At 57.5% G+C, this 40,974-nt stretch carries 39 protein-coding genes (1 of these 39 only partly in view); 23 read left to right on the forward strand and 16 right to left on the reverse strand.

Features of this window, described 5'->3' with window-relative positions:
• From uup to BN1139_RS17090, 5 genes are all read right to left on the reverse strand, one after another.
• A protein-coding gene (gene uup / locus BN1139_RS17075; RefSeq protein WP_005351910.1) for an ATP-binding cassette ATPase Uup crosses the window boundary here: on the reverse strand, positions 1 to 1,099 show its 5' portion. Its footprint begins 815 nt before the window's first position; only the first 1,099 of its 1,914 coding nucleotides appear in the window; it begins with the start codon at positions 1,097 to 1,099; its stop codon lies off the left edge, out of view.
• Between the two features lie 73 nt (positions 1,100 to 1,172).
• A complete protein-coding gene (locus BN1139_RS17080) occupies positions 1,173 to 1,403 on the reverse strand; it encodes a glutaredoxin family protein (protein ID WP_005351911.1) in 231 nt (76 codons plus the stop codon).
• A complete protein-coding gene (gene rlmKL, locus BN1139_RS17085; protein ID WP_005351914.1) occupies positions 1,403 to 3,598 on the reverse strand; it encodes a bifunctional 23S rRNA (guanine(2069)-N(7))-methyltransferase RlmK/23S rRNA (guanine(2445)-N(2))-methyltransferase RlmL in 2,196 nt (731 codons plus the stop codon). The genes BN1139_RS17080 and rlmKL overlap by 1 nt, the downstream gene beginning before the upstream one ends.
• Before the next feature lie 140 nt (positions 3,599 to 3,738).
• On the reverse strand, positions 3,739 to 3,864 hold the full coding sequence (gene ykgO, locus BN1139_RS21130; protein WP_005336596.1) for a type B 50S ribosomal protein L36: 126 nt from the start codon (positions 3,862 to 3,864) through the stop codon (positions 3,739 to 3,741).
• The gene (locus tag BN1139_RS17090) at positions 3,865 to 4,128 is read right to left on the reverse strand and encodes a type B 50S ribosomal protein L31 (protein WP_005336598.1); all 264 of its coding nucleotides are present in this window, start codon (positions 4,126 to 4,128) and stop codon (positions 3,865 to 3,867) included.
• 156 nt (positions 4,129 to 4,284) lie between these two features.
• Here BN1139_RS17090 and BN1139_RS17095 point away from each other — a divergent pair, with 156 nt between their 5' ends.
• Complete coding sequence (locus tag BN1139_RS17095; protein WP_041202701.1) at positions 4,285 to 4,521, forward strand: hypothetical protein; 237 nt, start codon at positions 4,285 to 4,287, stop codon at positions 4,519 to 4,521.
• On the opposite strand, the gene BN1139_RS17100 is transcribed toward BN1139_RS17095, so the two are convergent.
• The 9 genes from BN1139_RS17100 to BN1139_RS17140 all read right to left on the reverse strand — a co-directional run bounded on the left by BN1139_RS17100 (position 4,509) and on the right by BN1139_RS17140 (position 18,179).
• The gene (locus tag BN1139_RS17100; protein WP_005351916.1) at positions 4,509 to 5,045 is read right to left on the reverse strand and encodes a cell division protein ZapC; all 537 of its coding nucleotides are present in this window, start codon (positions 5,043 to 5,045) and stop codon (positions 4,509 to 4,511) included. The two genes, BN1139_RS17095 and BN1139_RS17100, sit on opposite strands and share 13 nt — an antisense overlap.
• Positions 5,046 to 5,135: 90 nt before the next feature.
• Positions 5,136 to 6,146: a quinone-dependent dihydroorotate dehydrogenase gene (gene pyrD / locus BN1139_RS17105; RefSeq protein ID WP_005351917.1), complete on the reverse strand. Its 1,011-nt coding sequence runs from the start codon at positions 6,144 to 6,146 to the stop codon at positions 5,136 to 5,138.
• A 77-nt stretch (positions 6,147 to 6,223) separates the two neighbouring features.
• Positions 6,224 to 11,062 (reverse strand): NAD-glutamate dehydrogenase, encoded by a 4,839-nt coding sequence (locus BN1139_RS17110; protein WP_005351918.1) that lies wholly within the window; start codon positions 11,060 to 11,062, stop codon positions 6,224 to 6,226.
• A 278-nt stretch (positions 11,063 to 11,340) separates the two neighbouring features.
• Positions 11,341 to 11,562 carry a DUF2835 family protein gene (locus BN1139_RS17115; protein WP_005351919.1) on the reverse strand — a complete coding sequence of 74 codons (222 nt, stop codon included), beginning with the start codon at positions 11,560 to 11,562 and terminating at the stop codon, positions 11,341 to 11,343.
• Between the two features lie 70 nt (positions 11,563 to 11,632).
• A complete protein-coding gene (pepN, locus tag BN1139_RS17120) occupies positions 11,633 to 14,257 on the reverse strand; it encodes an aminopeptidase N (RefSeq protein WP_005351920.1) in 2,625 nt (874 codons plus the stop codon).
• A 143-nt stretch (positions 14,258 to 14,400) separates the two neighbouring features.
• Positions 14,401 to 16,416, reverse strand: coding sequence for a carboxy terminal-processing peptidase (prc, locus tag BN1139_RS17125; RefSeq protein ID WP_005351922.1), 2,016 nt, complete (start codon positions 16,414 to 16,416; stop codon positions 14,401 to 14,403).
• Positions 16,417 to 16,424: 8 nt separating this feature from the next.
• Entirely contained in the window at positions 16,425 to 17,063 is a 639-nt protein-coding gene (proQ, locus tag BN1139_RS17130; protein WP_005351923.1) for an RNA chaperone ProQ, read from the reverse strand.
• A 102-nt stretch (positions 17,064 to 17,165) separates the two neighbouring features.
• A complete protein-coding gene (locus tag BN1139_RS17135) occupies positions 17,166 to 17,624 on the reverse strand; it encodes a GAF domain-containing protein (RefSeq protein ID WP_005351924.1) in 459 nt (152 codons plus the stop codon).
• Positions 17,625 to 17,717: 93 nt separating this feature from the next.
• Positions 17,718 to 18,179: a hypothetical protein gene (locus tag BN1139_RS17140; RefSeq protein WP_005351925.1), complete on the reverse strand. Its 462-nt coding sequence runs from the start codon at positions 18,177 to 18,179 to the stop codon at positions 17,718 to 17,720.
• Positions 18,180 to 18,460: 281 nt separating this feature from the next.
• On the opposite strand from BN1139_RS17140, the gene ccoN reads away from it, so the two are divergent.
• The 11 genes from ccoN to ttcA all read left to right on the forward strand — a co-directional run bounded on the left by ccoN (position 18,461) and on the right by ttcA (position 28,703).
• The gene (gene ccoN / locus BN1139_RS17145; RefSeq protein ID WP_005351926.1) at positions 18,461 to 19,885 is read left to right on the forward strand and encodes a cytochrome-c oxidase, cbb3-type subunit I; all 1,425 of its coding nucleotides are present in this window, start codon (positions 18,461 to 18,463) and stop codon (positions 19,883 to 19,885) included.
• A 16-nt stretch (positions 19,886 to 19,901) separates the two neighbouring features.
• Complete coding sequence (ccoO, locus tag BN1139_RS17150; RefSeq protein ID WP_005336618.1) at positions 19,902 to 20,516, forward strand: cytochrome-c oxidase, cbb3-type subunit II; 615 nt, start codon at positions 19,902 to 19,904, stop codon at positions 20,514 to 20,516.
• 10 nt (positions 20,517 to 20,526) lie between these two features.
• Positions 20,527 to 20,706: a CcoQ/FixQ family Cbb3-type cytochrome c oxidase assembly chaperone gene (locus BN1139_RS17155; protein ID WP_005336620.1), complete on the forward strand. Its 180-nt coding sequence runs from the start codon at positions 20,527 to 20,529 to the stop codon at positions 20,704 to 20,706.
• On the forward strand, positions 20,706 to 21,689 hold the full coding sequence (gene ccoP / locus BN1139_RS17160) for a cytochrome-c oxidase, cbb3-type subunit III (protein ID WP_005351929.1): 984 nt from the start codon (positions 20,706 to 20,708) through the stop codon (positions 21,687 to 21,689). The genes BN1139_RS17155 and ccoP overlap by 1 nt, the downstream gene beginning before the upstream one ends.
• 140 nt (positions 21,690 to 21,829) lie before the next feature.
• Complete coding sequence (locus BN1139_RS17165; protein ID WP_005351931.1) at positions 21,830 to 22,330, forward strand: FixH family protein; 501 nt, start codon at positions 21,830 to 21,832, stop codon at positions 22,328 to 22,330.
• An 86-nt stretch (positions 22,331 to 22,416) separates the two neighbouring features.
• Positions 22,417 to 24,801, forward strand: coding sequence for a heavy metal translocating P-type ATPase (locus BN1139_RS17170; RefSeq protein ID WP_005351932.1), 2,385 nt, complete (start codon positions 22,417 to 22,419; stop codon positions 24,799 to 24,801).
• 138 nt (positions 24,802 to 24,939) lie between these two features.
• Complete coding sequence (gene ccoS, locus BN1139_RS17175; RefSeq protein ID WP_005336630.1) at positions 24,940 to 25,128, forward strand: cbb3-type cytochrome oxidase assembly protein CcoS; 189 nt, start codon at positions 24,940 to 24,942, stop codon at positions 25,126 to 25,128.
• Positions 25,112 to 25,798: a sulfite exporter TauE/SafE family protein gene (locus BN1139_RS17180; protein ID WP_005351933.1), complete on the forward strand. Its 687-nt coding sequence runs from the start codon at positions 25,112 to 25,114 to the stop codon at positions 25,796 to 25,798. The genes ccoS and BN1139_RS17180 overlap by 17 nt, the downstream gene beginning before the upstream one ends.
• A 68-nt stretch (positions 25,799 to 25,866) precedes the next feature.
• A complete protein-coding gene (locus tag BN1139_RS17185) occupies positions 25,867 to 26,622 on the forward strand; it encodes an FNR family transcription factor (RefSeq protein ID WP_005351934.1) in 756 nt (251 codons plus the stop codon).
• A 150-nt stretch (positions 26,623 to 26,772) separates the two neighbouring features.
• A complete protein-coding gene (gene uspE, locus BN1139_RS17190; protein ID WP_013723750.1) occupies positions 26,773 to 27,720 on the forward strand; it encodes a universal stress protein UspE in 948 nt (315 codons plus the stop codon).
• Between the two features lie 74 nt (positions 27,721 to 27,794).
• The gene (gene ttcA, locus BN1139_RS17195; protein ID WP_013723749.1) at positions 27,795 to 28,703 is read left to right on the forward strand and encodes a tRNA 2-thiocytidine(32) synthetase TtcA; all 909 of its coding nucleotides are present in this window, start codon (positions 27,795 to 27,797) and stop codon (positions 28,701 to 28,703) included.
• Between the two features lie 102 nt (positions 28,704 to 28,805).
• Here ttcA and BN1139_RS17200 read toward each other — a convergent pair whose 3' ends face one another.
• Together BN1139_RS17200 and BN1139_RS17205 are read right to left on the reverse strand one after the other, a co-directional pair.
• Positions 28,806 to 29,492 carry a DUF2987 domain-containing protein gene (locus BN1139_RS17200; RefSeq protein ID WP_005351938.1) on the reverse strand — a complete coding sequence of 229 codons (687 nt, stop codon included), beginning with the start codon at positions 29,490 to 29,492 and terminating at the stop codon, positions 28,806 to 28,808.
• 16 nt (positions 29,493 to 29,508) lie between these two features.
• Positions 29,509 to 30,246 carry a DUF2189 domain-containing protein gene (locus BN1139_RS17205; protein WP_005351939.1) on the reverse strand — a complete coding sequence of 246 codons (738 nt, stop codon included), beginning with the start codon at positions 30,244 to 30,246 and terminating at the stop codon, positions 29,509 to 29,511.
• Between the two features lie 201 nt (positions 30,247 to 30,447).
• On the opposite strand from BN1139_RS17205, the gene potA reads away from it, so the two are divergent.
• The 11 genes from potA to BN1139_RS17255 all read left to right on the forward strand — a co-directional run.
• On the forward strand, positions 30,448 to 31,551 hold the full coding sequence (potA, locus tag BN1139_RS17210) for a spermidine/putrescine ABC transporter ATP-binding protein PotA (protein ID WP_005351940.1): 1,104 nt from the start codon (positions 30,448 to 30,450) through the stop codon (positions 31,549 to 31,551).
• On the forward strand, positions 31,538 to 32,425 hold the full coding sequence (gene potB, locus BN1139_RS17215) for a spermidine/putrescine ABC transporter permease PotB (protein ID WP_005351941.1): 888 nt from the start codon (positions 31,538 to 31,540) through the stop codon (positions 32,423 to 32,425). Before potA ends, potB begins: the two co-directional genes overlap by 14 nt.
• The gene (gene potC, locus BN1139_RS17220) at positions 32,422 to 33,192 is read left to right on the forward strand and encodes a spermidine/putrescine ABC transporter permease PotC (RefSeq protein WP_005336644.1); all 771 of its coding nucleotides are present in this window, start codon (positions 32,422 to 32,424) and stop codon (positions 33,190 to 33,192) included. The genes potB and potC overlap by 4 nt, the downstream gene beginning before the upstream one ends.
• An 81-nt stretch (positions 33,193 to 33,273) precedes the next feature.
• Positions 33,274 to 34,341 carry an extracellular solute-binding protein gene (locus BN1139_RS17225; RefSeq protein WP_005345409.1) on the forward strand — a complete coding sequence of 356 codons (1,068 nt, stop codon included), beginning with the start codon at positions 33,274 to 33,276 and terminating at the stop codon, positions 34,339 to 34,341.
• A gap of 506 nt (positions 34,342 to 34,847) precedes the next feature.
• Positions 34,848 to 35,378, forward strand: coding sequence for a hypothetical protein (locus BN1139_RS21135; protein ID WP_005351942.1), 531 nt, complete (start codon positions 34,848 to 34,850; stop codon positions 35,376 to 35,378).
• Between the two features lie 300 nt (positions 35,379 to 35,678).
• Positions 35,679 to 36,296 carry a glutathione S-transferase family protein gene (locus tag BN1139_RS17230; protein ID WP_005351943.1) on the forward strand — a complete coding sequence of 206 codons (618 nt, stop codon included), beginning with the start codon at positions 35,679 to 35,681 and terminating at the stop codon, positions 36,294 to 36,296.
• 233 nt (positions 36,297 to 36,529) lie between these two features.
• Positions 36,530 to 36,949: a D-ribose pyranase gene (gene rbsD, locus BN1139_RS17235; RefSeq protein ID WP_005351944.1), complete on the forward strand. Its 420-nt coding sequence runs from the start codon at positions 36,530 to 36,532 to the stop codon at positions 36,947 to 36,949.
• Positions 36,950 to 36,985: 36 nt separating this feature from the next.
• Complete coding sequence (gene rbsA / locus BN1139_RS17240) at positions 36,986 to 38,515, forward strand: ribose ABC transporter ATP-binding protein RbsA (RefSeq protein ID WP_005351945.1); 1,530 nt, start codon at positions 36,986 to 36,988, stop codon at positions 38,513 to 38,515.
• Positions 38,512 to 39,480, forward strand: coding sequence for a ribose ABC transporter permease (gene rbsC, locus BN1139_RS17245; RefSeq protein ID WP_005351946.1), 969 nt, complete (start codon positions 38,512 to 38,514; stop codon positions 39,478 to 39,480). Before rbsA ends, rbsC begins: the two co-directional genes overlap by 4 nt.
• Positions 39,481 to 39,510: 30 nt before the next feature.
• Complete coding sequence (gene rbsB / locus BN1139_RS17250) at positions 39,511 to 40,386, forward strand: ribose ABC transporter substrate-binding protein RbsB (RefSeq protein WP_005351947.1); 876 nt, start codon at positions 39,511 to 39,513, stop codon at positions 40,384 to 40,386.
• 108 nt (positions 40,387 to 40,494) lie between these two features.
• On the forward strand, positions 40,495 to 40,974 hold a 480-nt coding region (locus BN1139_RS17255; RefSeq protein WP_041980774.1), incomplete at its 3' end, for a PfkB family carbohydrate kinase.

Here is a 40,974-nt window from a genome sequence, read left to right on the forward strand (position 1 = left end):
CCAGCAACAGCTTGATCAGGGTCGATTTGCCGCAGCCATTGGGGCCGACCAGCGCAATTTTGTCGCCGCGCAGCACTTGCAGATCGAGCCCCTTGAACAGGGTGCGATCGCCAAAGTCCAGCCCCAGCCCTTCAGTCTCGAACACCAGCTTGCCGGAGCGATTGACCTCGTCCAGTTGCAGCTTGGCCTTGCCCTGCAGCTCGCGGCGCTGGCTGCGCTCCATGCGCATTGCCTCAAGGGCGCGCACCCGACCTTCGTTACGGGTACGGCGAGCCTTGATACCCTGACGCACCCACACCTCTTCCTGGGCCAGTTTGCGGTCGAACTCGGCATTTTTCAGCTCTTCGACCCGCAGCCACTCCTCTTTCCCCTGCAGATACTCGTCGTAGTTACCCGGCCAGGAGGTGATGGCGCCGCGATCGAGATCGATGATCCGGGTCGCCAGCTTGTGGATGAACTCCCGATCGTGAGAGATAAAGACGATGGCGCCGCGAAAATCCTTGAGGAAATCTTCCAGCCAGTTGATGGCTTCGATGTCCAGGTGGTTGGTCGGCTCATCGAGCAGCAACAAGTCGGGATCGCAAGCCAGCGCACGGGCCAGCGCCACTTTTCGCAGCCAGCCGCCGGAGAGGCTGTCGAGGGTCACATCGGGAGCCAGCCCCAGCAGGGTCAACACCTGACTGATGCGGGTCTCGAACTGCCAACCGTTCTGATAGTCGAGCTGCTCTTGCAACTCGCTCATCTTGCGAATGTTGGCGTCTGACGGATCGCTCGCCAGCTCCATGGAGATATGGTGATACTGTTTGAGCAGTTCCCCCACCCCTGCCAGCCCTTCGGCGGCATAGTCAAACACCGTCAGCTCGCTGGAAGCAGGCGGATCCTGCTCAAGGCGGGTCACTTTCAAATCTTGTTGCAGCACCAGACGCCCGTCGTCCAGCGGCAATTCGCTGGCAATGACCTTCATCAGGGTGGACTTGCCCGCCCCGTTGCGGCCAACCAGACAGAGGCGCTCGCCCCGCTCGATGGTCAATTCGGCATTGTCGAGCAGCGGGAAATCACTGAACGACAGACATGCGCCGTGCAATGTTAAAAGAGCCATGTGTGTTCCTTATTTCATATGAAAAAAACGGGCAGCAGACTGGGTCTGCCCCCGTTTTATCGTCAAATCACTCTCACCCCTGACAGGCGGCCCAGCTTTTTAGCTCGGCCAGTGTGAAGGGCCAACCGAGCTCGCGGCCTGCTTCGTCACGCAGCACCGGAATGCGCACCCGATAGGCGGCAAGCCACTGCTCATCATCCATGATGTCGCACTGGCGGGTGGCGGTGGCAAGACCAGCCTCCTCCACCAGCGCCCAGGCCTGCTCGCACAGGTGGCAACCGTCGGTATGAAACAGGGTCAGCATCACGCCTCGCCTTGCTCAGGCGCATGGGTGATGATCCAGCAGTTGTGGATGTGCTGGTTACGTTCGAAATCCTTCGGTCGCGTCTTCTGGGTGATGTTCTGGGCCTTGAGACCAGTGGCCTCGAGACCGGCCAGATCCATCTTGAAGTGACGCTTGTTGTTGGAGAAGACCAGAGTGCCGTCTGCCGCCAGCAGACGCTTCAGATGCTGCATCAGCAACAGGTGATCGCGCTGTACGTCGAAGCTCTCGTCCATCCGCTTGGAGTTGGAGAAGGTGGGCGGATCGATGAAGATGAGGTCGTACTGCTCATCGGCTTCAGACAACCACTTCAGGCAATCTGCCTGCACAAACTTGTGCTGACGGCCCACCAGCGAGTTGAGACGCATGTTGTCCTGCGCCCAGTTCAGGTAGGTGTGGGACATGTCCACCGTGGTGGTCTCGCTGGCACCGCCAAGACCCGCGTGCACGGTGGCACTGCCGGTGTAGGCAAACAGGTTCAGGAAGCGCTTGCCCTTGGCCATCTGGCCCAGCATACGGCGAGTCTGACGGTGGTCGAGGAACAGGCCGGTATCCAGATAGTCATAGAGGTTGACCCACAGACGGGCGCCGTACTCCTGCACTTCCATCCGGTGCTGCTCTTCGGAGAGCTTCTGATATTGCTGTTTGCCCTCCTGACGCTCACGCACCTTCAGGATCACCTTCTCGCCATCCATGCCGGTCACCTTGATGGCGGCCTGAACCATGTCAAGCAGACGCTGACGGGTCTTCTGGGCGGGGATGTCCTTGGGCGCGGCATACTCCTGCACCACCAGATAGTCCTGATAGCGGTCGATGGCGGCGTTGTATTCCGGCAAGTCGGCATCGTAGATGCGATAGCAATCGATGCCCTCTTTGTTGGCCCATTTCTCGAGGGTTTTCAGATTCTTGCGCAGACGGTTTGCAAAGTCCTGTGCCACCTCTTTTTGGGAAGCCACGGAGTCCAGTGCGATCTGGTAGTTACGCAGCTGACACTCGAGGGCGCCGTTGAACAGGCGATATTGCTTGTCGGCGCGCAGGCGCAGACAGCTGAGCAGCTCGGGCGATGCGGAAAGAATGGAGACTTTCCAACCCTGGAAGCTGCGACGCAGGGCATCGCCGAGGGCCTGATGCACTTCCAGCAGCGCCGGAAATTCGCCAAGACGCTCGCCATAAGGCGGGTTGGAGATCAGCATACCGACCTGGCGGGCCTCCCCTTGACCTTCTTCCCCTTCAACAGGGGCAGGCATCGGCAGCGGGTTTTCCAGCTTGGTGACGTCGGCCTGCTTGAAGGTGATGAGGTGGGCCACACCGGCCGCTTTGGCGTTATCACGGGCTTTGAGCAGCACGCGCTGGTCGGCATCACAACCAAACAGTTTTACTTCGCAACGCTGCATGCCGCGTTTGGCACGCACTTGTGCTTCCATCATCAAGCTCTGCCATAGCTCGCTATCGTGCTGCAGCCAGCGATCGAAACCGAAGCGCTCGCGGCGCAGCGCCGGTGCCATGTCGGCGGCGATAAAGGCCGCTTCAATCAGCAAGGTACCTGAACCGCACATGGGGTCCATCATGGGCTCACCGGCCCAGCCGCTACGGGCAATCATGGCGCAGGCCAGGTTCTCTTTGAGGGGCGCCTCACCGGTGCCCTGACGATAGAAACGCTGGTGCAGCGCCGGGCCTGACAAGTCCAGCGTGATATTGGCCTTGCCTTTGCCCAGGTGCGCCATGATGCGGATATCCGGCGACTTTTTGTCCACGTCCGGACGCACGTGACCGCGCTTGGTGAAGCGGTCAACGATGGCATCCTTGATCTTCAGCGCGCCATATTGGGTATTGCGAATGGCAGGGTTGGTACCGGTAAAGTCCACCGCGATGGTAGAGGTACCGGAGAAGTGCTCTTCCCAGGGGATTGTGTGGGCGCCCAGATAGAGATCCAGATCGTCGTTCATCTGGAATTCGGAGAGCACCAGCACGATGCGGGAGGCAAAACGGCTCCACAGGCAGGCCTTGTAGCCAATCGCCAGTTCGCCTTTGAAGTGGACGCCAGCCACGGTCTCACGGACCTGCTCTGCGCCAAGATTGGTCAGCTCATCGGCCAACAGGTTTTCCAGCCCCTTGGGGCAGGTTGCAAAAAATTCTTTCATCACGCTCACGGGGAACCCATAAAAATAGTGCCGCATTATACCTCATCAGGCGGACTGGAGCATGCAAAAGTCGGCGCAAACAGCAGGATGGAAACAGATTGATAGGGGGCGATAAAGGTAAAAGACCCCATGATCACCTGATGGCGGGATCATGGGGCCAGACCTCATTTAGCGGATCACTTCATACGAGCCTTGAAACGGGGATTGCTTTTGCAAATCACGAACAATTTTCCCCGACGACGCACCAACTGACAATCGGGATGACGCGCCCGTGCGGATTTGAGTGAACAGACAACCTGCATTCAGGACTCCTTCTTACTTGAAAATGCGCCAAAGCGCTTGTTGAAACGGGCCACACTCCCCTCACTCGATACCTGCTTCTGCTTGCCGGTATAGAACGAGTGCGACTGGCTGGAAACATCGAGCGACACATAGGGATACTCCTTCCCGTCTTGCCACGTATAGCGGCGATCGCTCTTGATGGTTGAACCGACCAGGAAAAAGGCATCTGCTGCCGTGTCATGGAACAGCACCAAACGATAATCAGGATGAATATGAGGCTTCATAGCAACTACATTTTGTTATGTTATAACAAAATGTAGTTGAGAATAGCTCTCGTTTCAAGCATAAAATGTCGTATGTAGAAAATCGCTGCTGTGAGTGATGTGTTGATACTGGGGTGAAGGCACTACACAAGCAGAACGAAACAAGAGGGAGACACCATGCTTGCAGCACGGAAGACCAAGATACTGCGTGGGTCAGAACACAAGGTGCAAGCGGATGTAAAAAGCCTCAGGAGAGGCTGGATCACAACCATGAAGATCAATCAGAATGGACAAGATGTTCGCGGATCAATGAAGTATCAGAAACGAGGCGCGATTGAGATGACAACAGTAAAAACAAGCAGCAGTGTAATCACAGAGATAAAAAGATTGATGAAAATATATCAACTGACCTGACGATATTGCTCGGTCACGGTAATACGCGGTTTCATCCGGTTATTCATCACTTTGATCACCCCGAAACGCGGCAAGTTTTTACTGGTGGTCAATACCAGATCGGCAGTGAGGTTCAAACAGACGCTAGCCTGATCCCCTGCCTCAATGACCATAAATTCGCCGTTGCCATGGGGTGTATTCATCAGGACAAGATCACCGTTTTGCGGGATCACTTGCGGATGCTGTTCACTAAAAAACCAGCTTTGCGGCATCAAAGGTTTATAAAAGCGACTGACCGCGATGGCATTAAGCACCAACTGAACCTGATGCGGAATACTCCACTCAAGTTCGGCTGCTTTATCCATCAACTGATAATAGAGGGCGGCATCATCGACACAAAAAGGTTGGGTCGCAAACGAGCTGGGCACCAATTGCCGCCCTTTATACTCGGTCGCAAATAACATGTTATCAGACAGGTCCAACATCAGACGGTCACTCTGGGCATCATAGTGCCATTGCCAGCTATCGGTCGGTTGGATAAACATGTTGGAGCCCTTACTTGATAATTACCAGTTGACTTTATTCCATATGCAGAAAATCAGCAACGTCAAATAAAGGGCTCCGCCATCTATTTCTTAAATATTGGTCACAATCTCTTTGACCAACCCCGGCCCTTTATAAATAAAGCCGCTATAAATTTGTACCAGACTGGCACCGGCGGCCAATTTTTCACGGGCGGCCATGGCACTATCAATACCACCTACACCGATAATTGGCAGAACACCATTGAGCGCCTTGGCCAGATGACGGATCACCTCGGTACTCTTGTGCTGCAGCGGACGACCACTCAGGCCACCCGCTTCACCGGCGTGGGGCATGTCATAAATCATCTCGCGCTCGAGGGTGGTATTGGTGGCGATAACCCCATCAATACCATTCCGTACCAGCGAAGCGGCCACCTGATCTATTTCTTCAAGGCTTAAATCCGGGGCAATTTTAACCGCCAGCGGCACATACTTTTTATATTGGGCGGCCAGCTCTTGCTGACGCACCTTGAGGGCGGCCAGCAATTCATCCAGCGCCTCGCCATATTGCAGTGAACGCAAACCCGGGGTGTTGGGGGAAGAGATATTGACGGCAATATAACCGGCATGATCATAAACCTTGTCCATGCAGATCAGGTAATCATCTTTTCCCTGTTCGATGGGAGTGTCTTTGTTCTTGCCGATATTAATGCCGATGACCCCCTGATATTTGGCCTCTTTTACCTTGGCCACCAGATGATCAACCCCCTTGTTGTTGAACCCCATCCGGTTGATGATCCCCTCTGCCGGAATAACCCGGAACAGACGGGGCTTGTCATTGCCGCTTTGGGGTCTGGGGGTGACGGTACCGACTTCGATAAAACCAAATCCCATGGCGCCCAGCGCGTCAATGCACTCACCATCTTTATCCAGACCGGCCGCCAATCCCACCGGATTGGCAAAAGAAAGCCCCATGACAGTGACGGGGCGTTTCGGCAAATTCTGGCGGAAGAAACAATCGAGTGGCGTACCGAGAAGGCGGGGCAAATATTTCATGGAGAGATCGTGAGCCTGTTCCGGATTGAGTTTGAACAGGAAATGCCTGGCGATGGGGTACAACATCTTTGCTCCTTAAAGAAAGCCCCGGCAACTGGCCGGGGCTTTAGGTGTAATGTCGGTGTCATGCCTTAATCTGGCAATTAAAGTGCCCGACAATTCAACTGGAGCAGGTTCAACTCTCGCAAGGCCACCGAGAACTTGGCGAACTCGTGGGTACTGGTGGTCTTGAAGTCGGCCAACATGTGGGTCCAACGGGACAAGAGTTGCTCATGCTCCGAAATCCAGTCGGCCAGTATGGTAGCGCATTCTCCCTGATCTTTGCACCCTTCCAGTACCACAGAAGTGAGACTGCGTTGCTGCCAGTCAAGATCTTCGCGGAAGGAGGCACGCGCCATCGCCTGCCAGTGGTTGCCGACCGGCTGATGGTTAATCTGGTCGAGGAACCAGTGCAGATCCAGTTTGGCTCCGAGGCGATAGTAAACATTGGCGGCGCGCAGGATATCGGTCTTGTGCTCCGCGGCAATCTGCGCCAGATCCAGGCTGGAGAAGAGGCTGCTCATATGGGCGACCTGACGGGCAATGGCCTCCGGCACCTGTTTCTCCATCCACTTGGCAACAGCCTGACGATGCTCGGCCACTTCGCTCTCATCCATCACCTCGTAGAGGTGCTTCCCTAAGGTCTCGAACGCCGGACGGAAGAAGGCGATGTTCTCGCTGATACTCCAGCTGCGATTACGGGCACGCAGGAACCAGCGGGTGGCTCGGCGCACAATGCGGCGGCTGTAGAACATCAGCTCGAGCTGAGTCTGGGCATCAACCAGGTTGTCGCACCCTTCGATATCACGCCACAGCTGGTTCATACCAAACACTTCGCGGGCCATGGCAAAGCAGCAGGCCACTTCGGCGACCGAGGCACCGGTCTCGTCCTTCATCCGGCTGGCGAAGTTGAGCCCCATGTCATTGACCAACATGTTGGCCACACGGGTAGCGATGATCTCGCCGCGTAGCGGGTGATCGGCCAGCTGGGCACCAAACTGCTGCTGCACCTTGGTCGGGAAGCTGGTGACCAGCATGTTGGCGAGGAAGGGCTCGTCGGTCACTTCCGGGCAGTTCAGCTGCTCTTTCAGCACCATCTTGCCGTAAGCCACCAGCACCGCCAGTTCGGGGCGGGTCAGTCCCTGCCCTGCCGCCATCCGCTCGGAAAGCTCCTCATCGGATGGCAGGAACTCCAACGCACGATCGAGCTTGCCTTCCCGCTCCAGTCCCTGAATAAAGCGCTGCTGCTCTTTCAGTTGTTCAGAGCCGCGGAAGCTGGTGACCGAGATAGACTGGGACTGGCGATAGGCGTTGGTGATCACGATCTGCGCCACATCGTCGGTCATCTCATACAGCATCTGGTTGCGCTGCTTGAGTGTCAGATCCCCTGCCGCCACCAATTGGTTGAGCAGGATCTTGATGTTCACCTCGTTGTCGGAGCAATCCACCCCGCCCACGTTGTCGGTAAAATCGGTATTGATGCGACCGCCCTGACTGGCGTACTCCACCCGACCGAGCTGGGTGAAGCCAAGGTTCCCCCCCTCGCCCACGATGCGGGCCCGCAAATCGCGACCATTGACCCGCAGTGCGTCGTTGCTGCGATCGCCCACTTCCCCATCGCTCTCGCGAGCGCTCTTCACATAGGTGCCGATACCGCCGTTCCACAGCAGGTCGACATTGAGGCAAAGCAGCGCCTTGATCAGCTCGTTCGGCGCCATGCTGGCCTTGTCGGTGCCGAGCAGTGTCTGCATCTCGGGGCTCAGCTTGATGGACTTGGCCGAGCGCAGGAAGATGCCGCCCCCTTGTGATATCAGCTCGCGGTTGTAGTCATCCCAGCTGGAACCCGGTAGATCGAACAGCCGCTGGCGCTCGACAAAGCTCTTGGCCGCATCCGGGGTCGGGTCAACGAAGATGTGCATGTGGTTGAACGCGCCCACCAGCCGGGTGTGCTCGGAGAGCAGCATGCCGTTGCCGAACACGTCGCCGGCCATGTCCCCAATCCCCACGCAAGTGAAGTCGGTGGTCTGGCAGTTGACGCCAATTTCACGAAAATGCCGTTTGACCGACTCCCAGGCACCGCGGGCGGTGATGCCCATCTTCTTGTGGTCGTAACCGACCGAGCCGCCGGAGGCGAACGCATCGCCGAGCCAGTGGCCGTACTCGAGGCTTATTTCGTTGGCGATGTCGGAGAAGGTCGCCGTGCCCTTGTCGGCGGCGACCACCAGGTAGTAGTCATCCTCGTCGTGACGCACCACGGATGTCGGCGGGATCACCTCGCCGCCGATGATGTTGTCAGTCACATCGAGCAGGCCGCGAATAAACAGGCGATAACAGGCCTTTCCCTCCTCCTGAATGACGGCGCGGGTTGCCCCCATCGGCATCTGTTTGCAGTAGAAACCGCCCTTGGCCCCCACCGGCACGATGACGGTGTTCTTCACCTGCTGGGCTTTCACCAGACCCAGCACTTCTGTACGGAAGTCCTCCTTGCGATCGGACCAGCGCAGACCGCCACGAGCCACTTTACCCCAGCGCAGATGTACCCCTTCCACTCGCGGCGAATAGACAAAAATCTCGAACTTGGGCAGCGGTAGCGGCATATCGGTGATGCTGGACGGCGCCAGTTTGAAGGAGATATAGGGCTTGATGTTGCCCGCCTTGTCCAGCTGGTAGTAGTTGGTGCGCAGGGTGGCATCGATCATCTCCACATAGCGGCGAATGATGCGATCGTCGTCCAGATTAGCCACCTGATCCAGCTTGGTGGCAAGCTCCTCGTGCAACTTGGCTTCTGCTTTGGCATCCTGCTTGCCGGCCGGGTCGAGGCGCTGCTCGAACAGGGTAAACAGCAGCTGGGCGATATCAGGGTAACGGGTCAGGGTCTCTTCGATATAGGACTGGCTGAAGGAGACGCCGGTCTGGCGCATGTATTTGGCATAGGCGCGCAGCACCGACACCTGACGGCCGGTAAGTCCCGCCCCCAATACCAGCCGGTTGAAGCCGTCATCTTCCAGCTGCTTGTTCCAGATGGCAGCAAACGCCTGCTGGAAGCGCTGCTGGCTCTGGGCCAGATCAAAGGGCTGCTCGCCATGCAGCAGCATGGAGAAGTCGAGGATCCAGAACAGATCGCCACCCGGAGTGCGAACCTGATACGGGGTCTCGCCGATCACCCGCAGCCCCATGTTCTCCAGCATCGGCAGCACATCGGAGAGGTGAATGGGCTCGGTGCGGTGGAACAGCTTGAGCCGAACCCGACGGTCGTTCTCTTCCTCCTGGGCGCGGTAGAACAGCATACCCAGCGGCTCGGCTTCGCTCAGGTTATCGAGCGCCATGATGTCGGCCACGGCAGAGCCAGGCAGCACATCTTCCTTGTAAGCACGGGGGAAGGCGGTACTGAAACGGCGGCGCAGCTCGTTGCCACGGGCCTCGCCATAGTGGGAAAGCAGCACGGAGTCGAGTCTGTCGTCCCAGCTGCGGGCCGCTTCAATCAGGTTGTTCTGTACTTCGTTCACATCCACGTCCACGTTGTTGTTGTTGACCCGCACTATGTAGTGGGTCCGCGCCAGCACGCCTTCGGTGAAGTAAACGTTAAACTCCACCTCTTCATTGCTGCCAAAATACTTCTGCAAAATTTGCTGGGTCTTGATCCGCAGCGCCGTGTTGTAGCGCTCCTTGGTGACATAGACCATGCAGGAGAAGAAGCGACCATAGACATCGCGGCGCACGAACAGTCGCAGCATGTCCCGCTCCTGCATCTCCAGCACCCCAAGACCGGTGGCCAACAGCTCCTCTTCGCGGGCCTGGATCAGCTCGTCACGGGGATAGGTTTCCAGCACGTTCAGCAGCGCCTTGTAGGCGTGGGAGCCCTTCTCATGACCGGAGGCGGCCATGATGCGCTCGAGACGATGGCTGATGAGCGGGATCTGGGTCGCGCTGGTGTTGTAGATGGAAGAGGCGTAGAGGCCGATGAAGCGATCTTCCCCGATCACCTTGCCATGCTCGTCAAAGCGCTTGATGCCGATGTAATCCACATAAGCCGGACGGTGCACCCGGGACTTGCTGTTGGATTTGGTGAGGATCAGCAGGTCAGAACTCAGAGCGGCGTGACGGGCGCTGGCTGGCATGTTGCCAAGGCGCTGGCCCACCTCCTTGATTGAGTTCTTCATCAGCCCCAGGCTGGAGTTGGCCTGCGGCAGGATCTCGTGATCCCCCTCCACCGCTTTGACGTCGTAGCGGCGATACCCCATCAGGGTGAAGTTGTGGGCTGCCACCCATTTGAGGAAGGCAACGCAGGAGGCCACCTCCTCCTTGCTGACCGGGTGCTTGCGCTTGGGCAGTTCGTCGATGATCTCATTGAGCTTGGCCAGCATGGGCTGCCAGTCGCCCACTGCCAGCGCCACTTCACCGGCCACCGAGTTGAGCTCGGTAGCCAGCGCGGCCATCTGCTCCTCGCTGGTGAGGTGATCGATCTCGATAAGGAAGGCCGTTTCAACCGAGGTCTGCCCGTCGGTGTTGTCGAGCGCCAGAATGGCGTCAATCTTGCCATCCGCACCACGAATGAGGTGCAGCGGTTGGTGCAGCATCATGTGGGCAGTGATATTGAGTCGCTTGAGCGCCATCCGGATGGAGTCCACCAGGAAGGGCGAGTCCTGCAGGATCACCTCGACGATGGTATGGGGCGATTGCCAGCCGTGACGGGTTAGCTCGGGATTGTAGACCCGGATGTAGGGATCGGTACCGCTGCGCTGATTGAGGGCATTCCAAAGGCTCAGGGCCGCGCCGTAGAGATCGCTGTCATTGCGATCGTGCAGGTCGGAGCTCGCCATGTTGCCGTAGAACTTGGCAACGAAGCGCTCGACCAGAGAGGCGCTGTTTTTGGGCAACTTCTGATGGATCAGGCTGAGAACGTTTTCGAGCAGAACTGAGGTAGGGGCGTCTTTCAATGCCATTTTTATATTCCTTATCGGACGACATTAACCACCGACGCAGAGGCAACCACCCTGGTTACCCGCTGGTGCAGAGTTGTTGCGAAGTGTAATGGCTTGGATAAGGGAAGGCGAGGAAAGGTGCTAACGAGATGTTAAAAACAAGGTGCAGATCACGGCTTAAACTGTGAGAAATTTTGCAAATAACCAAAAATACAGAAATTCCCACTACCTTTGTACCAGTTTACCGGATAGATAGTGACGCAAAGCAGATAAACAGTCGGTAATCTGTTCGATTTTTGTTAATTTATGCGTTCGAGACTGATAAAGCGGTAATCGTCCTGGGTTTTGAGCCGAAAATAGCCATGCACACCATTGATGGCGACAAAGGGCCGTATTTTTTCTATGCCAAGTTCCAGGGTCAATCCCTGTTCGCTGCGCACCACCAGCCGTCTGGCATGGCCCTGATACATCAGCATCACCTCATCGCTATTCAATGAGAGCCGAAAAGTAAACTGCTTCACGCTTGCTCCTGATCACACGACAAATCACACGATAGGGGCAGGCGCATTAACGCCCCTGCCCCGTCGACACTTACTGCTGCAGCGCCTTGCTTACCTTCTCGAACAGATCCCGTGCCAGCCCCTCAAGGTTGGCAAGGCGGGTCAACTCGGCGCGGATCAGCGCCTTGCGCGCCTCATCCAGTCGCTTGAACTGGATAAGCGGAGTGATGAGGCGGGAGGCCACCTGCGGATTGACCTCGTTGAGCTCGATCAGCAGATCGGTCAGGAAACGGTAACCGCTGCCATCCACCGCATGGAACTGCATCTGATTGCTCATGGCGAAGCTGCCGATCAGCGCCCGCAGCCGGTTCGGATTGCGAATGCTGAAAGTGGGGTGACTCATTGCCTGTTTCACTTCGCTCAGTACATCGGCAGCCGGCTTGCTGCCAATCAGCCGCAGCCAGTTGTCCAGCACCAGTCCATCTTTGGCCCACTTGCCTTCAAAATCGGCCAGCAGCGCAGCGCGGCATGGCAACAGATAGCCGTTGGCCACCTGCAGTGCCGCCAGGGTGTCGGTCATGTTGTCGGCAGTTGCATACTGCTCGCGCAACAGCGCATCAGCATGCTCCGTATCCAGCGCAGCCAGATAGCCGAGCACCACCCCTTTGAGGGCCCGTTTGGCCATGTCGGCATGCACCACCTGATAACCATTCAGACGCAGACTCTGATAGGTTGCCGCCAAACGCGCGCCAAAGGCCTCGGCAAGACGGGTGTGGATCGCGTCGCGCACCTGATGGATGGCATCAATATCGGCCACCTCGAACAGCTCGGCCAGGGTCGCTTCACCGGGCAGCGCCAGGATCTCCGCCTTGAGGGCCAAATCGAGATCGCTGTCGTCCAGAATGGCGACGAAGGCGGCCAGCAGGGTTTGGGAGAGCTCAACCCCCTGCCCATGCTGGACCCGTGCCACCCCATCGATGACTGCTTTGTTGATCAGCATCTGGGCCGCATCCCAGCGGGCAAACTCGTTGCGGGCAAAGCGCATCAGGAAGGCGAGCGCTTCGTCGCTGTAGTCATAGTGCAGCTTGACCGGCGCGGAGAAGTCCCGCAGCAGGGAGGGAACCGGTTTGACCGGCACCCGATCGAACTCGAAGGTCTGCTCCGCTTCCAGCACGTCGAGCACGTTGCCGATGGCCTTTCCCTGATACTGCAGCGCAATGACGGCACCCTGCTCGTCATAAAGCTCGATGTCGAGAGGGATATGCAGCGGCAGCTTTTGCGGTTGATCCTGAGTCGGCGGGGTATGCTGGCTCACATGAAGGCGATAGATACCGCTGGCGGCATCATACTCGTCGGTCACGGTCAGCTCGGGTGTGCCGGACTGACTGTACCAGCGGCGGAAACGACCGAGATCGACACCGGAAGCATCCTCCATCGCCTGCACGAAATCATCGCAAGTAGCGGCCGAGCCGTCGTGACGCTCGAAGTAGAGACGCATACCAGCCTGGAAGGCATCTTCCCCCAGCAGGGTGTGCATCATGCGGATCACTTCCGACCCCTTCTCATAGACGGTCAGGGTGTAGAAGTTGTTCATCTCGATCACCACATCCGGGCGGATCGGGTGCGCCATGGGGCCGGCATCTTCGGCAAACTGCGGGCCGCGCACGGTACGCACGTTGTTGATGCGGTTGACGCCACGGGAGCCCAGATCGGAGGAGAACTCCTGATCCCGGAACACTGTCAGCCCCTCTTTCAGGCTGAGCTGGAACCAGTCTCGACAGGTGACGCGGTTGCCGGTCCAGTTGTGGAAATACTCATGACCGATCACCCGCTCGATACCGTGGTAGTCGCTGTCGGTAGCGGTGGCCGGATTGGCCAGCACGAACTTGGAGTTGAAGATGTTGAGCCCCTTGTTCTCCATGGCGCCCATATTGAAGAAGTCCACCGCAACGATCATGTAGATGTCGAGATCATACTCGAGGCCAAAACGCTGTTCGTCCCAGCGCATGGAGTTGATGAGACTCTCCATGGCAAAACCGGCGCGATCGAGGTTGCCCTTGTCGACGAAGATCTCGAGGGCCACCTTGCGGCCGCTCTCGGTGGTGTAGTGGCTGCGCTCTACATCGAAATCACCGGCCACCAGCGCAAACAGGTAGCTCGGTTTGGGGAAAGGATCCTGCCACTGCACGAAGTGACGGCCGCCATCCAAATCACCGCTGTCAACCTTGTTGCCATTGGAGAGCAAGAAGGGGAACTGGGCTTTGTCGGCAGTAATGCGGGTGCTGTATCGCGCCAGAATGTCGGGGCGGTCCAGATAATAGGTGATGCGGCGAAAGCCCTCCGCTTCACACTGGGTGCAGTAGGCATCGCCAGACTTGTAAAGCCCTTCCAGCGCGGTGTTGGCAGCCGGATCCAGCAGGGTGACGATGGTCAGTACACATTCGGCCGGCAGGTTGAACAGGGTCAGACTGCTCTCGCCTTGCTCGTAGTGGTCACAGGGAATGCCATCAATAGCAACGCTTTTGAGGGTCAGCTGCTCACCATCGAGGACGAGCGGCGCATTGTGCTCGCCGTTGCGACGAATGCGGGTGATGGCGGTGACCTGGGTCAGCGGCTCCTGCAGTTGGAAATCGAGGTCGATGGTGTCGATCCAGTAGAGCGGCGCCTGATAATCCTGGCGAAATTTGGCCGTCATGGCCTGGGAGTGATCGGTCATTATTGTCTGCTTCCACGCTTGTTAAAGGCGAGAAAGAGGCTGTCACAACCAACTGGCGGGGTCAAACAATTTGCATTACGTCAGATACGCCAGACAAAAAGAAAGGGCGACCGCAGTCGCCCTTGTGCATTGGAGGTGCCTTGTCAGCTGCGTTTGCTGACCTTGGCCAGATCCGCAGTGATATTGGCCGCTTCGATGAGATACTCATCGGGCGCTTCAAAATCAGCGGGCAGTTCATCCAGACTCTTCACCGCCGGCTTGCCAAGACGTGCCAGACGCTCGTTGGTACGTTTGAGCGCTTTCTCATCCTGTTTCGCCTGCTCTGCAACACGTTCCGCCTCGTTGAGGGAGACCGACTTCTTGTCTTTCTCCTCCTTGTAGTCGGCGATGTCCTGCATCACATAGGCAAACTCGGGATCCTTGGCGATCCGGGCATCGTGCGCCGCCTGCAACTTGGGCAGTACGCTGGCGAAGTTACCGAGTTTCTCGTAGTTGGCGGAGGCAATCTTGTCCCACGGCAACGCATTGAACTCGCGGCTTTCGCCCGTCTCTTCCGGAGCAACCGGTGTCGGGAAGCTGATATCCGGCGCAACGCCCTTGTTCTGGGTGCTGCCACCGTCGATCCGGTAGAACTTGGCGATGGTGTACTGCACGTGACCCAGCGGCTGCTCGTAGAAGTCATAGACCTTGGCGAGACTGCGATGCTGCTGCACCGTCCCCTTGCCGAACGAGTTTTCACCCAGAATCAACGCGCGGCCATAATCCTGCATGGCGGCAGCGAAGATCTCGGAGGCCGAGGCACTGTAGCGGTCGATCATCACCGACATGGGCCCACCGTAGTAGACGTTGCCATCGTCATCGCCATTGACCGTGATACGGCCCATATGATCACGAATTTGCACCACGGGACCGCTGGCAAAGAAGAGACCGCTGAGGGCGGAAGCTTCGGTCAGTGCGCCACCGCCGTTACCGCGCAGATCGATGATCAGACCATCGATTTTCTTCTTGTTCAGGCTGGAGAGCTCCTTGATCACGTCATCGTGCAGATTGACGTAGAAACTCGGGATCTCGATGACCCCAATCTTCTTGCCTTCGGCGTTAATCACCTTGGACTTGGCAGCCCGGTCTTCAAGGCGCACCTTGTCGCGGGTCAGCTCGATCTGCTCGGTCTTGGCAGTTGCGCCCTTGCCGCGCTGGATCTCCAGCTTGACCTTGCTCCCCTTGGGCCCCTTAATGAGCTCGACCACGTCATCAAGACGCCAGCCGATCACATCGACAATCTTGCCATCTTCCTGCCCTACCCCGGTGATCTTGTCATCGGGCTTGAGGTGGTTGGATTTGGCAGCCGGGCCACCAGGCACCAGAGAACGGATGACGGTAAAGTCATCTTCCGCCTGCAACACGGCACCAATCCCCTCGAGCGAGAGGTTCATCTCGGTATTGAAACGATCGGCACTGCGCGGTGAGAGGTAACTGGTGTGCGGTTCGATGGCGCGAGCGAAGGAGTTCATGAAGAGCTGGAAGACATCTTCGCTCTCGGTTTGGGACATCCGCTTGATGGCGTTGTTGTAACGCTTGCCAAGCAGCTCCTTGATCTCGGGCCACTCCTTGCCACTGAGCTTGAGGCTCAGGGCATCGAACTTGACCCGCTGACGCCACAGCTCGTTGAGCTCTGCTTCATCTTTGGGCCAAGCCGCCCCTTCCCGATCAAACACATAGTTGTCGGTCTGGGTAAAATCGAAAGGAGTATCAAGCAGTTTGAGGGCGTATTCGAACCGCTCATAACGCCGTTGCTGACTCAGGTTGAACATCTCGTAGGCGGGAGCCAGACGGCCTCTTTCGAGGTCGGTGTCAAAACCGTTACGGTACTTTTCAAAACGGCTGATATCAGAGGCCAAAAACAGGTTGCGGCTGTAGTCCAGATTCTCCAGATATTTATCGAAAATCACGGAGGAAAAGGCATCGTCCAGCTTGAACTGTTTGTAGTGCGAGCGGGTAAACAGATTGGTAATTCGCTTGCTGGCCGTAGCATGTTGGCTCTCTTGAGCCAACACAGGCAAATCACTCTCCTTGAGCACCGGCTCGATGGCCTGTGCAAGCCCGGCAAGCGCCAGGCTACAGGCAACGAGGGAAAAACGAATTACGCCATGCTTCAACATTTGTCTCCTTAGAGAACCAAGTGCTCTGATTTGACCCGCACCATCATGCCGGTCTGCAGTTGGACCTGTACATCGTCCTTGGTTACTTCCTTGATGGTTGCCGGAACCGGGAATTTACCCATAACGACGCGCACATCCTGGCCCACTTTCAGCGTAGCGGCATCCACTTTAACCAGCGGAGCATCAGCGACCGGTGCCTTGGCGGCAGCTTTCGGCTTGGCAGCTACATCAGCTTTCTCGGTTTTGCGCACAGCAGGACGACGGGGCTTCTTAGCCTTCTCATCCTTCTCTTTGGTATTGGTACGACGGCTGGCGAATACGCGCTCTTTGCTCTCTTTCAGAGCTTGCTTGGCGTGCTCGATGTGCTCTTCGGTCAGCAGCTCGCCCGGGTTGCCATCCAGATCAACGCGAGCCTGGCCAGCTTTGAGACCGTGCAGGTAGCGCCAGCTGGAGGTGTATTGACGCAGTGCGGAACGCAGCATGGTCTTGGAGACTCTGGCATCGTCAGCAAGACGCTCGGCCAAATCCTGGAAGATGCCAATCTTGAGCGGCTTGGCCTCTCCTTCAGCAACGAAGCAGGCCGGGAATTTCTCGACCAGGTAGGCAACGATCTCTTTACTGTTCTTCAGCTTCTCAGTGTTTTCCATGTATAACCTTGGCTTTCATATAAACGCACGGGCACGTCCCGAGCACAACAAAGGCCCCATTATAGAGAGCTTGGGGCCTTTTGCGAACCATCTAGCAATGACTTAGAGCATGCTTTCCAAAATTTGCACCGTTTCTTCGAGGCCAATCCGGTCTTCTTGGTCGAAACGGTTAAAAATCGGACTGTCGATATCGAGTACCCCGATGATCTCGCCACCACGGCGCACCGGGATCACGATTTCCGAGTTGCTCGCACCATCGCAAGCGATGTGACCGTCGAACTGGTGGACATCGTCAATGAGCTGGGTTCTCCCCTCTGCCACTGCCGTACCACACACACCGCGGCCAACCGGGATCCGCACGCAGGCCGGTTTGCCCTGAAATGGCCCCAATACCAGGGTCTCGCCCTGCAACAGATAAAAACCGACCCAGTTGATCTCCTCCAGCTCCTGATTAAGCAGTGCGGAGAGGTTGGCCAGATTGGCAATCAGATCGGTTTCCCCCTCCAGCAGCGCCTTGGCCTGCTGGTTGAGGGTGCGATAAAACGGTTGTTTTTCAATCATGATTAAATGAACTTCACTCCCTGATGGTTTGGGGAAGGTAACGCCTGGCCGGGAAATTTCAAATATTTTTTCCACTCCCCACCTCTTGCGCCATTATTCCCGGGCAACGGAAAGCGCCAATTGCTGGCGTTGACCATTACTCCACTCGATATTTAACAACCAGATCATGACGGGTGATGTACAGCTCCCCACCTGGGTTACCCCCTGCCACTGTCCGTCTATTTCTTCAAAGCTCACCGGAATTGTGCCCATAAACATATCTTTGCCTTCGAGTGTCGCTTTCACCGGCTTGATGGCCGGATCGCCGCCGGTAATAGCGATGGCAAAGTCATGTTCGGCGCGCAGCGGTAATTCTTTGATGGCGACCGTCAGCGGCTTGTCACCAATCAGCGCGCTGCAAGGGGTGTGGGAAAGATCACAAATCTGATCTTTTTTCTGGTCAGCAGAGACGCTGTTATCGGCCGAAAACCAGGTGCGATAGGCCATCAGCGCCAATAACAGCGCCAATACCAGTACGAGGTGCAAAACTTTACGTGCGGTAAGTCTCTCTTTCATCAAAAACAGCCCGATTAAGATGCAATTAAAATAGTTTTTTGTGATCTCGAACAAGGTAAAAAACTGCCATATCGAGACCGGACGGAGCCAAATATATCACTGTTTATACTGTTATTTTACCTGTCACTTCAGTATCATTCCCATGCAGTTTTCATTTAGCCATCTTTTGCTTTTCCTTTCGTTAACAGATGTTAACAACTGGTCGGCGGTGGCTGATGAAGCCAGTCCGGTCCTCCGGATACAAAACCAAACAACAGCAGCATCGGAAGCGGAATATAACGATGAGCCATACAACTAACCATCCTGAGTACAACTACACCGTTGTTCGCCAGTTTACCGTCATGACGATTGTCTGGGGAATTGTCGGCATGTCGGTTGGCGTACTGATCGCAGCCCAGTTGATCTGGCCTGCCCTCAACTTCGAGACCCCGTGGCTGACTTACAGTCGTCTGCGGCCCCTCCATACCAACGCAGTGATCTTCGCCTTCGGCGTCAGTGCACTGATGGCCACCTCCTTCTACGTGGTGCAGCGCACCTGTCAAACCAGGCTGTTTGGTGGCCCGCTGGCAACCTTCGTCTTCTGGGGTTGGCAAGCAATCATCCTCTCTGCCGCCATCTCTCTGCCGCTGGGTTTCACCTCCGCCAAAGAGTATGCCGAGCTGGAGTGGCCGATTGATATCGCCATCACTGTGGTATGGGTTACCTATGCCATCGTCTTCTTCGGCACACTGATGAAGCGCACCACCTCCCACATCTATGTGGCGAACTGGTTCTTCGGTGCCTTCATCATCACCGTTGCGGTGCTGCACATTGTCAACAACATGGAAGTGCCGCTCTCCGGCATGAAGTCCTACTCCATGTACTCCGGCGCCATGGACGCCATGGTGCAGTGGTGGTATGGCCACAACGCGGTAGGCTTCCTGCTGACCGCCGGCTTCCTGGGGATGATGTACTACTTCGTGCCCAAGCAGGCCGGTCGTCCGGTTTACTCCTATCGTCTCTCCATCGTCCACTTCTGGGCGCTGATCTCCCTCTATATCTGGGCCGGTCCGCACCACCTGCACTACACCGCACTGCCTGACTGGGCTCAGTCGCTGGGCATGGTTATGTCCCTGATCCTGTTCGTACCCTCTTGGGGCGGCATGATCAACGGTATCATGACCCTCTCCGGTGCCTGGCACAAACTGCGTTATGACCCCATCCTGCGCTTCCTGATCGTCTCCCTCTCTTTCTACGGCATGTCGACCTTCGAAGGCCCGATGATGGCGATCAAAACCGTCAACGCCCTCTCCCACTACACCGACTGGACCGTCGGTCACGTGCACTCCGGTGCGCTGGGCTGGGTTGCCATGGTCTCCATCGGTGCTGTCTATCACCTGATCCCGAACCTGTTCGGCCAGGGCCGGATGTACAGCGTCAAGCTGATCAACGTTCACTTCTGGCTGGCGACAGTGGGCACCGTGCTCTACATCGTTGCCATGTGGATTTCCGGCGTGATGCAGGGCCTGATGTGGCGTGCAGTCAACGAAGACGGCACCCTGACCTACAGCTTCGTTGAAGCGCTGCAGGCATCCTATCCCTTCTATTTCGTGCGCTTCCTGGGTGGCTGCTTCTTCGTCACCGGCATGTTGCTGATGGCTTACAACGCCTATCGCACCATCACTGCGCCCAAAGGTTCTCTGGAACCTGTCGCCCAGCCAGCATGATTGAAGAGGTCAACCCATGAGCAACAATAACCGTCACGAAATATTTGAAAAAAGCGTTCCCATGCTGGTGGTCGGCATCATCTTCGCCATCAGTCTGGGAGGGCTGGTTGAAATCACTCCGCTGTTCTTCCAAAAGCAGACCACCGAGCCGGTGGAGGGCCTCAAGCCCTACACCGCTCTGCAGATGGAAGGACGCGACATCTTCATTCGCGAAGGCTGCACCAACTGCCACAGCCAGATGATCCGTCCGTTCCGTGCCGAAACCGAGCGTTACGGTCACTACTCGGTCGCCGGTGAGAGCGTCTGGGAGCACCCCTTCCTGTGGGGCTCCAAGCGTACTGGTCCGGATCTGGCCCGTGTCGGTGGCCGTTACTCCGATGAGTGGCACAAGGTTCACCTGATCAACCCGCGCGATGTGGTACCGGAATCCAACATGCCCGCCTACCCCTGGCTTGATACCAATGTGCTGACCGGCGAGATGACCGCCAAGAAGCTGGCGCTGTTCCGCGATCACTTCGGTGTGCCCTATACCGACGCCGATATTCAGGGTGCGGGCGAAGCCGTCAAGGGCAAAACCGAGCTGGATGCGCTGGTGGCCTATCTGCAATCACTGGGTCATGCCCTGAAATAAGGAGGCGAAGATGGACTACGGCACATTTCGCGGTCTGTATACCCTGCTGTTGATGGCCATCATGATTGGCATCATCGTCTGGGCCTACAGCAAACGCCGCAAGACCTCTTTCGACGAGGCTGCCAATCTGGTTTTTGCCGATGATGAGCAACCCGGTGCTGATAAAAAGAACGCAGGAGCGAAACAATAATGAGCACTCTGTTTAGCATTTTTGTGACTGTCATCAGTCTGGGAACCATCCTCGGCTGCTTCTTGCTGCTGATGTGGTGCCGCAAGGACAAGATGGGTGTTGAAGAAGGCAAATCGATGGGTCACTCCTTCGATGGCATCGAGGAGATCAACAACCCGCTGCCGAAGTGGTGGACTTACATGTTCCTCTTCTTCATCGTCACCGGTCTGGTCTATCTGATCGCCTTCCCGGGGCTTGGCAACTTCAAAGGCCTGCTGGGCTGGCAAAGTTCCAACCAGGACGTGCGCTCGCTGGCCGAGTCCAAGGCTGCAACCGAATCGGCCAAGGCTGAAGGTCGCGCGGTGGAGTATGACCGTGAGGTCGCCAAGGCTGACGAGATCTACGGCGCCAAGTTCCGTGAACTCACCTATGAAGCGGATGGCAAAACCTATCGTGCCATCACCGAGATCGCCAAGGATCCGGAAGCCCTGAAAGTGGGTCAGCGTCTGTTCCTGCAGAACTGCTCCCAGTGCCACGGCTCTGACGCCCGCGGTGGTCGCGGTTTCCCGAACCTGACCGACAGCGAATGGCAATGGGGCGGCCAGCCTGATCAAATCAAGACCACCATCATGGGCGGTCGTCAGGGGATCATGGCTGCCTGGGGTGAAATCCTCGGCAAAGATGGCGTTCAGGAAGTGGCCTCCTATGTGCTGAGCCTCTCCGGTCGCAAGGTCGACCTGGTCGAAGCGAAGAAAGGTGAAGCTCGCTTTGCCATCTGTGCAGCCTGCCACGGGGCCGATGCCAAGGGCGGTATTGCCGTCGGTGCGCCAGACCTGACCAACAACACCTGGCTCTACGGTGGCTCCCGCGAAGTGGTGGTGCAAACCATCACCCACGGTCGTCACGGCGTGATGCCAGCCTGGAAAGATATTCTGGGTGAGGACAAGGTTCACCTGCTGGCCTCCTACGTTTACAGCCTGTCTCATCAACAGTCTGCCAAATAAGGTTCGTCCGTAACGTTGTAACATGTGATAAACACGTGATTACACAGCAAAAAGCCTCGACTCCTCGAGGCTTTTTGTTATCTTGTGTTGCGTAAAAACCATCTTCCACGTTAATCATTCGTTTCATGGCAGTAGCAATCATGACCCAACCTCTATCCAAACCGTGGTATCACCAATTCTGGCCCTGGTTTATCATCGCCCTCCCCACTGCCGCCGTTGTCGGCAGTATCGCCACCGCCATCATCGCCAGCAAGGATGGGGTCAATCTGGTGGCCGAGGACTATTACAAACAAGGGAAAGAGATCAATCAGGACTTGAGCAAGTTTGACCGCTCCGAAGCGCTCAATATCCGCTTTGGACTGGAGGTTGACGGCAACGAGCTGACCCTCAAACCCATCAGCGGCGATATTCCTGCCGGGCAAGCTCTCTATCTCTCATTGTTCCACCCGACCTTGGCCGGTCAGGACAGCGAACACATGATCACCGCCGATGCGAGCGGCACCTATCGCCTCCATTTCGACAAGCCGCTGGTCGGCAAGTGGCACATTCGGGTCGATGCCTTTGATCACCAGTGGCGATTACAAGAGACCGTCCAGCTGCCCACCTTGGCATCTGTCGAACTCGACCCGAAAGGACGCTAAGCCATGACCGGCTGTTCTCACTGTGGCGAGCCGATGTTCGCCAGCACCCCTGCTGCTTGCATTCTGCATTCAGGGGGGCATAACGCATGACCCCCTGCTTTCACTGTGGCGAACCGGTACCCGCCAATAGTGGCTATGCCCTTGAGATAAAGGGGATTGTTCGCCCTATGTGCTGCCCCGGTTGTCAGGCTGTGGCAGAAACCATCATGGAGTGCGGCCTCGCCAGTTACTACGATCACCGCACCGCTCCCGGCACCAAGGGAGATCTAGTGCCCGAAGAGCTGGCCGCCCTCACCCACTACGATCTGGCAGAAGTGCAACAGGATTTTGTCACCGACAGCGGTACCCTTCGCGAAATCCAGCTGACAGTTGAAGGGCTCACCTGCGCCGCCTGTGCCTGGCTGATCGAACGCCACCTGATGACACTGACGGGCCTGCGCTTCATCAACGTCAACACCACCACCCACCGGGCCCGCATCAAGTGGGATCCGGGCCAGCTCTCCCTGAGTGACATCCTCAAGGGATTTGCCCAAATCGGCTATCGCGCCTATCCGTTCCAGACCCATCAACAGGAGGCGCTCTACGCCAAAGAGGTGCGCAGCTATATGTTCCGGCTGGCACTGGCAGGGCTGGGCTCGATGCAGGTGATGATGTGCGCCGTGGCCCTCTATATGGACCTATTCATCAGTGTTGAAGATGAGTTCATGGTCTACTTCAAGTGGATAAGCCTGCTGCTCTCCACCCCCATCATGATCTACTCGGCCCAGCCCTTTTACGTGGGTGCCTGGCGCAGCCTGAAACAGGGCCATCTGTCGATGGATGTGTCGGTGTCACTTGCGCTGATCGGTGCCTTTGTTGCCTCCATGTGGGCCACTGTGTTCAATACCGGTGAGGTCTATTACGACTCCATCACCATGTTCGTCTTCTTCCTGCTGCTGGGGCGCTTTCTCGAGTTGCGGGCCCGACGCAAGGCGTCGGAATCGAGCTCCAACCTGGCGCGACTGGTGCCCATCATGGCGACCCGCATCGATGATGAAGGGGAGCATGAGGTAGCGGCCAAGACCTTGCAGGTCGGCGATCGGGTACGTGTGCTGGCTGGCGCCACCTTGCCGGCGGACGGCATCATTATCGAAGGGCAAGCCAGCCTCAACGAATCCATGCTGACCGGTGAACAGCTGCCCCTGCTCAAACAGCGCGGTGATCAGGTCTATGCCGGCACCATCAACACAGATGCCCCGCTGCAGATCCGGGTCAGCCACCGTATTGAAGAGTCGCGGATCGCCCAGATCATGCGGCTGCAGGATCATGCTCTCGATGATAAACCGGCCATCGCCCAGATGGCGGATCAGCTGTCGCGCCACTTTATTCTGGTGCTGCTGATCATTACCGCCGCGGTCTGGACCTTCTGGCACTTCCATCAACCGGATCAGGCGTTCTGGGTCACCCTCGCCGTGCTGGTTGCCACCTGCCCCTGTGCCCTGTCGCTGGCGACTCCGACTGCGCTAACCTCGGCCACCGCCAATCTGACCCGCAACGGCATCCTGCTGCGCCGTGGCCATGTGCTGGATATATTGACCAAGGCAAACCGGATCGTGATGGACAAGACTGGCACCCTGACCACAGGTGAGATCAGTCTGACAGGCACCACCACCTTGGCAGAGATGGACGAGACGCAATGCCTCGCCATCGCCCGGGCCATGGAGGCGCAATCCGAACACCCCATTGCCCGCGCCTTCCGGCTGCCCGCCGACAACATCACAGTGCTGCCATCCGCCCGCGAGATCACCCCGGTCATCGGTCACGGCATCACAGCGCTGGTGGATGGCGTACGCTACCGCATCGGCAGTGCCCGCTGGCTTGGGCTGGATCCGGCGCAAGAGCATGGCCGCGGTCTGGCTATCTATCTGGCCGACGAGCAGCAGGTATTGGCCCGTTTCAATCTGGAAGATACCCTGCGCCCCGATGCCAGGGCGCTGATCGCGGCATTCAAGTCAGCAGGTCTGCAAACTACCGTGCTGACTGGCGACAGCTCTCTGCAGGCAGACGAGATTGCCCGCGAGCTGGGCGTGGATGAGCTGGTCAAGGGGGTCTCGCCCGATGGCAAGCTGGCCTACCTCAAGGCCCGGGAAGCCCAGGGAGATATCAGCATCATGGTGGGCGATGGCATCAACGACGCGCCGGTACTGGCTGGCGCTCACGCCTCGTTTGCCATGGTTGGTGGCACCGATCTGGCGAAAAACAGCGCCGACGCCATCCTGCTGGCCGATGACCTGAGCCGACTGCTCGAGGCCAGAGTGCTGGCAATGCGTACCCGCAAGATCATCATCGAGAACTTCGCCTGGTCCATCGGTTACAACCTGCTGGTGCTGCCGCTGGCAGCCTGCGGCTGGCTCCCCCCCTATCTGGCGGCGGCGGGCATGTCGCTCAGTTCACTCATCGTGGTGACCAACTCCATGCGCCTCAACCGATGAGACCGGTGGCGAAAAATAGCTGAAAATGTGGCCTGCCTCCGATGCAGGCCACATTTCTCACTGATAGCGGCTGGCCCCCTGCCCGAACAGGGTTACCATAGGGGACGCTTGCCAAGGATGAACGCCAAGGTACCTCTCATGAATATAATTTTTGTCCTGATCCCCATCGCCATCCTGTTTGTGATCATCGCCGGGGTCGTCTTCTTCTGGGCCATTCGCTCCGAGCAGTTTGAAGATCTCGACCGGCAGGGTTCCAACATCCTGTTTGACGAAGAGCAACCTGCCCACAAACCCGTAAAGCCTGCTGACCATGACCCACAGCCTTGATCTGGCCGGCGCCCTGCTGGTCGGACTGGCAGGCTCTGCCCACTGTATCGGCATGTGCGGGGGTGTCTCCGCCGCGCTCTCCATGGCGATCCCAGCCAACAAGCAACACTTCTGGGGGCGGCTTGCCTATCTGCTCAACTACAACCTCGGCCGGATCCTGAGCTATGTGATTGCAGGTGCACTGGTGGGCGGCCTGCTCGCCACTACCAGTGAGCTGGGCGCAGGCAAACACGCCATCGCCGGGCTGCGGCTGGTAGCCGCATTGCTGATGATCGCCCTTGGTCTCTATCTGGCGGGCTGGTGGCAAGGGATCTTGCTGCTGGAGCGGCTCGGCGCCAGACTTTGGCCCCGTATCAAACCGCTGGCGGGCAAGTTTCTCCCCTTCACCTCACCTGTGCAGGCACTGCCCTTTGGCATGGTGTGGGGCTGGCTGCCCTGCGGGCTGGTCTACTCCATGCTGACCTGGAGCGCAGCGGCCGGTTCGGCCAGTGGCGGGGCGCTGATCATGCTCTTTTTTGGTCTCGGCACCCTGCCCACCCTGTTCGCGTTGGGCGGGCTCGCCGATCGCCTGAGATACTGGCTCACCCTGCGCAGTTTGCGCCTTGGCGGTGCCCTGCTGCTCATTTTGTTCGGGGTACATACCTTCTGGATTGGCATTGCTTCCTTTTGAAACCCTATCCAAAACGGATGAGTTGATGGTAAACTTGTTTGATATAAATCAATTATTCGTATGAGCCTATGATCCCGGAAAAGAAACCTGGCAGACGTATCCAGAGCGGTGGCTGTGCAATTCATTGCCAGGATTGCAGCATCAGTCAGCTCTGTATTCCCTTCACTCTGAACGACAACGAGCTTGATCAGCTGGACAGCATCATCGAGCGCAAGAAGCCGATCCAGAAGGGTGAAGAGCTGTTCAAGGCTGGCGATGAGTTCAAATCGCTCTATGCCATCCGTTCCGGGACCATCAAGTCTTACACCATCACCGAGCAAGGGGATGAGCAGATCACTGCGTTCCACCTCGCTGGCGATCTGGTCGGTTTTGATGCCATCAACAAGCAGGCCCACCCCTCCTTCGCCCAGGCGCTGGAAACGGCCATGGTGTGCGAGATCCCCTTTGAAGTGCTGGATGATCTCTCCGGCAAGATGCCCAAACTGCGCCAGCAGATCATGCGTCTGATGAGCAGCGAAATCATGGGCGATCAGGAGATGATCCTGCTGCTCTCCAAGAAGAATGCTGAAGAGCGCCTCGCCGCCTTCCTGCACAATCTGTCGGTACGCTTCTCCGAGCGCGGTTTCTCCGCCAAGGAGTTCCGTCTCTCCATGACCCGTGGTGACATTGGCAACTATCTGGGTCTGACTGTCGAGACCATCAGTCGTCTGCTCGGCCGCTTCCAGAAGTCCGGTCTCATCAGCGTCAAAGGCAAATACATTACCGTGCTGGATCAGGTCGCGCTGGGCATGATGGCCGGTGCAACTCGCCCGCCCTGCGGCTGATTTTCCGCTTACCCTCTCACTTTTCTCCTGCTTTTCCTGCCGGATCCTTTCCTCTGGAATGTGATCCGGTACGTTCCCCATACCCTCCTCCTGCGCTAAGCTGTAATGGCTAAGATTCTGCTGTCATTGGACTTTTCCAAGGAGGAGAAGATGGTCAAATATCAGAATATTCTGGTGGTTATCAATCCAGAAGAGGAGCGTCAAATCGCCCTCGAACGGGCAGTCAAAGTCGCCGAGCTGGACGAAAACGCCCATCTGACCCTGCTGCTCACCATCTATGACTTCTCGTATGAAATGACTGCCATGCTCTCGGTGGACGAGCGGCAAGAGATGCGCGACGGCGTCATTTCACAGCGACGTGAGTGGCTGGACGAGATCCTGATCCCCTATCGGGCACAGGGGATCGAATGCGAAGTGAAAGTAGTCTGGCACAATCGTCCCTTCGAGTGTGTCATTCAGGAAGTGCTGGAGCAGCGCCACGATCTGGTGGTCAAAGCCACTCACCATCACAGCTTCCTGCAAACCTTCATCTTTACCCCCACCGACTGGCACCTGCTGCGCAAATGCCCCTGTCCGGTGCTGCTGGTCAAGGAGGGGCACTGGCAACGGGGCGGCAACATCATCGCCGCCATCAACTGCTCAAGCGACGATCCGGATCAGAAACTGCTCAACGAACGGATCACCCAGGAGGGAAGCGACATCGCCGAACTACTGGTCTCCAACCTCTATCTGGTCAACACCTACCCGGGCACCCCGGTCAACGTGGCCATAGAGCTGCCGGAGTTTGACCCCCACGCCTACAACGAAGCTATCCGCAAACACCACGAAAGCCTGCTGCTCAGCCATGCCGACAAGTTCGGGATCGGTCATCTCTGGACCCGGGTAGCAGAGGGGCTACCGGAAGAGGTGTTGCCGGATATGGCCGAAGAGCTCAAGGCGACCTTGATGATCATGGGCTGCGTCGGGCGTACCGGGCTTTCTGCAGCTTTGCTCGGCAATACCGCCGAACATGTGATTGACCGCCTCTCCTGCGACATCCTGATCCTCAAACCGGCGGACTACTGCTGCCCGGTCGACAGTCGTCGCAATCAATCATAAGGTGCCTGGCACCTTGCCCTCCCCCGGGACATGGCTATAATAACGCGCTTATTTGTGTCCCGGGTTTTACGAGCATGCTAGAAGAGCTGAACGCCAAAGAAAAATACAGTTTTAACAAACTGCAAAAGCGCCTGCGGCGCAACGTGGGTCAGGCCATTGCCGACTTCAACATGATTGAAGAGGGCGACAAGGTCATGGTCTGCCTCTCCGGCGGCAAGGACAGCTTCGGTATGCTCGACATACTGATGAGCCTCAAAGCCAGCGCCCCCATCCATTTCGATCTGGTTGCCGTCAACCTGGATCAGAAGCAGCCCGGCTTCCCCGTGCATGTGCTGCCCGAGTACTTGGACTCCCTCGGTATCGAGTACAAGATCGTCGAGGAAGATACCTACTCCATCGTCAAGGAGAAGGTACCGGAAGGCAAAACCACCTGCTCCCTCTGCTCACGGCTGCGTCGCGGTATTCTCTACCGCACCGCCCAGGAGCTGGGTTGCACCAAGATTGCCCTTGGCCACCATCGCGATGACATCCTCGAGACCCTGTTCCTCAACATGTTCTACGGTGGCAAGCTCAAGTCCATGCCGCCCAAGCTGGTGAGCGACGATGGCAAGAACGTGGTGATCCGCCCGCTAGCCTACTGCAAAGAGAAGGATCTGATCCGCTACGCCGACGTCAAAGCCTTCCCCATCATTCCGTGCAACCTGTGCGGCTCGCAGGAGAACCTGCAGCGTCAGGCCATCAAGCAGATGATGCAGGATTGGGATCGCCGCTTCCCCGGTCGTATCGAAACCATGTTCACCGCCATTCAGGACGTGATCCCGAGCCACCTGCTCGACCACAAGCTGTTTGACTTCAAGAGCATCAACCGCGACTCCGGCATCATCGATGGGGGCGACAAGGCGTTTGATCCGCCCGAGATGCCAAAGGCGCCGCTGCTGGACATCGACGAGATGGACATGCTGGATGTGATTGAAGTGCGCTAAGCCGCGCTCACAGGGCAAACGCCACACAATAAAAAAGGAGCGATGATCGCTCCTTTTTGCTTTCTTGATCTGCCTGTTACCAACGTGACAGCACCATCTATATCAGCCCTTGTGCAACCAGGGGGTCAGTCGCAGCACGTCACCCTGCAGGCGCAGTTGCCCGGCAGCGAACGCGGCCAGTTGCTCATTGCTAAGCAACAGATGGCCTTCCTGCCAGGGCAGCGCTTCCTGACGGGCGCCATCAATCAGATAAGCTGTTCCGCTCTGCTGCACCAGGGTAATCCGCACCCCTTCCATCTTCGGCAGGAAGTGCTTGCCGACCATGCCCGCCATCTTGTCGAGCAGCGACTGCATCTGCTGCTGACGTGCCGCCAGCTCGGCCACCGGCAGCTCGGGTCCGTTCGGCGCATCGGCCATCACCTGTACCGTCATATCGCATGTAGCGTGCTCTTCTTTCAGGCCGACGGTCACGATCCCCTTGTCGAGGTTGAGATCCTCATCAAAAGGCAGGCGCAGTTCGCTATCGATTGTTACCTCGCCCGCAACCTCCTTGCTGTCGGTTGCAACCCGGGCAAAGGTGAGGCCACAGCGCTGACCATTTTGCGGATCGGTCAGATAAAACCCCAGTCTGGCGTGACCAAACTCCCCTTTGGCAAAGGTCTTCATCTGGCTGTAGAAGGTGCTGTATTGCAGATCCAGCACCGGCTCAGCCAGCGCCAGCCCTGGCAGCAAGAGCGTGGCCAGCAGGCTCTGGCGCACAGCCTTGGTCACTCCATATCGACGGGTCATTCAACGTCCTTTTGCATCATGCATTGAAATGGTTGGGGCCTTCTGTCACCTCGTTAACCTCTACACCTACCCCGCAGAGATCCCGATAGAGGATCCCCTTGCAGTTGAAATAGAGCGGTGCCACCCAGATAAGCCCCAACCCCATGGGGATCAGAGCCAGGAAGAAGAGCGCGGTCATCACGCCGTGGAACAGCACAATGCTGGGCCAGCCGCGTGCAAAGAGTTTGAGAGAAACCAGAATGGCCTGGGGCGGCGTCAGGCCACGCTCCAGCACAAGCGGGACGGTAAAGAGCAGCCCCATGCCGATCAGGGCCGAGGGGATGAAAGAGAGCACGGCGGGCAATCCCAGCAGATCGAACAGCGGGCCAAACAGGCTGGTGAGCAGACTGCCAAGCAGGCTGAGCATGCCGAGGCGTACAAAGTGGCGGAAGAAGTCGAACACCTGGTTGGCCCGGGCGCGCACCCCGACCGACTGCTGCAACCCCAACATATCGAGGGAGCTGGTCATGGGGGCCATCACCACCGTCATCAACAGGCTCAGCACCATGGCCACATTCATCTGGCTGTCATCCCCCAGATAGGGCAACAGCAGCACATTGCTTAGCAGGATCCAGATCGCCGTCACCCCGACAATCGCCAGCAGCAGGCCAAATCCGGTACGGCGGGTCTGTTGCCATCCCTCCTGGATGACCCCTTTCAGATCAAGGCGGTAGCCCTGGTTCAGAGACTGCTCAAGGGAGCCGCCAATACGCATTTTATTACTCAATTGACTATCCAATATCGAAAACGACCAAATCAGGTGGCACATTATAGCGATTTGGTCTGCTATTCGTAGCCGTTTTTCCTGCGCACTTGCGGCTAATTCGGGCCAAAAAGCCTTTAATTTCATGTGTCGGCTGCATAGAATGCGGCCCTCTTTCAACACGATGGCCACTGGCTGGGGTGAGACTGGCGGATGATGAACAATCCACAGGTAATTGTCGCGCTGAACAAGATCAGCAAAAAATACGATGGCAAGGTGATCCTGAGTGACCTTGACCTTGAAATCTATGACGGTGAATTTCTTACCCTGCTGGGCCCTTCCGGCTGTGGCAAGACCACCCTGCTGCGCCTGCTGGCCGGGCTCGAATCGGTCGATGGTGGCACCATCCATCTGGCCGGTGACGAGATCACCCATATCCCCGCCGAACACAGGCACATCAACACCGTGTTCCAGAGCTATGCGCTCTTCCCCCATATGACGGTGTTTGAAAACGTCGCCTTTGGCCTCGAGATGCAGAAAGTACCGGCCAGCGAGATCCGCCAGCGGGTCGAGGAGACTCTCGCCATGGTGCAGCTCACCGAGCTGGCCAACCGCCGCCCGGATCAGCTCTCTGGTGGTCAGCAGCAACGGGTCGCCATCGCCCGCGCCGTGGTCAACAAGCCCCGCCTGCTGCTGCTCGACGAATCCCTATCGGCGCTCGACTACAAGCTGCGCAAGCAGATGCAGAGCGAGCTCAAGGCGCTGCAACGTCGCCTTGGCATCACCTTTGTCTTCGTCACCCATGATCAGGAAGAGGCGCTCACCATGTCTGATCGCATCCTGGTGATGGAGGGCGGCAAGATCATCCAGCGCGGCACCCCGCGCGATATCTACGAATCGCCAGCCAATCTGTTCGTGGCCCGCTTTATCGGCGAGATCAACGTGATGGACGGCAAGCTGATCAGCCAGCGCGAGCCCGGTATCTGGCAGGCCGAGGTAGAGGGGCGCGAATGCCTGCTCCATACCACCTTGCCGTTCCAGCCAGACGACAAGGTGCTGGTGCTGCTGCGCCCGGAAGATCTGCGCATTCTCGATCAGGATGACGATCAAAGTGGCGCGCTGCGGGGCAATATCCGCGAGCGCAACTACAAGGGGGCGACGCTGGATTCGGTGATCGAGCTCGAAAGTGGCAAACAGCTGCTTATCTCCGAGTTCTTCGACGAGGATGACCCCGACTTTGACTATCGCCTGGGTCAGGAGGTGGCGATCCACTGGGTTGACAGCTGGGAGGTGGTGCTGCCCTATGAGCCTCACTAATCTGCGGGTACCGCACAGCTTTGCCCACAATGGCTTTCGCAACGGGGCCATCGCGCTGATCCTGGGCTGGCTGACGCTGTTTGTCTTCCTGCCCAACCTGATGATCATCGGCGTCAGCTTCCTGACCCGGGACGAGTCCGAGCTTATCGCGCCGCTCTTTACCCTGAGCAACTATGGCCGCCTGCTGGATCCCCTCTATTTCGAGGTGCTGCTCCACTCCCTCTGGCTGGCGCTGCTCGCCACAAGCATCTGCCTGCTGGTGGGCTACCCCTTTGCCTGGCTGCTGGCTCATCTGCCAGCGCGTATCCGCCCGCTGCTGCTGTTTCTGGTGGTGGTGCCGTTTTGGACCAACTCCCTCATTCGTACCTATGCGCTGAAAGTGCTGCTCGGCACCCGGGGGCTGATCAATGGCTGGCTGCTGGATCTGGGGCTTATCGAGCGACCGCTGCAGATGATGTATACCGAGGTGGCCGTCATCATCGGGCTGGTCTATGTGCTGCTCCCCTTTATGGTGCTGCCGCTCTACTCCAGCATCGAGAAGCTGGATGGCCGTTTGCTGGAGGCGGCACGAGATCTCGGCGCCAACGGCTGGCAGCGGCTGGTGCGGATCATCTTGCCCCTCACCCTGCCCGGCATCATCGCCGGTTGTCTGCTGGTGTTCCTGCCCGCCATGGGGATGTTCTACGTCTCCGACTTGCTGGGGGGCGCCAAGCACCTGCTGATCGGTAACCTGATCAAGACCCAGTTCCTCAACAGCCGTGACTGGCCCTTTGGCGCCGCCATCAGCGTGATGCTGACGGTGCTGATGGCGCTCTTGGTCTACTGCTACTGGCGGGCGGGCAAGCTGCTCAGCAAGAAGGGGGAGCTGGCATGATGCGCGCACTGAAGGCTCTGTTCTTGCTGCTGGTGTTTGGCTATCTCTATGTACCCATCGGGGTGCTGATCGCCAACTCCTTCAATCTGTCGAAATATGGCATCGACTGGCGCGGCTTTACCCTGGGCTGGTATGAGAAGCTGTTTGCCAGCGCCAGCCTGATGCAGGCGGCCCAGCACTCCCTGACCATTGCAGCCCTCACCGCCACAGCAGCGACCCTGATCGGCACTCTCACCGCCGTGGCGCTGTTTCGCTATCGCTTTCGCGGCAAGCAGTACGTGAGCGGCATGCTGTTTGTGGTGATGATGTCCCCCGATATCGTGATGGCCATCTCCCTGCTGACCCTGTTTGTGGTGACCGGCATTGCGCTGGGCTTCTGGTCGCTACTGATCGCCCACATCACCTTCTGCCTGCCGTTCGTGGTGATCACCGTCTACTCGCGGCTGTGCGGTTTTGATGTGCGGATGCTGGAGGCAGCGCGGGATCTAGGGGCTGGCGAGTGGATCATCCTGCGCCGCATCATACTGCCGCTGGCCCTGCCGGCGGTGATGGCGGGCTGGCTGCTCTCCTTTACCCTGTCGCTGGACGACGTGGTGGTGAGCTCCTTTGTTACCGGCCCGGCCTACGAGATCCTGCCGCTCAAGATCTACTCCATGGTCAAGGTGGGGGTCTCCCCCGAGGTCAACGCCCTGGCCACCCTGATGCTGGTCGCCTCCCTCGGGATGGTGCTGCTGGCGCAACTGTTACTGCGCAAACGGCAGGGTTGACCCTGCCCGTTTCGTCCCCGCCATCTTTGGCGAACTCTGTCACGGTGGGCCGCAAGGCCCCATAACCCCAAGGAGTTGTTGATGACAATCCAACACAAGGCCGGCGCCCTGCTGGCAGCCGCCCTCACCCTCACCACCCCGCTGCTGAGCCAGAGTGCTCACGCGGCCGACGACAAGGTGGTCTACTTCTACAACTGGTCGGAATATGTGCCGGACGGCCTGCTGGAGCAGTTCCAGCAAGAGACCGGTATCAAGGTGATCTACTCCACCTACGAATCCAACGAGACCCTCTACGCCAAGCTGAAAACCCATGGCGACGGCTATGACGTGGTGGTGCCCAGCACCTATTTCATCTCGAAAATGGCCAAAGAAGGTATGTTGCAGCCGCTGGATCGCGCCCAGCTGCCCAACTTCAAGCACCTCGACCCTACCCTGCTCAACCACGAGTACGACCCGGACAACCGCTACTCCATCCCCTATATCTGGGGCGCAACCGGGATCGGCACCAACACCGACATCATCGAGCAGCCGGTCACCAGCTGGAAGCAGCTCTGGGCACCGGAGTGGAAAGAGAGCCTGCTGCTGATGGACGATGCCCGCGAGGTGTTCCATATCGCGCTGGTGCAGCTGGGTTACAGCCCCAACACTCAAGACAAGGCGCAAATTGCCGAAGCGTTCGAATACCTGAAAAAGCTGATGCCAAACGTCAAGGCATTCAACTCCGACAACCCGGCCGACCCCTTTATCGCCGGTGAGGTCAATATCGGTATGCTGTGGAACGGCTCGGCCTACGGCGCCCAGCGCGAATACCCCTCCATCCAGATGACCTACCCCGAAGAAGGCGCCGTGCTCTGGATGGACAACCTCGCCATCCCGGCCAAGGCCAAGCATGTGAAAGAGGCCCACGCCCTGATCAACTTCCTGATGCGCCCCGATGTGGCCGCCAAGGTGGCCGAGGCAATTGGCTACCCCACCCCGGTCAAGGATGCTATTCCCCTGCTCACCCCGGCGTTTCGCAATAACCCCATGGTCTTCCCGAGCGACGAGATCAAACGTAAGGGCGAGTTCCAGTCCGATGTGGGTGATGCCTCCCGCCTCTACGAGCAGTACTTCCTGCAGCTGAAAGCCATGGTGGCCAAAGCGGGTTAAATCGGCGGTTAATCCCCCCTGACGGGGTTAATGGATTAAGGGGGCAATATTTGCCCCCTTCTCTTTTTATCCACCAGCACGGTTTCTCGGCGCAATAGTCTTTAACACCGAGAGGCACGGGGAACCTCGATTCAAGGCAACATATATGAACAGCAACCGTCCTCTCAAACAGCCAGCTTCAAAGCCGATTTGAAGGGGGGTATGGTGATGATTGTGGTAAATATGGCCATCTTGATCAGATTCAGAGTTGCCCCATTGTGGGAGTACGGGAAAAATAAACGAGTTTATAAGCAATGGCTGTACAGTATTATCGAAACCGCGAACGTCCGATTACACTTCGCTAATCGAACATACGACCCTGTATCATCGCTATGATTCATGGGTTCTAAGGTGTATCTCGCCCAATTTAAGATATGTAAAGCAAGGTATAGTAGACAGCCGAGTCCAATTGATGGTATTATTTATTACCATTACCCATCCAATCACCATTATATTACAGAGTAAATATGAGTGTTGAAAGATTAGTCTTATCTAGTGAGGGACAAGAATTTTTATTATCAATATCGCCCGACTGGCCTATGATAATGATTACGGGATTAATAGGTATAGGTAGTATATTTACGTCTATAGCAGTAGGTCGTATAAGTAAACAAAATCAACAATCACAAAATTTAGCTAAAAAGGCAGAACTGCGACAAGCTTGGATAACAGAGTTGAGAGAACATATTTCTCAGTTCGTAAGTCTAGCCTCAACAATCAGAGTGAGGCGCAATATCGACAATCAGTTTTCATCTAGTGAGGCGTTTTATGAGTATCACTCACAGTTAATTACATCAAGAACTAGAATACACCTAATGCTAGATGCCAATAAAGAATATACTGAAATCATTAAATCCCTTATTCATGATCTTTATAATGAAGCTGTTATGAAAGATGGCGTTGCAAAAAATGTCGGGGCATACCGAAAAGCGCTTGAAGAACAGTCTCAAAAAATTTTAGAAAAAGCATGGTCAGATATTAAGTCAGAACTAACATAATATGCATCAAGCAGAACAGTGATCTACTCATTTAAAAAACATTGTATTTAAAAGAGTATTAATATCAAAAGTTTTTATTTTAACCATGAAGCTAATGGCCTTGAACGATAGGCTTCAGGTATGACGAGTAACAAGGCGGCCAACGCCGATTAATTCTGCGCTTTTTCATTACCCCTGTGGGGTGTAGATTGGTTGTGGGGGCAAACGTTGCCCCCTCTCTTTTTTCATGACCCCTCGAGGTATCACGAAAACACGTTTTTCGCCGATATTGCGGGTGGCCTGAGCCAATCAGGAGTATTCATGTCCGATCTGACCCTCTATTTCGCTCCCGGCACTTGTGCCATGGCCGTGCAGATTGCCCTGCTGGAAGCGAATGCCCCGTTCCAACCCCGTCTCGTCAACCTCGCCGCAGGGGAGCAGCGTGATCCTTCGTATCTTGCCATCAACCCCAAAGGGCGGGTGCCTGCCCTTGTCACCGAGCAGGGCACCCTGACCGAGACCCCGGCCCTGCTGCTCTATGTGGCACAGCGCTTCCCCGATGCAAAGCTGGCACCGCTGGACAACCCGTTCCTGCTGGCCCGCATGCAGGAGGTCAACAGCTTCCTCGCCTCCACCGTGCATGTCTCCCACGCCCACGGTCGCCGTGGCAGCCGCTGGGCCGATGACGAGCAAGCCATTGCCGCCATGCAGCAGAAAGTCGCCAGCAATATGCGCGATGGCTTTGCCCAGATTGAGCAGCACTATCTGGCAGGCCCCTGGGTGCTGGGCGAGCAGTTCAGCGTGGCGGATATCTATCTGTTCGTGGTCGCGGGCTGGCTGAAAAGCGATGGGGTCGAGATCAGTGAATTCCCCAAGGTTGCCGAGCATTATCAGCGCATGCTGAGCCGTCCGGCGATCGCCAAGGCAGTGGCCAACTAACCATAAAATCAATAGCTCGATGAATAACAAGGGTGTCAGGGCTCTGCTGACACCCTTCCTGCCTCCTCCCCTGCACTTCTTCTCCCGCCTTTGAGATCGTTTTCACATTTCCGTGGTTTTGCCGTGGCCCTTCCCCGGTAAAAAGCCTATCTTTGCGCCATGACGCAACCGGTTGCGTAACCGGTTGCCTAGCGGTTCACAGATTGACGGGCCAAGGCCTGATGAGGTGCTGTATGAAACGAGGCGTACTGCTCAATGCTCCCCTGAGTGCTCTGGTGGCACAGATGGGCCACACCGACGAGATCACCGTCTGCGATGCAGGCTTGCCCATTCCGGCAGGTCCGGAGCGGATCGATCTGGCGCTGATGGCGGGGACACCCAGCCTTGAAACCGTACTGACCGCCCTGCTCACCGATCTGGTGGTGGAGAAGGTGATCATGGCAAGCGAGATCAAGCAGATCAGCCCCGCCGCCCATCAGGCTCTGGTCGATCAGCTTGAGGCCCACGCAGCAGCCCAGGGCAAGCCCATCACCATCGAATACTGCCTGCATGAGGAGTTCAAAACCCGCTCCCGCCAGAGCAAGGCAATCGTGCGCAGCGGCGAGGTGACTCCCTACGCCAACCTGATCCTCTGCGCCGGTGTGGCGTTCTGACATTCTTCAAAGAAGGCCTCTTCAAGGAAGCTGCAAATGAGCACAACCTCCCCCCTCTCACCCATTCTGGAGCTGACCGGGATCGTCAAGACCTTCCCCGGTGTGCGCGCCCTCGACGAAGCGGGTCTGCGGGTCTATCCGGGCCAGGTGATGGCCCTGCTCGGTGAAAATGGCGCCGGCAAATCCACCCTGATGAAGGTGCTGACCGGCATCTATCAGGCCGATGCGGGCAGCGTCAGCTACCGCGGCCAGCCGGTCCACTTCAAGGGCCCCCGCGACTCCCAGGATCAGGGGATCAGCATCATCCATCAGGAGCTGAACCTGCTGCCGGAGTTGTCGATTGCCGCCAACATCTTCCTCGGCCGCGAACCCCGTACCCGTTTTGGCAACATCGATCACCCGCAGTTGCGCGAGCGGGCCAGCAGCCTGCTGGGCCGACTCGGCGTCAAGCACGGGCCGGATACAAGACTTGGGGATCTGTCGATTGGCGAGCAGCAGATGGTGGAAATCGCCAAGGCGCTGTCGTTCGATGCCAGCGTCATCATCATGGATGAACCGACCGATGCGCTGACCGACACCGAAACCGAGCAACTGTTTGCGGTGATCCGCGAGCTGCGCCAGCAGGGTTGCGGCATCGTCTACATCTCTCACCGTCTCAAAGAGATCTTCCAGATCTGCGACCGGGTCACCGTGCTGCGCGACGGCAAGTGGATCGGCGAGAAGGCGGTAAGCGATCTCGATGAAGACAAAATCATCGAGATGATGGTGGGTCGGCGGCTGGAAGAGCAGTATCCGCGCCTTGAGCGCGAGCTCGGCCCCGTCAGCCTGCAAGTGAAAGCACTGGCCGGTCCCGGTGTGCGCGGGGTGAGTTTTTCCCTGCGTCAGGGGGAAATTCTGGGCTTTAGCGGCCTGATGGGCTCCGGCCGCACCGAGCTGATGAAGCTTATCTATGGCGCCAGCCCCATCAGCGCCGGTGAAGTGCAAGTTGACGGTCATGCTCTGGTGCCCAAAAGCCCGGCGGATGGGTTGGCCGCCGGCATCGCCTATATCTCCGAAGATCGCAAGGGCGATGGGCTGGTGCTGGAACTCTCGGTGCGCGAAAACATGAGTCTCTGCGCCCTCGACGAGTTCATCAGCAACGGCAAGATTGACGGCAAGGCCGAACGGCAGGCGGTGAGCGACTATGTGCGCCTGTTCAACATCAAGACCCCGAGTCAGGATCAGCTGATAAAGCTGCTTTCCGGCGGCAACCAGCAGAAGGTGGCCATCGCCAAAGGGCTGCTGACCCGGCCCAAGGTACTGATCCTCGACGAGCCGACCCGCGGCGTCGACGTGGGGGCGAAGAAGGAAATTTATCAGCTGATCAACCAGTTCAAGAATGAGGGGATGAGCATCATTCTGGTCTCCTCCGAAATGCCGGAAGTGCTCGGCATGAGTGATCGCATCATGGTGATGCACGAAGGGCGCATCAGCGCAGAGTTCAACACCCGCGATGCCAATCAGGAGAAGCTGATGGCGGCGGCAGTCGGTAAACAGTGGCAAGCAGAGCAAGAGGCATCCCAATGACAACCCAAACCCTTTCCCGCCGTGGCGTCATGAGCAAGGCGTGGTGGATCGAGAACAAATCCCTGGTCGCGCTGCTGGTCCTGATTGGTGTGGTCTCGGCCTTAAGCCCCAACTTCTTCACCGCCGACAACCTCCTCAACATCCTGCGCCAGACCTCGGTCAACGCCATCATGGCGGTCGGTATGACGCTGGTTATCCTTACCGCCGGTATCGATCTGTCGGTCGGCTCTGTGCTTGCCCTGTGCGGTGCGCTGGCCGCCACCATGGTCGCCATGGAGCTGCCCATCTGGCTGGTAGTGCCCCTCACTCTGGGGGCCGGTGCCCTGCTTGGCGGCGTCAGCGGTCTCATCATTGCCAAGGGCAAGGTTCAGGCCTTTATCGCCACTCTGGTCACCATGACCGCCCTGCGCGGTATCACCATGGTCTATACCGAGGGGCGTCCCATCTCCACCGGTTTCAGTGACGGCGCCGATCACTTTGCCTGGCTCGGTACCGGTTACCTGTTCGGTCTGCCGGTGCCCATCTGGCTGATGGCCATCGTCTTCCTGCTCGCCTGGTTCATGCTCAACCATACCCGTCTCGGTCGCTACATCTACGCGCTGGGCGGCAACGAATCGGCTACCCGCCTCTCCGGTATCAATGTGGATCGGGTGAAGCTGGCAGTGTATGGTCTGTGCGGCGCGCTCTCGGCACTGGCAGGGCTTATCGTTACCTCTCGTCTCTCCTCTGCCCAGCCGACGGCGGGCATGGGTTACGAGCTGGATGCCATCGCCGCCGTGGTGCTGGGTGGTACCAGCCTGATGGGCGGCAAGGGGCGCATCATGGGCACCCTGATCGGTGCTTTGATCATCGGCTTCCTGAACAACGCCCTCAACCTGCTCGACGTATCCTCCTATTACCAGATGATCGCCAAGGCCAGCGTGATCTTGCTTGCCGTGATGATCGATAACAAAAGCAATCGTTGATAAGACAAGCCACACACAAGGAATGAAATGATGAAAAAGCTCAATACCCTGCTCGCTGCCGCCATCATGTCCGTGCTGGGCACTGCCCATGCCGCCGATCAAACCCTGGCCATGGTGGTCTCCACCCTCAATAACCCCTTCTTCGTCACCATGAAAGAGGGTGCCGAAGCCAAAGCCAAAGAGCTTGGCTACGAGCTGGTGGTACTGGACTCCCAGAATGACCCGGCCAAAGAGCTCTCCAACATGGAAGATCTCACTGTACGCAAGGTCGGCGCCATTCTGATCAACCCCACCGACTCCGAAGCAGTCGGCAACGCCATTCGTCTGGCCAACCGCGCCAACATCCCGGTACTGACTCTGGACCGCGGCGCCGCGCAGGGTGAGGTCAAGGCTCACATTGCTTCCGACAACGTGGCGGGCGGCAAGCTGGCCGGTGACTTCATCACCGAGAAACTGGGTACCGGTGCCAAGGTGATCCAGCTGGAAGGGATTGCCGGTACCTCCGCCGCCCGTGACCGTGGCGAAGGTTTTGCCCTGGCCGTGGCGGCCAACAAGCTGCAGGTGCTGGCTTCCCAGCCTGCCGACTTTGACCGCACCAAGGGTCTGAACGTCATGGAAAACCTGCTGGCCGCCCATCCGACCGTACAGGCAGTGTTCGCCCAGAACGACGAGATGGCGCTGGGTGCCATCCGCGCGGTACAAGCTGCCGGCAAAGAGGTAATGATCGTCGGTTTCGACGGCACTGACGATGGCAAAGCCGCCGTAGCCAAGGGTAAACTGGCCGCCACCGTGGCCCAGCAGCCTGCCCTGATCGGTGCCATCGGCGTCGAGACTGCCGACAAGGTGCTGAAAGGTCAACCGGTAGAGAAATCCATTCCGGTACCGCTGCAAGTGGTCAGCAAATAAATCACAAGGGGGAGGCTCGCCTCCCCTTTTCCCTTTCGTTCAGGTGCCTCCCGGCTTGAGCTCACTCCATCACAGTGTTCAAGCCAAGATGCATCAGGAGTAGTCAACATGAATCGTCTCGTCGTTCTGGGCAGTGTCAATGCAGACCATGTGCTGCGCGTACCCCACTTTCCTCGCCCGGGTGAAACCCTGACCGGTCACAGCTATCAGGTGGTGCCCGGTGGCAAGGGGGCCAATCAGGCGGTTGCGGCCGCCCGTCTCGGTGCCCCCGTCTCCTTTATCGCACGCATCGGTGATGATGCCATCGGTCACCAGATGAAGAGCGGCTTTGCCAAAGATGGCATCGACGTCAGCGCCGTCGAACTCGATCCCAAGCTCCCGACCGGTATCGCCATCATCTATGTGAGCGATGAGGGGGAGAACAGCATAGGTATCTCCGCCGAAGCCAACGGTGCCATCACCCCTGCTGTGGTGAAAAACCACGAAGCGATGATCGCCGACGCCCACACCCTGCTGTTGCAGCTGGAAGTGCCGCTCGAGAGTGTCCATGAAGCTGCACGGCTGGCCCGCGCCCACGGCACCCGGGTG

Source organism: Aeromonas veronii bv. veronii, assembly GCF_000820225.1.
Classification (GTDB): Bacteria; Pseudomonadota; Gammaproteobacteria; order Enterobacterales; family Aeromonadaceae; genus Aeromonas; species Aeromonas veronii.

What these genes read in the sequence shown, in the direction of transcription:
- BN1139_RS17110 (WP_005351918.1), bottom strand. Translation starts at nt 11,062, where the DNA reads ATGGCATTGAAAGACGCCCCTACCTCAGTTCTGCTCGAAAACGTTCTC.
- BN1139_RS17200 (WP_005351938.1), bottom strand. Translation starts at nt 29,492, where the DNA reads ATGACCCGTCGATATGGAGTGACCAAGGCTGTGCGCCAGAGCCTGCTG.
- pyrD (WP_005351917.1), bottom strand. Translation starts at nt 6,146, where the DNA reads ATGTTGTACCCCATCGCCAGGCATTTCCTGTTCAAACTCAATCCGGAA.
- pepN (WP_005351920.1), bottom strand. Translation starts at nt 14,257, where the DNA reads ATGACCGATCACTCCCAGGCCATGACGGCCAAATTTCGCCAGGATTAT.
- BN1139_RS17095 (WP_041202701.1), top strand. Translation starts at nt 4,285, where the DNA reads ATGCTTGCAGCACGGAAGACCAAGATACTGCGTGGGTCAGAACACAAG.
- BN1139_RS17185 (WP_005351934.1), top strand. Translation starts at nt 25,867, where the DNA reads ATGATCCCGGAAAAGAAACCTGGCAGACGTATCCAGAGCGGTGGCTGT.
- BN1139_RS17135 (WP_005351924.1), bottom strand. Translation starts at nt 17,624, where the DNA reads ATGATTGAAAAACAACCGTTTTATCGCACCCTCAACCAGCAGGCCAAG.
- prc (WP_005351922.1), bottom strand. Translation starts at nt 16,416, where the DNA reads ATGTTGAAGCATGGCGTAATTCGTTTTTCCCTCGTTGCCTGTAGCCTG.
- rbsC (WP_005351946.1), top strand. Translation starts at nt 38,512, where the DNA reads ATGACAACCCAAACCCTTTCCCGCCGTGGCGTCATGAGCAAGGCGTGG.
- potA (WP_005351940.1), top strand. Translation starts at nt 30,448, where the DNA reads ATGATGAACAATCCACAGGTAATTGTCGCGCTGAACAAGATCAGCAAA.
- ccoO (WP_005336618.1), top strand. Translation starts at nt 19,902, where the DNA reads ATGAGCAACAATAACCGTCACGAAATATTTGAAAAAAGCGTTCCCATG.
- BN1139_RS17170 (WP_005351932.1), top strand. Translation starts at nt 22,417, where the DNA reads ATGACCCCCTGCTTTCACTGTGGCGAACCGGTACCCGCCAATAGTGGC.
- ttcA (WP_013723749.1), top strand. Translation starts at nt 27,795, where the DNA reads ATGCTAGAAGAGCTGAACGCCAAAGAAAAATACAGTTTTAACAAACTG.
- BN1139_RS21135 (WP_005351942.1), top strand. Translation starts at nt 34,848, where the DNA reads ATGAGTGTTGAAAGATTAGTCTTATCTAGTGAGGGACAAGAATTTTTA.
- BN1139_RS17225 (WP_005345409.1), top strand. Translation starts at nt 33,274, where the DNA reads ATGACAATCCAACACAAGGCCGGCGCCCTGCTGGCAGCCGCCCTCACC.
- BN1139_RS17180 (WP_005351933.1), top strand. Translation starts at nt 25,112, where the DNA reads ATGACCCACAGCCTTGATCTGGCCGGCGCCCTGCTGGTCGGACTGGCA.
- ccoN (WP_005351926.1), top strand. Translation starts at nt 18,461, where the DNA reads ATGAGCCATACAACTAACCATCCTGAGTACAACTACACCGTTGTTCGC.
- potB (WP_005351941.1), top strand. Translation starts at nt 31,538, where the DNA reads ATGAGCCTCACTAATCTGCGGGTACCGCACAGCTTTGCCCACAATGGC.
- BN1139_RS17155 (WP_005336620.1), top strand. Translation starts at nt 20,527, where the DNA reads ATGGACTACGGCACATTTCGCGGTCTGTATACCCTGCTGTTGATGGCC.
- BN1139_RS17230 (WP_005351943.1), top strand. Translation starts at nt 35,679, where the DNA reads ATGTCCGATCTGACCCTCTATTTCGCTCCCGGCACTTGTGCCATGGCC.
- proQ (WP_005351923.1), bottom strand. Translation starts at nt 17,063, where the DNA reads ATGGAAAACACTGAGAAGCTGAAGAACAGTAAAGAGATCGTTGCCTAC.
- rbsA (WP_005351945.1), top strand. Translation starts at nt 36,986, where the DNA reads ATGAGCACAACCTCCCCCCTCTCACCCATTCTGGAGCTGACCGGGATC.
- BN1139_RS17090 (WP_005336598.1), bottom strand. Translation starts at nt 4,128, where the DNA reads ATGAAGCCTCATATTCATCCTGATTATCGTTTGGTGCTGTTCCATGAC.
- uspE (WP_013723750.1), top strand. Translation starts at nt 26,773, where the DNA reads ATGGTCAAATATCAGAATATTCTGGTGGTTATCAATCCAGAAGAGGAG.
- potC (WP_005336644.1), top strand. Translation starts at nt 32,422, where the DNA reads ATGATGCGCGCACTGAAGGCTCTGTTCTTGCTGCTGGTGTTTGGCTAT.
- BN1139_RS17140 (WP_005351925.1), bottom strand. Translation starts at nt 18,179, where the DNA reads ATGAAAGAGAGACTTACCGCACGTAAAGTTTTGCACCTCGTACTGGTA.
- rbsB (WP_005351947.1), top strand. Translation starts at nt 39,511, where the DNA reads ATGAAAAAGCTCAATACCCTGCTCGCTGCCGCCATCATGTCCGTGCTG.
- BN1139_RS17205 (WP_005351939.1), bottom strand. Translation starts at nt 30,246, where the DNA reads ATGCGTATTGGCGGCTCCCTTGAGCAGTCTCTGAACCAGGGCTACCGC.
- ccoS (WP_005336630.1), top strand. Translation starts at nt 24,940, where the DNA reads ATGAATATAATTTTTGTCCTGATCCCCATCGCCATCCTGTTTGTGATC.
- BN1139_RS17100 (WP_005351916.1), bottom strand. Translation starts at nt 5,045, where the DNA reads ATGTTTATCCAACCGACCGATAGCTGGCAATGGCACTATGATGCCCAG.
- ykgO (WP_005336596.1), bottom strand. Translation starts at nt 3,864, where the DNA reads ATGCAGGTTGTCTGTTCACTCAAATCCGCACGGGCGCGTCATCCCGAT.
- ccoP (WP_005351929.1), top strand. Translation starts at nt 20,706, where the DNA reads ATGAGCACTCTGTTTAGCATTTTTGTGACTGTCATCAGTCTGGGAACC.
- BN1139_RS17080 (WP_005351911.1), bottom strand. Translation starts at nt 1,403, where the DNA reads ATGCTGACCCTGTTTCATACCGACGGTTGCCACCTGTGCGAGCAGGCC.
- BN1139_RS17165 (WP_005351931.1), top strand. Translation starts at nt 21,830, where the DNA reads ATGACCCAACCTCTATCCAAACCGTGGTATCACCAATTCTGGCCCTGG.
- rbsD (WP_005351944.1), top strand. Translation starts at nt 36,530, where the DNA reads ATGAAACGAGGCGTACTGCTCAATGCTCCCCTGAGTGCTCTGGTGGCA.
- rlmKL (WP_005351914.1), bottom strand. Translation starts at nt 3,598, where the DNA reads ATGCGGCACTATTTTTATGGGTTCCCCGTGAGCGTGATGAAAGAATTT.